Below are 56,592 nucleotides of genomic sequence, written 5' to 3'. Positions count from 1 at the left end.
GTCCATGGCCATGGCCGGGTTGCGATCCAGGACCGCGCGGTATTTTTCGATGGCTTCGCGCACGGGTTTGGGGTGCGAGGTGATGAGGAAGTTGGCCAGGTGCACGTAGTCCGGGTCGAGGTCGAACAGCTGGCGCAGTTGGTCCCATGGCTGCTGGTGGGTGGCGGGCGTGGCGGCGGCCCGGGCCTGGCCGATGGCGAAGGTGCCCAGGGGCAGGGCGGCGGCCAGCAGGCTCGCGTGCTTGAGGAAGGTCCGACGATTGGTCACAGGGATTCTCGTGGTCAGGGTTCAGCCGGCGACGGCGGGTGGTTCGACGGGATGTGTGGCGGGTTGCGTGGCAGGTTGCGCGGTGGGGCTTACCGGCTTGGCGAGTTTCTGCACCTGTTCCCAGACGCGCAGGTAGTTCTCGCCCCAGAGCTTGGCAATCTCGATATCGCTGTAGCCGCGCTGGATCAGTTCGGCGGTGACGTTGCGGTTGTCCGCCACGTTCATCCAGCCGTTGACGCCGCCGCCCTCGTTGAAGTCCGAGCTGATGCCGACGTGATCGATGCCGACCTTCTTCACCGTGTAGTCGATGGCGTCGACATAGTCCTTGAGGCTGGCCTTGGGCTCTTCTTCCAGAATGCCGTACAGGGAGCTGGCGTACTCGCCGAAGCGCTGTTCCGGCCAGATGGTGATGACCGCGTCGCCCGGCATCAGGGCGTTTTCCAGGCCTTGCAGCGGGCCCAGGTCGAAGCGCTGGCGCAGGGCGTTGAGCTTGTCCAGGGTCGGCTGGCTGAGGGGCCGCAGGTAGGTGGAGAAGCCCACCACCTGGACCACCCCGCCCGTGGCCTTGATCACCTGCAGTTCCTTGTCGCTGAGGTTGCGCGGGATGTCCACCAGCGCCCGGGGCGCGGAGTGCGAGGCCACCACCGGCGCGCGGGTCAGGGCCGCGACGTCGTCCAGGGCCTTGCTGGACATCTGCGAGACGTCGATCACCACCCCCAGGTCGTTGAGCCTGCGCACGGCCTGCTTGCCGATCGGCGAGAGGCCGCCGAGGGCGTCCCGGGTGTCGTTGAAGAATGGCAGCGGGCGCGAGGAGTCGGCCCAGTCGTTATTGCCCACATAGCTGAAGCCGAACAGGCGCATGCCGCGGGCGGCCCACTTGTCCAGCTGGTCGAGATCGTCGCCCATGGCGTAGGCGTTGAGCAGGCTGATCACCACTGCCAGCTTGCCTTCGGAGGCGATGCGGCGCAGGTCGGCGGGGGTATAGGCAATGGCCGCCTGGTTGGGGAAGTCGCGCACCAGGCCCTGGATGATCCGGTAGCGGGTCTCCCGCTGGTGCCGGGCCTCTTCGACGAAGCCGGCGGTGGGGCGATGCGGGGCGTTGGCGCCGTTCCACATTTCCGGCCAGGCGAGAATGCTCAGGGCGGCGCCGGACATCCTGCCGCGACCGGCCTTGACCAGGTCGAACTGGCGATGGGTGTCCTTGTCCGCCTCGGTGCCTTCGGTGCCGAAATCCAGGGGCACGGTGATATGGCTGTCGAAGGAGATGATGCGTTCCTGCAGGTCGTTGGCGTGCTTGACGATTTCGCTGGGGTAAGACACCCGGTCCTTCCAGTAGTAGTGCCAGGCGGCCCCGGCACCGACACCGAGTACGGCGACAGTAAGTACCAGCAGGCTCAGGTAGAGGGTTTTCTTACCAGGTAATTTGATCATTGCTATCCCAGTCGCAGGCGGGCTGATGACGGGGCCGGAGCGGGAGGCGCAATGCCTCCAGGCCCGACCTTTTTGTGCACATCTATCCGCGATAAACGAGCTGGCCGGCGGCAAATTTAGCGGCCCGGGAGCGGCTCGCCGGTAAATTTCCGTGCAAATCCAACGTTCTAGCTAGATGCGTGAGGCGCCACTGGATATAGGTAGAGCGATGAGGTTTTCGAGACGAGGATTTTTGACCGGTCTGGCGGTGACGGGGGCGGCTATTCCTGTGGCGCTCTACACCCGCAAGGAGTTGCAGCGCCTGGATGTGCGTCGTCAGGAAGAACTGGAAATCACCCCGGGGGAAGCCAAGCTGGAAGTCGCCCTCGACCCGGGCATGCGCCTTGCCGATCACCTGCGGGGCATCTGGGATATCGAGTTCCTGGATGCCGACGCACCGCTGCCGCGTCGCGGCTGTGAACTGGTGCTCGATGTCGGTCCGACCGGGCGCGGCCTGCGGGGCTTCCTGGGGCGTGCGCAAAGCCTGCGGGGCGACGGTCCGGTGGAGTTTCGGGTGCAGGGCGAGCTGGCGGCGGTGGACGCCGCGAAATTGTGCTGGCGGCTGTTCCCCGGCGGCCAGCTCAGCGGCGCGCCCAGCCATGAGTGCCAGGTGGTGCTCGACGAGGTCTGGGCGAACTGGGGCAATGCCGGCAGCGGCACCCTCAGTGGCCGCCTGCAGTCGTTGCAGGTGTCGCTCCTGGCGCCGGTATCCGCGGTGCGCTTCGTGGCGCGCAAGCGGGCCTTTCCCGCGGCCCGGGAGCAGAACGGCCTGAGCCCCGAGTTGCTGGCCTGGCTGGTGTCCCCGCAGCATCGCCTGTTCCACCAGCTCTGGCATGCCTCCCGGGATCGCTGGCATTCCTTGCCCAAGGACAAGCGCAACAGCCTGCGCGGGCTTGGCTGGCAGCCGGGACCGCTGAAGCACGAGCGCGATGCCCGTGGACGACGCAAGCATCGCAATGCCTCGGGGATCGATTTCCTCTTCATGCACCGGCACATGCTGTTGCAGGCGCGTTCGTTACAGCCGGACCTGGTGTCCTGGCAGCAGCTGCCCTTGCCGTCCCCGCGCCTCGAGCAGGATCGTCTGGGCTTTATCCGCTACTACGAAAATCACGACGGCTGCTCGGTGCCGCCGGCCTGGATCGCCGACGACGATGAAGAGTTCACCCAGTGGCTGCATGGCTTGAAAAGCGACGCGGCCTTCTATGGCAACTTCCAGGTCTGGGAGTCGCAGTACCAGGATCCCGACTACCTCAGCCGCCTGACCCTGGGGCAGTTCGGCTCGGAGGTCGAGCTGGGCCTGCATGACTGGTTGCACATGCGCTGGGCCGATGTCGCCCGGGACCCTGCCAACGGCATGCCGGTCATGGAGGCCCGGGTGTCCTCGGACTTCGCCGGACGCTGGTACCTGGCGCAGAACGACTTTCTCGGCGACCCGTTCTCGTCCCATGTGCATCCGATGTTCTGGAAGTTCCATGGCTGGATCGATGACCGCATCGACGATTGGTTCCGCGCCCATGAGCGCTTCCATCCCGGTGAAGTGTTGCGCCGCGAGGTCAACGGCGTGCCGTGGTTCGCGCCCGGGCGCTGGGTCGAGGTCGACGACCCGTGGCTGGGGGCCTCGACCCATGGCTGCGGCCCGCTGGGCAACGCGCCGGGCGAGATGTCGCTGGAGATGGACCAGGAGGTCATGAAGCTGGCCTTGCGTATCGCCCTGAGCCGTGACGAGGAAGTGCCGCAGTTGCTCAAGCGGGCCCCCCGGCGTCCCTGGTACGCCCAGCACCTGAAGGTGTGAGTCGGCAAGGCAGCGGCGCGGGTCCTGTTGCAGGGCCCGCGCTTTTTTTCAGCGTTTTATTTAAAGGCTCTTTATTCAGCGCTTCTTCGTTTCGAGTGTCTTCCAGCCACCGCCCAGGGCTTTGTACAGGGCAATGCTCGACTGCACCCGGGACAGCCGCAGTTGCACGTTCTGGTCTTGTGCGGTGTACAGGGTGCGCTGGGTTTCCAGGACTGTGAGCAGGTCGGCGGCGCCGGCCTGGTAGCGGCTCTGGGCGATTTCGAAGGCGCGTTGCGCCTGCCTCAGTTCTTCGTCTTGCCATTGCCGCTGCTGGTCCAGGCCGCGAATGCTGTTGAGGGCCTTTTCCACATCGGCGAAGCCATTGACGATCGCTGCGCGGTAGCTTTCCAGCAGTTCCTGCTGGCGGGCCGTGGCCCGGTCGCGCTCGGCACTCAGGCGCCCATTGTTGAAGATCGGCGCCACCAGCCCGGCGGTCAGGTTGTAGAAGGGGCTGCGTAGCACGTCATCGAACTGGTTGGCGCCGGAGCCGAGGTTGGCGGTCAGGGTCACGCTGGGCAGCATCGCCGCCCGCGCCACTTTGACATCGGCCCGGGCCGCCGCCAGCCGGGCTTCGGCGCCGGCGATATCGGGGCGGCGGGCCAGCAGGTCGCTGGGCACCCCGGCATCGATGTCCGGCCAGTTCAGTCGGGCGAAAGGCTGGTCGCTCAAGGTCAGGCTCTGTACCGGCCGGCCGAGGAGGGCGGCGAGGGTGATCAGGGCTTCTTCGGCCTGTTGCCGAACCAGCGGCACCTGGCGTTGCTGCGCCGCCACCAGGCTCTTCTGCTGGGCCAGCTCCAGGGCGGTGGCCGAGCCCGAGTCGTAACGGGTCTGCACCAGCCTGAGCACGCTTTGCGCATTGGCCAGGTTGAGTTCGGCGATGCGGCTCTGCTCGCGCAGCGACAGCACCTGGGCGTAACTGTTGGCCACGCCGCTGAGCAGGGTCAGCTCCACGGTGGCCTGGTCGAATTCGCTGGCCTGCACGCCCAGCAGCGCGCTGTCCCGGGCGGCACGCTTGCCGCCCCAGAAATCGATTTCATAGCTGGCGCTCAGGCCGGCATCGAAATAGTCCACGGCCTTGTTGTTGCTGTCGGCATTCAGCTGGCTGTAGCCGTTGCCCCGCATGAGCTTCTGGCGGTTGGCGTTGAAGGTGCCGTTGACGGCGGGCAGCAAGGGCGCGCCGGCAATGACGGCACTGGCCTGCGCCTGGCGCACCCGGGCCATGGCGGCGGCCAGGTCGTGGCTGCCCAGGCGAGCCTGTTCGATCAGGCGTTCCAGTTCCGGGCTGCCGAAGCGGGTCCACCATTGCCGGTTGTCCTGCTGCGCGGCCGCGGTATGCGGCGAGTGCCAGGCGGGCGGTGCCTGCAAGCCACTGTCCGGGCGCGGCGCGGGGCCGCTGCAGGCCGCCAGCAACAGGCTGGCGGCGATAAGGCTGAGGGGCGCTTTCATAGGTCGATCATTCACTGGTGAGGGCCGTGACCGGGTCGAGTCGGGCTGCTTTGCGGGCCGGCATGAAGCCGAAGACGACGCCGGTGACCAGGGCGCAGGCGAAGGCGCCCAGGATCGCGGCCAGGGAGAAGGCCACGGCCACTTCGCTGAGGATCAGGATGCCGCCGATGATCAGCGCCACGCCGATCCCGGCCAGGCCGCCGACCACCGAGAGCATCACCGCCTCGGTGAGGAACTGGCGCAGGATGTCGCGCTGGCGGGCGCCGGTGGCCATGCGGATGCCGATCTCGCGGGTGCGTTCGCGCACGGTCATGAGCATGATGTTCATCACCCCGATGCCGCCCACCAGCAGCGAGATCGCGGCGATGGCGCCGAGCATCAGCGACAGGGTGTTCTGGGTCCGGGCCTCGGCCTGGATCATCGCGGCGTTGTTGGTCAGTTCGAAGTCGCGCTTGCCGCCGTGCATGCGCAGCATCAGTTCGTCGATCTCGCGCTCGGTCTGCTTGACCCGGCTGGCATCGGCGGCGGCAATCGCCACGTACTGCGGGTTATGGTCGCCGAACAGGCGGATGCTGGCGGCGGAGTAGGGCACGGCGATGCGGTCGTCGCTGTCGCTGTCGCCGGAACTGGCGCCCTTTTCCGAAAGCACGCCGACCACCTGGAACGGCACGTTCTCGATCAGGATGTATTGGCCGATGGGGTTGGCCACGTCCTTGAGGAGCTTTTCCCGGACCTTGTGGCCGATCACCGCCACCGCCGCTGCCGAGCGTTCGTCGGCGTCGCTGAAGTAGCTGCCCTGGGCCACGGGCCAGTTGAAGATCTCCGGGAAGTTGGTGTCGTTACCGCCTACATAACTCATGTAGTCGGCGTTGCCGAAGCGCACCCCGGCCTTTGCGCCGTTGACCGGCATGATGCGTTTTACCTGGGGCAGGTTGGCCAGGGCCGCGACGTCGTCCAGGGTGACGATGCCCTCGGGCGTGCGCGGGTTGGGCGAGTAGCCGCTCAAGTAGATGATGTTCGAGCCAAAGGCGCCCATCTGCGCCATGACCTGGCGCTTGCTGCCTTCGCCCACCGCCAGCATCACCACCACCGAAGCCACGCCTATGACGATCCCCAGCAGGGTCAGGGCGGTGCGGAAGCGGTTGATCCACATCACCCGCCAGGCCGCCTGCACGGCGTCCACCAGTTCGCCTTTCCAGGCGCCGTTGTGTTCGCTGCCGTCGGCCAGGCGCTGGCGCAGGTCCACCGCCTGCAGGGCGCCGCTGTTGGCGCTGGCCTGGACCTCGGGGTGGTCGTCGGCGGTGTCGCTGATGATCTCGCCGTCGCGGATTTCGATGATGCGCTTGGCCCGCGCCGCGACTTCGCGGTCGTGGGTGATGAGGATCACCACATGGCCCTGGCTGGCCAGCTCGTCGAGTAGCGCCATGACCTCGGCGCCGCTGTGGCTGTCGAGGGCGCCGGTGGGTTCGTCGGCGAGGATGATGTGGCCGCCGTTCATCAGTGCGCGGGCGATCGACACCCGCTGCTGCTGGCCGCCGGACAACTGGTGCGGGCGGTTGCCGGTGCGGCTGGCCAGGCCCAGGCGGTCGAGCAGGGCGGCGGCGCGGGCATGGCGCTCGGCCGCCGGGGTGCCGGCGTAGATCGCCGGCATCTCGACGTTTTCCTGGGCCGAGCCGGACGCAATCAGGTGGTAGCCCTGGAACACGAAGCCGAAGGCTTCGCGGCGTAGCCAGGCCAGTTCGTCGCTGCCCAGGCGGGCGACGTTTTCCCCGGCGAACAGGTACTCGCCCGAGGTCGGGCGGTCGAGGCAGCCGAGGATGTTCATCAGCGTCGATTTGCCGGAGCCGGAGGCGCCGACGATGGCGACGAACTCGCCGGCGTGGATCGACAGGTCGATGCCACGCAGCACGTCCACTTGCGGCGTGTCGCCGCCACCGTAGGATTTGCGGATGTCCTTGAGGTCGATCAGCGGGGTCTGCATTCAGCCTCCGCTGCTTTGCGCGGGACCGATCAGCAGGTGATCGCCTTCGGCGAGGCCGTCGAGGATCTGGATGCGCAAGCGGTCGCTGATGCCGACCCGCACCTTGCGCTCCTCGATCGAACCGTTTTTCGCCACCACCCGGGCCAGCTGCATGCCGCTCTCGGCGCTGCCCTGCAGGGCGGCAAGCGGCGCGGTGAGGACGTCCTGCGCGCGCTCGGCGACAAAAAACACCTGGGTGGTCATTTCGGCCATCAAGGTGTTGTCGGCGTTATCCACATCCAGCAGCACGGTGTAGAGCACCACCCGGCCGCTGCCGCTCTTGCTCGAACTGTTGGGGCTGCCGCTGCCCTGGCTGCTTTCGTTCAGCGGCTTGGGCGGGATCGGCAGGATCTGCCGCACGGTGCTGGTCCAGCGCCGGGTGCCGCCGCTCAAGGTGGTGAAGTAGGCGCTCATGCCCGGTTTGACGTGACCGATATCGGCTTCGGAGACTTCGGCCCAGACGGTCATCGGCGACAGCCGGGCAATGCGCAGGATCAGCGGCGTCTGCTGCTGGGCGTTGAGGGTCTGGCCTTCGCGGGCGTCCACCGCGACCACGGTGCCGGACATCGGCGCGTAGATCCGCGTATAGCCCAGCTCGGCCTGGTCGCTGCGCAGGCTGGCCTGGGCCTGGCGGATCTGCGCCTGGATCATGTCGATCCGCGCCTGGGTGGCCTTGAGTTCGGCGCGGGCGGTCTGCACGTCTTCGTCACGGGTCGCGCCGCCGGCGGCGAGGTTCTGCTGGCGCTGGTACTTCTGCCGGGCCAGCTCGTTCTGCGCCCGCTGCTCTTGCAACTGGGCCTGCAGGTTCTCGATGGAGAAGCGGCTGGCGTCGAGCTTGGCTTGCTGGGTGGCGGGGTCGATCTCCACCAGCAGCTGGCCTTCCTTGACCGGGTCACCGGCCTCGACGTGGATCTTGCGGATCTGCCCGGACGCCTGGGCACCGACGTCGACATAACGCCGCGGTTGCAGGGTGCCCAAGGCGGTCACGCTGCTTTCGATGGTGCCGCGGCTGACCTGCACGGTGGCGAACTGGTCGCGCCCTGGCGGCAGGATCTGCCAGGCGGCGAGGGCGACGATGGGAATCAGACACAGGGTGACAAGCAGGGCGCGTCGGGGATGACGGGGACGTTTCATGCAGGGTTCCGGCCAATGGAAATCGGCCCGTCGTCCGGCCTGGCCCGTGGTATGGGCGCTGGCTGGAGGCTGTCGATGGAGCGACAGATACGGGGAGCTGTCAGGTAAACGAGGGAAAACAGAGGGAATTTAAGCATGGACACATGGAGTTACAGCTGGGGCGAAAAATGTAGACGAAGAAAATAAAGTCGGCGAATCGACTCAGTACTTTAAATCTATATGAGAATTACTATAAATTACGCCACTTCTAAACTGCCATCATCGAATCGCCTGCCCAGGGGCGGGGCGCCGGTTGTGCTCAAGGACAAAAGCCGCGTATCGCGGTCGGGAGTCATGTTGGAAAACTACTATCGCGAGCTGGTGTGTTTCCTCAACGCCAAGCTGGGCAACCTGCAGGTGGCCGAAGATGTGGTGCATGACGCTTACGTGCGGGTGCTGGAGCGCTCCAGCGACACGCCGATCGAGCAACCGCGGGCCTTCCTCTATCGCACCGCGCTGAACCTGGTGATCGATGGCCATCGGCGCAACGCCTTGCGCCAGGTCGAGCCGCTGGATGTGCTCGACAATGAAGAGCGCTTCTTCAGCCCCTCGCCGCAAACCAGCATCGACCACGGCCAGCGCCTGGACATGCTGCAACGGGCGCTGGCGGAGCTGCCGGCGCTGTGCCGGGAAAGCTTCCTGCTGCGCAAGCTCGAAGGCCTGTCCCACCCCGAGATCGCCGAGCGCCTGGGGATCTCCCGCAGCCTGGTGGAGAAGCACATCGTCAACGCGATGAAACATTGCCGGGTGCGGGTCCGGCAGTGGGACGCCCATTGATCCTTCTTTGTTAAATTTTTTTTCACTGTCCTCGTTCCTACTCAACAGACGACCTGCTGCCTCGCCATGGGCCGATCAGGTCACCGTCGATTTCTCCCCGCGTTGAGGGATTTATCCAGAGGACACTGGAAATGACACAGGCAATTGCATCGACCATCGTTCACGACCTGATCGGTATCGGTTTCGGCCCCTCGAATCTGGCGCTGGCTATCGCGCTGGAAGAACGTGGCCAGATCCAGGGGCCGCTGGACGCGCTGTTTCTCGACAAGCAGGCCGACTACCGCTGGCACGGCAACACCCTGGTGGCCCAGAGCGACCTGCAGATTTCCTTCCTCAAGGACCTGGTGACCCTGCGCAACCCGACCAGCCCGTACTCCTTCGTCAACTACCTCAAGCACCACGGCCGCCTGGTGGACTTCATCAACCTGGGCACCTTCTATCCGTGCCGCATGGAGTTCAACGATTACCTGCGCTGGGTCGCCGGGCACTTCCAGGAGCAGAGCCGCTACGGCGAAGAAGTGCTGGCCATCGAGCCGGTGCTGCACAACCAGCAGGTCGAGGCACTGCGGGTGATTTCCCGCGACAGCCAGGGCCAGGAATTCGTCCGTACCAGCCGTTCGGTGGTGGTCAGCCCTGGCGGCACGCCACTGATCCCGGACACCTTCAAGGCGCTCAAGGACGACGGCCGGGTGTTCCACCACGCGCACTACCTGGAACGCATGGCCAACCAGCCATGCACCAGCGGCAAGCCGATGAACGTGGCGATCATCGGGGGCGGGCAGAGCGCCGCCGAGGCCTTCATCGACCTCAACGACAGCTTCCCATCGGTGCAGGTGGACATACTGATGCGCGGTTCGGCGCTGAAGCCGGCGGACGACAGCCCCTTCGTCAACGAAGTGTTCTCGCCGGCCTTCACCGACCTGGTGTTCCAGCAGCCGAGCGGCGAGCGCGAGCGCCTGGTCCACGAGTACCAGAACACCAACTATTCGGTGGTGGACGTCGACCTGATCGAACGCATCTACGGGATTCTCTACCGGCAGAAAGTCTCCGGCATCGCGCGCCATGCCTTCCGCACCCTGACCACCGTGGAGAAAGCCACCGCCACCGCCCAGGGCATCGAGCTGCTGCTGCGCAACACCTCCACCGGCGAGCTGAGCACCCGCCACTACGACGCGGTGATCCTGGCCACCGGCTACGAGCGCCAGACCCACCGCGCATTGCTGGCGCCGCTGGAAGCCTACCTGGGCGACTTCGAAGTGGACCGCAACTACCGGGTCATCACCGACGAGCGCTGCAAGGCCGGCATCTACACCCAGGGCTTCAGCCAGGCCAGCCATGGCCTGAGCGACACCTTGCTGTCGGTGCTGCCGATTCGTGCCGAGGAAATCGCCGCCTCGCTGTACGAGCACGACAAAGGCCGCCACAGCCGTTCGGTGCGCGACCTGCTGCTGGCCACCGCCAGCTGATAGAGGCCGTCGGGCCCGATAGTTCTGTGTTGAATGTTCGGGCCTCATCGCGGGCAAGCCTCGCTCCTACAGACGCAAATCGACGTCAACCTGNNNNGCCCGCGATGGGCGGCGCAGCCGTCCCCCATTCCAACCCTCTCGATATCCCCGAAAATCCCCGCATCCAGCCTTCGCTGCCGACCCTTCCTGAACCTTCGCTGAAGAACTTTTCGATTCCCCCGCCCGGGCCTTTGCCGCCGATTTACTCGGCAAAAAACGCGGCGTAAGCTTCGCGCGTTTTCCATCAAGCGGAGACCCACAGTGGGTACTTGTTCGAGTGACAGTAGTCGGCCGGTTTCGATAACCGGCGCCTTCCCGGCAAGATAACGCGCCCGCTTTTTTGCGCCGTTGTCTCGCCGTAACAGCGAGCGGCGGCTTCCCGACCGTGGCCTTCAGGGCCCGTTCCCGATGTCCTTCTCATCGACACTGCAACAGTGGGTGATGCCTGACGCATCGCCGCGCTACGGCTGCGCCTGTTCGCGCGGCCGGCGAACCCGACCTGGCTGTGAGTCTCCCGGCGCCGACCGTTAGGGGACACACCATGAACCTCACCCTGCTCAAAGAGTTTTTTGCCGGCTTCCTGCGGACCCGGCACTTCGCCCGGCACTTTCGCCGCCTGGCCTTGCTGGAAAGCTTCAGCGACGCCAGCGTCAGCCGCGATGTACCGCCCAGCCTGGCGCACACCCTGGTGGCCGCGGCCAACGACGAGGCCGCGGACCTGCTGCAACGCCTCGGCAGCCACACCGATGGCCTGAGCGAAGCCGAGGCCCAGGCCCTGCGCGAACGGCATGGTCTCAACGAGGTCGAGCATGAGCAGCCGCTGCCCTGGTGGACGCACCTGTGGCATTGCTACAAGAACCCCTTCAACTTGCTGCTGACCCTGCTGGCGGTGATCTCCTGGCTGACCGAAGACATGAAGGCGGCCACGGTGATTTTTTCCATGGTGGTGCTCTCCACGCTGCTGCGTTTCTGGCAGGAGGCCAAGTCGAACAAGGCCGCCGACGCCCTCAAGGCGATGGTCAGCAACACTGCCACGGTGCTGCGGCGCGATGTGCTCGATAGCGCGCCGTCGGTGTTCGCCAGGCTGCATGGCGCGGCGGTGGCGCACCAGGGCCTGCAACGCCTGGAACTGCCGATCCGGCAACTGGTGCCGGGCGACCTGATCCAGCTTTCGGCCGGCGACATGATCCCCGCCGATTGCCGGGTGCTCAGCGCCAAGGACCTGTTCGTCAGCCAGGCGGCGATGACCGGCGAATCGCTGCCGGTGGAGAAATTCCCGCGCCAGCAGGACGCCGCCACCCTCAACCCGCTGGAGCTGGACAACATCCTGTTCATGGGCACCAACGTGGTGTCCGGCGCGGCCACCGCGCTGGTCCTGACCACCGGCAATGCCACCTATTTCGGCGCCCTGGCCCAGCGGGTCGGGGCCACCGACCGGGCGCCGACTTCGTTCCAGAACGGGGTGAACAAGGTCAGCTGGCTGCTGATCCGCTTCATGTTCGTCATGGCGCCGCTGGTGCTGTTCATCAACGGCTTCACCAAGGGCGACTGGATGGAGGCGCTGCTGTTCGCGCTGTCCATCGCCGTGGGCCTGACCCCGGAAATGCTGCCGATGATCGTCACCTCGACCCTGGCCAAGGGCGCGGTGTTCCTGTCGCGCAAGAAGGTCATCGTCAAGCGCCTGGACGCGATCCAGAACTTCGGCGCGATGGACGTGCTGTGCACCGACAAGACCGGCACCCTGACCCAGGACAAGATCTTCCTCGCCCGGCATGTGGATGTCTGGGGGGAGGAGTCCGAGGACGTGCTGGAAATGGCCTACCTGAACAGCTACTACCAGACCGGCCTGAAGAACCTGCTGGACGTGGCGGTGCTGGAGCACGTCGAAGTGCACCGCGAGCTGCGGGTCGGCACGGCGTTCCAGAAGGTCGACGAGATTCCCTTCGACTTCAACCGGCGGCGCATGTCGGTGGTGGTGGCCGAGAAGGAGCGTGCGCACCTGCTGATCTGCAAGGGCGCGGTGGAGGAGGTGCTGGCGGTGTGCACCCGGGTGCGCCATGGCGCCGCCGAGGAAATGCTCAGCGACGAGCTGCTGGCGCGGATTCGCCAGGTCACCGCCGAGTTCAACGGCGAAGGCCTGCGGGTGGTGGCCGTGGCCGCCCGGCCGATGCCGCGGGGCCGCGACAGCTACAGCCTGGCGGACGAGCAGGGGCTGACCCTGATCGGCTACGTGGCATTCCTCGACCCGCCCAAGGAAAGCACCGCGCCGGCCCTCCAGGCCCTGGCCGCCCATGGCGTGGCGGTGAAGGTACTGACCGGCGACAACGAGCTGGTGACGGCGAAGATCTGCCGCGAAGTCGGCCTGGAGCAACAGGGCCTGTTGCTGGGCAACGACATCGAGCGCATGAGCGATACCCAACTGGCCAAGGCCGTGGAAACCACCAATGTCTTCGCCCGGCTCACGCCCTCGCACAAGGAGCGCATCGTCCGCCTGCTCAAGGGCAATGGCCATGTGGTCGGTTTCATGGGCGACGGCATCAACGATGCGCCGGCATTGCGCACCGCGGACATCGGCATCTCGGTGGACAGCGCCGTGGACATCGCCAAGGAGGCGGCGGACATCATCCTCCTGGAGAAAAGCCTGATGGTGCTGGAGGAAGGCGTGCTGGAAGGGCGGCGGACCTTCGCCAACATGCTCAAGTACATCAAGATGACCGCCAGCTCGAACTTCGGCAACGTGTTCTCGGTGCTGGTGGCCAGTGCCTTCATTCCGTTCCTGCCGATGCTGCCGATGCACCTGCTGGTACAGAACCTGCTGTACGACATTTCCCAGATCGCCATCCCGTTCGACAACGTCGACGAGGACATGCTGGCCCGGCCCCAGCGCTGGCAGCCGGCGGACGTCGGGCGCTTCATGCTGTTTTTCGGGCCGATCAGTTCGATCTTCGACATCGGCACCTTCGCCCTGATGTGGTACGTGTTCGACGCCAATACCCCGGACCACCAGACGCTGTTCCAGTCCGGCTGGTTCGTGGTCGGGCTGCTGACCCAGACCCTGATCGTGCACATGATCCGCACGCCGAAGATCCCCTTCCTGCAAAGCCGCGCGGCCATGCCGCTGCTGGTGATGACCTTGGTGATCATGGCCATCGGCATCTTCCTGCCCATGGGCCCGCTGGCGCACTACTTCAAGCTGCAGGCGCTGCCGTCGCTGTACTTCGTGTTCCTGCCGGTGATCCTGCTGGCGTACATGGCGCTGACCCAGGCGGTGAAGGGCTTTTATATCCGCCGGTTCGGCTGGCAATAAGCGGAGCGCCGCACCAAATCCTGTAGCCGCTGCCGCAGGCTGCGCCAGGACCGCAGGTCCTCCGGCGTTGGTACGATCGCCACGGCCCTGCGGGCCGATCGCAGCCTGCGGCAGCGGCTACAGGGTTAACCGGCAATCGCCATCTGCTCGTAATACCTGCCGGTGCAAGATATCCGGCACCCTGGCCGGCCTCATCGCGGGCGGTTGGATCGCCGCCCGCTCGCTCCGGCAAAGTGCACCTATCCTGTAGGGGCAACCGACCGTCGCGTACTCAAGGACTTGATTCATGCAAGCACTCCAGAACATCAACCTGACCTCCCTGGTGGACACCCTGGTCAGCCTCAGCGCGGCTTTTATCCTCGGTGGCTTGATCGGCTTCGAGCGCCAATACCGGCAGCGCACCGCCGGCCTGCGCACCAACGTGCTGGTGGCGGTGGGCGCGGCGATTTTCGTCGACATGGCCAACCGTCTCGGCGGCGCCGAAGGCGCGGTGCGGGTGGTGGCCTATGTGGTGTCCGGCATCGGTTTTCTCGGTGCCGGGGTGATCATGCGCGAAGAGGGCAACGTGCGCGGCCTGAACACCGCGGCCACCCTCTGGGCCTCGGCGGCGGTGGGTGCCTGCGCCGGTGCCGACCTGATCCTCGAGGCCTTTCTCGGCACGCTGTTCGTGCTGGCGGCCAATACTTTGCTGCGGCCGATCGTCAACAACATCAACCGCCAGCCGCTGGACGTGATCTCCGCCGAGGTCACCAACATCGTCTATGTGATCGCCCATCGCTCCAAGCAGAAAGCCGTGTTCGCCCTGCTCGAAGCGGAGCTGGAGCGCAGTAACTACCCGGCCAGCGACATCGATGTCCATGCCTTCGGCAACGACGACGTGGAGATCGAAGCCACCCTGGCCACCACCTCGGTGGACGGCGACGAACTCGACGCGCTGGTGGCGCGGCTGTCCACCTCGGCCCTGGTGGAGCAGGCATTCTGGAGTCCCAGTACCACCGAATAGACCGCGCAATCGTGTTGGTGCGGTGGGGCGATGCGCCTGTAAACAGCGGGCTTTTTGTCGAGAGGAAAAAATTCTCCGTCTACAGCGATTTTTGCGAATCGTCTTAAAGAGTCGGCCGGGGGCCATCGGATAGTCTGTTGAACCTCTGTGTTCAACCGAGAGTTGCCACGCCGATGCCCAACAAACGCCTGAGAATACTGATTGCCGACGCGTCCCGGGAACGGTGTGGACGCATCCAGCGTGTGTTGAATGGCCTGGGTTACTTTCGCGTCGCCACGGTGGAGGCTTTCCGCGAACTGGTAACCCTGACCCACTATTCCTGCGAGCCCTTCGAGAACTTCGACCTGTTGCTGCTCAGCGGCGAGCTGGCGTTTGCCGCCGGGGTGGACGCCGGCGTGTTCTGCCAGGGCAACCCGCAGATCCGCCATGCCATGATCTACGGCGGCCGCACCGACCATGCATTGCCGGTGGTCCTCGGCGCTTCTGTGTTACAGGAGATTCTCTGGGTGCAGGGCGCAACGCAGGAGATCCTCCTGCGTTTCATTGCCCATATCAATCCTCCCTCCTCGGGCAAAGACCGAACCTGCTGAATACTGGAATAGCCCCCCGCAGTGGCTGGGAACAGGGCTTGCGTCGTGCTGCTGGCGGCGGACACCACCACCTGGCCAGCGGTTTTCCGATGGCCTCTGCCGGGGCCGGGCGGGCCTTTTGTCTCCCCCGGGCCGGGCAAGAAGCAGGGCCCAAAGCTGCCCATCGATCCCGGGTGTATGCCGCCGATGCCCGTGGATATCCCAGGGAAACGAGCATTTCAGGCTTAAAAAGTAGGGGAAAGCCGTATTTTAGTAATGTGGAGTAGGGCTTTTCAGAAAAACCTTAGAGAAAACACTCGGCTGCTCCCCTAGCCTTTATTCGTAGGCTTGGAGCCTGTCATCTCAGACTTTTTCATGGTCGCGAAAAAATGCCGAATAAAACGTTACGAATCCTGATCGCCGATGAACAGCATTTTCATCGAATGAAAATCGAGCGGGTGCTGAACCAGCTGGGCTATTACCGGATTGCACCGATGTATCGACTCATCGAGGTGTTGAACATCGTGGAATATGGCAGTGAGCCAATGGACCTGCTGATCATCAACGCCTCTCTGGGGTTGCAGGCCCGGCTCGATATCGTGGCGTTCTGCATGGATAACCCGCAGGTCCGTCACGTACTGGTCTATGACTCCGAGCTTCTCGGCATGCCATCGATTCCACCCGGCTCGCGACGCAAGCTGTATATCAGCAGCCTGCCGTTGCCGGACTACGAGACCATCAGCCGCTTGATGAGGGCCATCGACACCGGCCGCCGGAGCAGGACCCCGGCGGCCGGAACGTTTCCCGGCAGCTCCAATGAGGAAGAAATAGCGCCCGACGGCATTCGGTTGAATGTCGTGGTGCGCTAGGACCTCAGTCCCACGCCGGTGCAATGCCGGCGGGGCTGGTCAGGCGATGCCCGCGCTCCAGCTCGGCGATGCGCCGCATGTCTGCTTCGCCCAGGGTCAGGGCACAGGCCTTGAGGTTGCTTTCCAGGTTCGCGCGCCTGGTCGAGGAGGGAATCACCGCATAACCCGATTGCATGGCCCAGGCCAGGGTCACTTGAGCCGGCGTCGCCCGATGCTGCTCGGCGATCTGCTGGATGATCGGGTCCTTGAGCACTTCCCCGTAGGCCAGCGTCATGTACGAGGTGATGTGAATCCCCTGGCTTTGCGCGAACTCCACGACCTTGCGGTTTTGCAGGTAAGGATGCAGTTCGATCTGGTGGGTGGCGATGTGTTCGGCACCCACCGCGGCGATGGCCTGTTTCATCAGGTCGTTGGTGAAGTTGGAAACCCCGATCTGCCGGGTCAGCCCCAGTTGCCTGGCTTCCAGCAGCGCCGCCATGAATTCTTCGACCGGCACCTGGTTGTCCGGTGACGGCCAGTGGATCAGGGTCAGGTCCAGGTAGTCGGTCCGCAGCTTGCGCAGGCTGTCCTTGAGGCTGGGGATCAGCTTGTCGCGGGCGAAATTGGCGACCCAGATCTTGCTGGTGACGAACAGCTCGTCGCGGGGGATGCCGCTGTCGGCGATGGCCTGGCCGACCTCGGCTTCGTTCTCGTAGATCTGTGCGGTGTCGATCGCCCGGTAGCCCAGCTCGAGCGCGGTGCTGACCGAGTCGATGACCACCTGGCCTTGCAGGCGATAGGTGCCGAGGCCGAAAGCAGGTACAGACATGGATGACTCCAGATGGCAGTGGAAAGGCCACGAGTATCCCGGTCCGTACCTTTGAGAAAAACCGCCGGACAGGCAAAGGAATCTTTACCGCGAATCACGAATATCCCCGGCTCCCGCAGAGACGACGCACGCCCCCGCAGGAGCAATCGGACGACCCCATTCCATCACCCAACCCCGCACATGACGGGTTCAGCCACGGGCTTCGAGGATCATGCAGGTGGTGGAACCGGTGGCGTACAGGCGGCCATCGACATCGTAGATCCGTCCTTCGGCCAGGGCGGTGGAGCGGCCCAGGTGGACGATCTTGCCTTCGGCGCGGATCGGCCCGCTGCTGCCGGTCAGGGCCCGCACATAACTGATGCGCAGGTCCAGGGTGGTGTAGCCCTGGCCCTTGTTCAGCCGGGTGTGGATCGCGCAGCCCATGCAGGAGTCCAGCAGGGTCGCGGCATAACCGCCGTGCACGCTGCCCAGCGGGTTGTAATGGCGGGCATCCGGGGTGCCCTGGAACACGAAGTGCCCGGCGGACCATTCGATGGGGATGAAATCCATCAGCGTGCCGATGGGCGGCGAGGGCAGTTCGCCGTTGCCGATGCCATCGAAGAATTCGCTGGGGGAGAGGGCGCTGACTTCGGCCAGGGACAGGCTGCCCGGACCGGCCAGGCGTGCGCGCATGGCCTGTTCCTGGGCAATCCACTGGGCCAGGGTGGCCTCGCGGGATGGGCTTTGCATGGGCGTTTTCCTCACTGGGCGGAATAAGATGACGAGCAAAATATTATGTTCGAAATATTATTTCGGCCAGTGTCAAAAACGCCACAGGTCGGAAGATTCGGCCTGGCTTCACCTGGAGCGCATCCTCAGGTGATATCGCTGCGGCTGAACTCCTCGCCGAGAAAGTCGATCAGGGTGCGCACCGACGGCAGCAGGCCACGGCGCGACGGGAAGATCGCATGGACGATCCCGCACTTGGGCGCCCAGTCCGGTACCAGCTGCACCAGGCGCCCGGCGGCCACATCGTCGCGCACCACCACGCTGGGCAGGTGGACGATGCCGATCCCCGCCAGGGCCGCCTGGCGCAGGGCGATCAGGTCGTCGGTGACCATCCGCGGCTTGTGGCGAATCTGCGCCAGGGCTTCGTTGGGGCCGAACAGCTCCCACTGGTATTCGCGCTGCGCCGAGCCCCAGTGCAGGCTCGGCAGGCCGCTGAGGTCGGCGAGCGAGGCGGGGCTCGACAGCCGCGCGAGAAAGTCCGGGTGGCCGACCAGCCACTGGGTGCTGTTGCCCAGCACCTTCATCACCAGGTCGCTGCTTTCCAGCGGCGGGAAGCGCACCCGCAGGGCGATGTCGAAACCTTCGTGGATCAGGTCGACCCGGCGATTGGTGCTCTCGATGAACAGCTCCACCAGCGGGTACTTGAGCATGTAGCGGGTCAGCATCGGCCCGACCCAGGAGTTGAGCAGCGCGGTCGGGCAACTGAGGCGCACCAGGCCCTGGGGTTCGGAACGGTTGCGCTCGATGACTTCCGCGGCGCTTTCCGCTTCCACGCGCATGGCCAGGCAGCGCTGGTAGTACTCATGGCCGATCTCGGTGAGCGAGCAGTGGCGGCTGGTGCGGTGAATCAGGCGCACGCCGAGGCGTTCCTCGAGCTGGGCAATGCGTCGGCTGAGCTTGGACTTGGGCATGTCCAGGGCGCGCCCGGCGGCGGCGAAACCCCGGTGTTCGACGACCTGGGTGAAGTAATAGAGGGTGTTGAGGTCTTCCATCATCGTTCTCCAAATAGAACGCTAAGGACGATTTTTGCAGTCTAGTGCATCAAAGGTATGGGTTTTAAGGTGTATTCACGAAATAACTCACCCATGTCGGAGGCACCCGCATGAAAAACATCATCGGTATCTACACCAGCCCACGGTCTCACTGGGTGGGCGACGGTTTCCCGGTTCGTACGCTGTTTTCCTACGACAACCTGGGCAAGCACATCAGCCCGTTCCTGCTGCTCGACCACGCCGGCCCGGCTGAATTCACCCCGACCCAGCAGCGTCGTGGCGTGGGTCAGCACCCCCATCGCGGCTTCGAAACCGTGACCATCGTCTACAAGGGCGAGGTGGAACACCGCGACTCCACCGGCAGCGGCGGCAAGATCGGCCCTGGCGACGTGCAATGGATGACCGCGGCCTCGGGGATTCTCCACGAGGAGTTCCACTCCGCAGCGTTCGCCCAGTCCGGCGGCACCCTGGACATGGTCCAGCTGTGGGTCAACCTGCCAGCGCGGGACAAGATGGCCGCCCCCGGTTACCAGACCATCCTCGATGGCGACATTCCGGCCATTGCCCTCAAGGACAAGGCCGGCACCCTGCGGCTGATCGCCGGCGAGTTCGACGGCGTCAAGGGCCCGGCGCGCACCTTCACCCCGATCGACGTCTGGGACATCCGCCTGAATGCCGGCAAGCCCCTGACCCTCGACCTGCACCAGGGGCGCAACACCGCCCTGGTGCTGCTGCGCGGCACGGTCCAGGTCAATGGCCAGGAGCTGGTGCGCGAAGGTCAGCTGGTGCTGTTCGAACGCGATGGTGACCAGATCAGCCTGGAAGCCAACAACGACGCGGTGGTGCTGCTGCTCAGCGGCGAACCGATCGACGAGCCCATCGTCGGCCATGGCCCGTTCGTGATGAACAGCGAGGCCGAGATCCACCAGGCATTCGTCGACTTCCAGTCCGGCCGTTTCGGCCAGATGCCTGGCTGACACCCCCTTACCGACTTGCACAGGATGTGTAGGCCGGTTTCAGGGCCAGGGATGGCTGTTGCCTTAAATAAATGCCTAGACACCAGAGGAACTGCACATGAACACCCTCAACGCGGCCAACTTCAATGGCCTGAAACCGACCATCGACCCCAACGACGCGGCAATGCTGCTGATCGACCACCAGAGCGGCCTGTTCCAGATCGTCAAGGACATGGACGTGCCGCAACTGCGGGCCAATGCCATCGCCCTGGCGAAAGCCGCGACCCTGTTGCAGATGCCGGTAATCACCACGGCCTCGGTACCCCAGGGGCCCAACGGCCCGCTGATCCCGGAAATCCACCAGGAAGCGCCCCATGCCCGGTACGTGGCCCGCAAAGGCGAAATCAACGCCTGGGACAATCCCGAGTTCCGGGCGGCGGTCGAGGCCACCGGCAAGAAAACCCTGGTGATCGCCGGCACCCTGACCAGCGTCTGCCTGGCGTTCCCCTCGATCGCCGCGGTGCATGAAGGCTACAAGGTGTTCGCGGTGGTCGATGCCTCGGGCAACCATTCGCGGCTGGCCACCGATCTGACCATCGCCCGCCTGGCCCAGGCCGGGGTGGTGCCGATCGACATCATGGCCACGCTCTCCGAACTGCAGGGTTCGTGGAACCGTCCGGACGCCGAGCAATGGGCTGCGGTCTACGCCCAGGCCATGCCGCACTATCAGTTGCTGATCGAGAGCTACCTCAAGGCCCAGCAAGTGGCGAATGAACACGAAGTGCTGGATTCCCAGCGCTGAAGCAGCACCCCCACGCCGACTTCCAGTCGGTATCGACAAGAAGCGAGGACTATCCCATGACTACCGCCTACAAGCGTCTCGATAAAGACAACGCCGCCGTGCTGCTGGTGGATCACCAGGCCGGCCTGCTGTCCCTGGTGCGCGACATCGACCCGGACAAGTTCAAGAACAACGTTCTGGCCCTGGCCGACCTGGCCAAGTACTTCAAGCTGCCGACCATCCTCACCACCAGCTTCGAAACCGGCCCCAACGGCCCGCTGGTGCCCGAGCTCAAGGCGCTGTTCCCGGACGCGCCGTACATTGCCCGGCCCGGCCAGATCAATGCCTGGGACAACGAGGACTTCGTCAAGGCGATCAAGGCCACTGGCAAGAAGCAGCTGATCATCGCCGGCGTGGTGACCGAGGTCTGCGTGGCGTTCCCGGCGCTGTCGGCCCTGGAAGAAGGCTTCGAGGTGTTCGTGGTGACCGACGCCTCCGGCACCTTCAATGAGCTGACCCGCGATTCTGCCTGGAACCGCATGTCCACCGCCGGCGCGCAGCTGATGACCTGGTTCGGCCTGGCCTGCGAGCTGCACCGCGACTGGCGCAACGACATCGAGGGCCTGGGCACCTTGTTCTCCAACCACATCCCGGACTACCGCAACCTGATCACCAGCTACACCACCCTGACCACCGGCAAATGACCTGCCGGTAGCCGCTGGCGAAGGCTGAGATCGGAGCGCAGCCCCGTAAACCGGCCAACGCATTTTCCAGGCAGGTCCGGGGCTCAGGGGTTGCGGCAACTGCGTTGCCGATCGCAGCCTCGCCAAGGCTCGGCAGCGGCTACACGGTGACCATACCTGTAGCCGCTGGCGAAGGCTGCGATCGCTTGCGCAGCAAGCGCGACCCAGGGCATGCGGTCCGCCTGTCGAACCGCGTGCTCGTCCTTGACGACGGCTACGCCGCCGAACGCGGGCTGCGCCAGCGGCTACAGAGGTGAACGAAGGCGTTACAGACAGGGGCCTCCCATGAGGCCCCTGTTTTTGTTTTTCCGGCTATACCTGCAAGGTCGCTTGTGTGAGATTGTCGCGCCTCTGACTGTGCTGGAGTTGCTTGATGTCGATTCTGTTCGCCGACCACCCGTTGTTCGCCGCATTGGTGCTGATCCTGCTGGACATGCTGCTGTGGCGCTTGATCGGCGCGCGGGGCGGTTACTGGAAGCTGCTGGTGCGGGTGCTGATCTTCACCCTGTACAGCGTGCTGCTGTTCAACCAGGGCCTGAACCCGATGCAGGCGGCGCCCTGGCCGGAGGACGTGCCGCTGCACCTGGCCGCCACCGGGTTGCAGATCGGTTGGTGGCTGTTCGGCGCGCGGACCCTGACGGTGCTGCTCGGCACCCTGATGATGCAACGGGTCGGGCATACCGGGCGGCTGTTGCAGGACCTGATGGGCGCGGTGATTTTCCTGATCGCCATCATCGCCGCCATGGCCTATGTGCTGGAACTGCCGGTCAAGGGCGTGCTGGCCACCTCCGGCGCGGTGGCGATCATTGTCGGCCTGGCGCTGCAAAGCACCCTCAGCGACGTGTTCTCCGGGATCGTGCTGAACACCACCAAGCCTTATCAGCTCGATGACTGGATCTCCATCGACGGCACCGAAGGCCGGGTCACCGACATCGACTGGCGCGCCACCCGCTTGCAGACCTCCCAGGGCAGCATGGCGGTGATCCCCAACTCCCTGGCGGCCAAGGCCAAGATCATCAACTTCAGCCGTCCCGCCGATATGCACGGGCTGTCCATCAGCCTCCAGGTCAGCCCTCATGCGCGGCCGCAAACGGTGATCGAGGCGCTGGAGCGGGCCATGCTCGGTTGCCGTTTCCTGCTCCCCAAGCCGGCCCCCAGCGTGGCCCTGAAAAGCTCGGGCAACGCCGGGGTGGAGTACGAGATCAGCGGCTTCGTGGCCTCCATGAGCCAGAAGCGCGAAGTGCGCAACCAGCTGTTCGACCTGGCTTTCCGTCACTTGCAGGCGTCCGGCGTCAGCCTGCTGTCCACCGGTGAAAGCAGCGTGGCGGCCAACCTGTCGCGCCCGCGGGCGCTGCTGGACAGTTCGAGCATCTTCTCCACCCTGCGCCAGGAGGAGAAGGAAACCTTCAGCCAGAACATGACCCTGCAAACCTTCCGCGCCGGCGAGACCATCCTGCCGGCGGGCGAGGTCAGCGATCACCTGCTGATCATCGAGTCGGGGGTGGTCTCGGTCAGCCTGATCCGCGATGGCAAGCCGTTCGAAGCCGGGCGCATGGGGCCGGGCGAAGTGATAGGCGAGGCGGGCATCGCCGATCAGGCGAACGCGGCGGACTTCTCGGCCAAGACCTTCTGCACCCTGTACCGCATCGAAAACGAGTACCTCAAGCCGTGCCTGGACGCGCGACGCGATATCAATGAGGCGATGAAAAATCTCCTGGATTTCCGCCAGCACATCGCCCAGACCCTGACCCAGGAAACCCCGCGGCCCGTGCTGAAAAAAGGCTTCATGCAGTGGCTGCGCCGCCGCGCCTGAGCGTCAATACACAGCCTCTGTAGGAGCGCAGCTTGCGCGCGATCCGCGCAGCGGCCATTCACCGCGGTGCCTGGACTGACGCTATCGCGCGCAAGCTGCGCTCCTACAGAAGAGAGGGGGACATTGGTCACCTGGTCTTAGCCGGAATTGGTCATTGGTATGGACTGCACCCGGGCTTAACGTAGCGCCACATTCACTGGATCTGGAGCCATCCCATGCAACCGCGTATCGACTTCTACACCGCTTCGCCGGACGCCCTCAAAGCCATGATCGCCCTGGAAACCGCAGTGTCGAAACTGCTCCTGGAAAAGTCGCTGATCGAGCTGGTGAAGTTGCGCGCCTCGCAGATCAACGGCTGCGCCTTCTGCGTTGACATGCACACCGCCGACGCGCGCAAGAGCGGGGAAACCGAGCGCCGCCTGTACGCGGTCTCGGTCTGGCGCGAAACGCCGTTCTTCACCGACCGCGAACGGGCCGCCCTGGCCTGGACCGAGTCCCTGACCCGGTTGAGTGAAACCCACGCACCGGATGCCGACTACGAGCTGCTGAGCAGCCAGTTCAGCCCCAGCGAACAGGTCGACCTGAGCCTGGCGATCGCCACCATCAACAGCTGGAACCGCCTGGCCGTGGGTTTCCGCAAAATGCCCCAGGCCTGATTCACCCGGGCTCAATGGCCGTCGCTGGCGGATCGAACGGACCGCCAGCGCCGGCGTTTGGCGAGGAGGAATCAGGGCACCAGCGGAAGCAGTTGGCGCAAGCCGTGGCGAAGACTATTGTTGGCAGTCTGAATAACTGCCCGAAGAGAGCGATGCCATGAACACCAGTGATTTGCTTGAACAGTTGCTGCGCGCCGGCCAGGCCTCGATGACGCAGCAGGGTGGCGGGGCCTCGGCACCGCAGGGCGGCCTGGGAGGCCTGGGTGGCTTGCTCGGCGGCCTGTTGGGCGGGAACAGCGGCGGCGGTGCTCCGGGTGGCCTGGGTGCTGGCGGGCTGGGTGGTCTGCTGGGCGGCCTGCTGGGTGGTTCCGGCTTGGGCGGCGCGATCTCTGGCGGCGCGACTTCCGGTGGAGTCCCTCAGGGCCGCTCCGGCGGTGGCATGAACTACGCCGCGCTGGCGTCCCTGGGGATGATGGCGTTCCAGGCTTACCAGGCCTGGCAACAACAGCAGCAATCGGCGGCCCCGCAACAGGCGTTGCGCACCGTCGACCAACTGGCCGGCCCGGAAGTCGAAGAACACAGCCATGCGATCCTCCGTGCCCTGATCGCCGCGGCCAAGGCCGATGGCCGTATTGACGAGCAGGAAAAACAACTGATCAGCGCCGAGATCGGCCGTCACACCGACGACCCGCAATTGCAGCAATGGCTCGACGACGAAGTCGCGCGTCCCCTGGACGCCGCCGACGTGGCCCAGTCGGCCGCGGGCGAGCCGGGCATGGCGGCGGAAATGTACCTGGCCAGCGTGATGCTGGTGGACGACCAGCAGGACGCCGAGCGCAGTTACCTGGACGAGCTGGCGGCGGCGCTGCGGATCGACCCCGAGCTGCAACTGCACCTGGAGCAACAGGCCAAGGGCGGGGTGGCCTGACTCACAAGAACCGGCCCCCGCGGGGCCGGTTCATTGACCGTGCCGGGCGTGCCATCGACGCCCAGCAATCCCGCATCCGTATCACTCCCAATCTCAGAGTCGTTTCGACAGTGCGACCACCCAGGGCCGAGGTGGATTGTCGCAGCGCAGATTTATTCGCCATCTCCCGGTGCGGGCAGGGTGATAATGCTGGCCTGTTCATCATGCGAGCGCACCGTCGCCATGTTCGAGATCCAGCCGCAGAACCCCGAGCTTTTTCGCCAGCAGACCCGTCGTAGCACCCTGTTTATCGCCCTGATCTTCCTGTCCCTGGCCATGCTGCTGTCCAGCGCCGCGGTGCTGCTGTTCGGCACGCCTGGCGGCGACAACTTCCGCCTGAATGTCGCCGGCGTGCTGGCCGGGCTGGTGCTGAGCATGGTGCTGATGCGCGTGCGTTTCTGGTCGCAGCCGTGGATGGCCGCAGCGGTCTACGGCTGGCAGCTCAAGCGCAGCCTGATGAGCGTGACCAATGTCATGCATCACGTCACCGCCGGCGTCGAGGCCGCAGACCCGACAGCGATGAAACTGCTGCGCTTCTACCACCTGGGCCTGACCCAGATGCACCAGCTGGACGCCAACTCCAGCGCGCTGAGCCAGGTGGTGCATGAGATCGACCGGCACAAGGAACGGATGGAAGCGCTGGGCATGGACACCGAGCAGAACCGCTTGAATCCGGACTGGATCGAAGCAGTGAAGCGGATCCCGGTAAAAAAATGAGCTGAAAAGGGCGCGGCGTCCAAGGTTTTTCCCGGCCGCCTCCAAGCCCATTTCGCCATGTGACTGCTGCATGAAATCCAAGGGTTACATGCGCTGGATACATGGCAAAAAGGCAAAGAGTTATAACGTTAGATTTTATTTATATAAATGGACATAAGCATTAGCGCTATGCTGCCGCCAGTTTTTTACCTGGCCGCGGTTGATGCGTAGGGCTTATTGATGGATGTGGGTAATTTTGGTTTTGTAATCGCGGGCCTGTTGGTGGGTTTCATTGTTGGGATGACGGGGGTGGGAGGCGGTTCGCTGATGACCCCGATCCTGTTGTGGTTTGGGATCAACCCGGCGACCGCTGTGGGGACCGACCTGCTGTATGCCGCCATCACCAAGTCCGGTGGTGTGCTGGTCCATCAGAAAAACCGCAACATCGACTGGAAGATCACCGGCTGGCTGACCCTGGGCAGCGTGCCCGCGGTGTTGGCCACCTTGTGGTTCCTCAAGAGCCTGGACACCGACCCGCAAGCGCTGAACAGCGTGATCAAGCAGGCCCTGGGATTTGTGCTGCTGCTTACCGCCCTGGCGATCCTGTTCAAGAAAAAGCTCCTGGCGTTTGCCCAGAAGCATGCCGGCGATCACTACCACCTGAAGGATTCCAGCCTCAACGGGCTGACGGTGGTCACCGGCGTGGTCCTCGGCACCATGGTCGCCCTGACCTCCATCGGCGCTGGCGCCCTGGGCACCGTGGCGCTGTTCATCCTGTACCCGTTCCTGGCCACCAAGCGCCTGGTCGGCACCGAAATCGCCCACGCCGTGCCGCTGACCCTGGTCGCTGGCCTGGGGCACGCGAGCATGGGCAACATGGACTGGCAACTGCTGGGCTTCCTGCTGATGGGCTCGCTGCCGGGGATCTGGCTCGGCAGCCACATGACCGGCCGCGTCTCGGACGAACTGCTGCGGCCGTTCCTGGCGGTCATGCTGTTTTCCATCGGTTACAAGCTGGCGTTCTGAACCCGCGCTGGCGGGCCGAGCCAAAAGCCTCCTGCGGGAGGCTTTTGTGTTTTTGGGGGCTGGCTCACTGATTTGACCGGCTCTTTCAGGATCGCCTGATTCAGCAGTCGGTTATGCGTCGTTACGTTCGAGGTCCATTCCTCAACAAGAACGTACGCCATGGCTTTTGTCATTAGAGAAGGCGACCCCACCACAACCGGCGGCAAGGTCATTGCCGGATCGGCCACCACCTTTTTCGTGAATCGACGAGTCGCCCGCATTGCCGACCCGGTGTGGTGTCCGGTGTGCCAGACGGTCGGGTTTATCGCCGAGGGGCATCACACTTGGGTAGATAACCAACAAGCAACGGCGGTGGAGGGTGGCCTTGTGCAATGCGGTTGCCCGAGAGGGGCCAATCGCCTGATCGCTACTCAGTGGACGGTCTGCTCCGGGAATCAGCCGGTTATCCCGCTCGACAGCGATTGTGTCGGGCCCGCGGTGATCAATACCCAGCGCTGGGCCGACGCGATTCATAAGGGTTACCCGCAAAACGAATTTGCCGATGCGGTGCCGCGGGATCAGGTGCGCGGCCTGAGCGTTGCTCATGGCGATATCGTTTCACCGCCGCTGTCCGTGCAGGACACGCAACACCTGGTCGAGCCGGGATTTCACATCGTGCAAACACCGATGACCCGCGCCGCGCTGGAGACGGTGCTGTTCGGCCAAGCCAACGAGGCTGTGCTGGAGAAATTCCGCCGACTCAATCCCCAGCTGTCGAGTCCTGCCAAGCCCGGGCAACTTGTTGTCCTCAGTCATCCGGACAACTACCAATGCACCCGTGAAGAAGCCTTGTTGATGGAAATGGCGGAAAAGGTCAGTGCGGCCTTGGCATCCATGAGCGATGAGGAAGCGGCCTTTATGCTCAAGCACAGGGCGCAGGTTGAATCGATACTGTCCTATGGTTCGACGACACTAAACGTCGGCACGGCGGCCGCGGGCAATCATATGGATGGTTTGAAAAGAACCTTGCTGGATATCGAAGTGCTTCATCAGAAGTTCTTTCTGCGGGATGGGCATCTGCGTAGTGTCGAGTTCTTCAGTGAAAGAAAAAAGCTGTTTGCACAGTTGGACGCTAGCCTGCTGCCCATCACAAAAATGAGCATTGCCTTCCCCGATCACCCCAGCCTTAAAAGCGCCTTGGGGATTTCCAGTCGGAGTCTGGTGCATCGCTGGACCCAGGCGGGCGCGGTGGGGCAGATACCGGGGTACGCCACGCATATTGAAGGTGTTTCCAGGGCGTCCAAGACTCTAAAGTGGGGTGGTTGGATTGGGACTGCGCTTGGTGGTGGGGCCTCTTATGTAAAGGTGCAGGATGTTTGTTTGGCAGGGAACAAGGAGGCATGTGAGAGGGTGAAGTTCACGGAGACGGGGAGCTTCTTGGGTGGGGTAGGTGGCGGGACGGTAGCAGGGGTGTTTTTAACATCGTCCATGGCTGGAAGTATCTGTGTCGCTATGGGTGTCCCTACAGGTGGTATTGGCAGCGTGGTCTGTGGTTTGGTGGTGGCCGGTGGTGGGAGCTATTTTGCCAGTGAAGGTGGAGGGTCAGCCGGAGAGTTTTTGGGAGAGCTGATTTATGAAGGAAGGAACGCATGGTAATCACTACCGCACATATCGTGCTTGGTGTTTTTATCGGAATAACTTTTCTCGGCATGTTCACCATGATCGGTGTCTATATCTACTGGGGATATACCCGCATGGACGAGATGCTCGGGTATGTCAAAAACTGCCAGATGATCACCGGCAACAGGTTCTACCTGCATATGGGAGCCTGGGGGCGGATGATGATGGTGGGGGTGGTAGCGGGTTATCTGGCATGTCCCGGCTTCTTCATTAGAAGGGGATTGTTGGATGCTGATGAGATAAGCAACTTTCCTCAGCCTCTTAAAAGAAGACTGATTGTTTCGCATTGGATCATGGGCGGGCTGCTGGTGAGCCTGGGCCTGGAGTACATAGCGATGACGATAATAAGAAGCTAGTCCGCACTATTCACGATGCAGTCTGGCTCGCTAGCCTGGAGCCTGAGGGTAGGTGAGTGACCTACCCTCACGCCATTCTCAGCGTTGCGCCAACCAGTAATCGTGCAGCCCACGGGCTGCCTGTTCGACGCTGGCCACTGTCTGACGATGCTGGACCAGATCCAGGTCGGCCGGCAGTTCGAAGTTGTCCTGTTCGGCGCAGGTGATGATGGCTTGCAGCTGGGCGGCCTGGGCGGCGGGCGGTTCGGGCCAGTTGCTTACGGCCATGGCGCGGATGTAGCCGAAGCACCATTCTTCCGCCAGCGTCAGCGGCTGGTCCTGATGCTCGGTCTGTTCGAAGCGCGGCTGAAAGTTCGCCGAGTCGCTCGCCAGTGCCGTGGCGAGGGCATTCAGGTGGCGCACGCTCAGCTCGATGAAGCGCTTGCACTCCTCGGGGTCCTGCCAGTCCGGGTTCTGCCCGCCCCAGATGGCCGGGAACCATTCGGCGATGTCCACCTGGGTCGGCCCGGATACCAGGGCGGTGCAAAAACCGTCGAGCTCGGCCAGGTTGAGCACGGAATGGTCGTCGCCGTACTTGAGCAGGGTGTCTTCGATGAATTCGAACTCGGCGGGGCTGAGCGGCTGGTTGTGCATGGACGGCTTCCTTGGAAAAACGTGCGCCCCAGGGGCTGCGCGGAAAAAAACGCGGAGGATGGCGCGTTCCGCCAGTTTTATCCAGCGCCGATCATCGTCGCGGAGCGGGCTGTCATGGATAAGGCGTGCCCCCGGCCGGTCCAGCGACCGGGTCCGTTAATCGACCCGGCCGCTGTTTTTCTCAGGGTTGCGTCGCCGCGCCGACCTGCTTGTCCAGGGCATCGAGCAGGGCATGGGCGACCTTGACCCGTTCGGCGTTGGGGTAGTTCTTGTTCGCCAGCAGCACCAGGCCGATGTCCTTGCCGGGCACGAACAACACATAGGCGCCGAAGCCGTTGGTGGAACCGGTCTTGTTCAGCAGGGTATTGGCCCGCGGTGCCTGGGGCGGGGTGAACCAGCGGGTCGGGTGCGGTTCGAAGGCCATCTGCGACGAGTTGCCGGCCAGCAGGGTGTCCAGGCTGAGCGGGTAGGGGTAGAGCTCCCAGCCCAGGCCCTGGGTCATGCCCTCGACCTGGTAATAGCCGGCGTGGGTGATGGCGATTGCCTGCGGCCAGGGTTGCGGCAGCGACTCGGGCTTGAGGTTGGCCTGGACGAAGCGCAGCAGGTCGGCGGCAGTGGTCTTCACCCCGTAGGCCTCGGCATCCAGGGCGCCGGGGCCGAGCCGCACCGGCTTGCCGTCCTTGCCGTAGCCCTGGGAGTAATTGCCCATCTGCGACTTCGGCACCTGGATATAGCTGTGCTGCAGGCCCAGTTGCGGGAACAGCTTCTGCTCCATCAATTGCTCGAAGGGCTGGCCCAGGCTTTGCGCGGCCAGGTAGCCGAACAGGCCGATACTCGGGTTCGAGTACAGGCGCTGGGCGCCGGGGGCAAAGGCCGGTTTCCAGCCCTGATAGTAGCCGAGCATCTTGTCCTGGCTGTCCCACTGCTCCGGGAACTGCAACGGCAGGCCGCCGGCGCTGTAGGTTCCCAGCTGCAACAGGCTGACATGCTCGAAGGCGCTGCCTTTCAATGCCGGCAGGTAGCGGCTGGCCGGGTCGTTCAGGGACAGTTTGCCGCTGGCCTGGGCATAGGCCCCCAGGGTCGCGGTGAAGAGCTTGCTCACCGAGCCGACCTCGAACAGCGTGTCGGCGTCGACGGCTTTTTGCCCCTCTTTGGAGGCCAGGCCGTAGTTAAAGTAATGGGGCTGGCCCTTGATGGTGATGGCCACCGCCATGCCGGCGATGTCCTGTTGTTGCATCAACGGGCGGATCGCCGCGTCGACCAGGGGCTTGAGGGCGCTGTCCGGCTGGCTGGCGGCCAGGCAGGTGCTGGCGCCGGACAGCAGCAGGGAAACGGCGAAAAATCCGGATAGGGCTAGGTTTTTGTTGTGCATGATGGGCTGACATTCCATGATTTTGCAGGGTGATGGCCGCTACACTCCGAGCGGCTTTTGCCAGCGCCTGTCCTTGCAGTCAGGGGGCAGGGCACTGCGAACCGGCTCAATGTAGGCGGTCGGCGAAGGATCGGCAAACGACGATATTTCGCAGGAGCCATTAGAAAAACTAGGGAGTGCTCATGATCCGACCCCATCTGCCGCTGAATGCCCTGCGGGCTTTCGAGGCCTCGGCGCGGCATTTGAGTTTTACCCGCGCGGCCATCGAGCTGTGCGTGACCCAGGCGGCGGTCAGTCATCAGGTGAAAAGCCTCGAGGCCCAGCTCAACGTCACCCTGTTCAAGCGCCTGCCCCGCGGGCTGATGCTCACCAGCGAGGGCGAAACCCTGCTGCCGGTGCTGTGCGAGTGTTTCGACCGCATCGCCGAAACCCTCGGCCGCTTCGAAGGCGGGCACTACCGCGAAATGCTCAGCGTCGGCGCGGTCGGTACCTTTGCCGTCGGCTGGTTGCTGCCGCGCCTGGAGGACTTCCAGGCCCGCCACCCGTTTATCGACCTGCGCCTGTCGACCCACAACAACCGGGTCGACGTCGCGGCCGAAGGCCTGGACTACGCCATCCGTTTCGGCAGCGGTGCCTGGCATGGCACCGATGCCGTCCAGTTGCTGGAGGCGCCGCTGTCAGTGCTCTGCGTGCCGGAACTGGCGCGACAGCTGCGCAGCCCCGCCGACCTGCTCGGCCAGACCCTGCTGCGCTCCTACCGCACCGACGAATGGCCGGAATGGTTCAGCGCCGCCGGCCTGCCGGCCAGCACCCTGCCTGCGCGCAGCATCGTCTTCGACTCGTCCCTGGGCATGATGGAAGCCGCGCAACAGGGCATAGGCGTGGCCCTGGCGCCGCCGCTGATGTTCGCCCGGCAGTTGCACGCCGGCAGCATCGTCCAGCCGTTCGCGGTGGGCATCACCACCGGCAGTTACTGGCTGACCCGCTTGCAGTCACGGGCGCAGAGCCCGGCGATGCTGGCGTTCAAGGAATGGTTGTTGGGGACCGTAGAGGAAGGCTGAATGGCTTTGGTCAACATTGGGTTGAATATTCAACGCTGTGTTGATATTTTCGCTCGATTCTTTTTCCGCGAAACCGCCATGAACAGCCCCGACAGCCATTTATCCCCTGAGAGTGCCGCCGAGCGCCAGCTGGTGTTCAAGGTGCTGCACAGCACCCTGAACATGCTCGGTAGCGTGGTGGGCCGGCACACGGAAATCGTCCTGCATGACCTGAGCCGGCCGGAATCCTCCATCGTCGCCATCGCCAATGGTCATGTCACCGGTCGCCGGGTCGGCAGCCCGGTGCTGGCCGGACCGCGCGAGGACCTGGGGTTCATCGCCGTGCGCCGGGCCATGGAGGATCGCTCCGGCAGCGAGCCGGTGCTGGTGGAGAATTACCCGACCACCGCGCCCGACGGTCGCCCGTTGCGCAGCTCGACGGTGGTGTATCGCGACAGCAGCGGCCAGCCCTTCGCCACCCTGTGCACCAACGCCGACCTCAGCGGCATCGCCGCCGCCCATGCCTGCCTGGGCGAACTGCTGGGCCTGGGCGTAGCCCCCGAACCACGCCACGACGAGCCTCAGGACATGGAGCAGTTGATGGCACAAATCATTCAGCAAGCCTGCCCCGGCGGCCGGGCCTTGATGAAGAAAGCCCAGAAGCTCGAAGCCGTGCGCCAGATGCAGGACCGCGGGCTGTTCATCGTCAAGGGCGGTATCGAGAAGGCCGCCGCGGCCCTCGGCGTCACTCGCTACACCATCTACAACTACCTGGAGCAGATCCGGGCCACAGACCACGCCAGTCAACAGGAATGAAGCCGATGCAGCTCGATATCTTTCAGGTGGATGCCTTTTCCTCCACGCCTTTCGGTGGCAACCCGGCCGCGGTCTGCCCGCTGGACGCCTGGCTGCCCGACGCCACGCTGCAACGGATCGCCGAAGAGAACAACCTCTCGGAGACCGCCTACTTCGTGCGCAACGGCGAGCTGTTCGAATTGCGCTGGTTCACCCCGACCGTGGAAGTCGACCTCTGTGGCCACGCCACCCTGGCGGCGGCCTGGGTGCTGTTCGAACAGCTGAACGAACCCAGCGAACTGCTGCGCTTCAGCACCCGCAGCGGCGAGTTGCGCGTGCGCCGTGACGGCGAGCGCCTGTCCATGGACTTCCCGGCCAGGCAGCCGGCGGCCGTGGAGATTCCACCCAGCCTGCTGCACGCCCTCGGCCTGCCGCGCGCAGAAGCCCTGTACCGCACCGACGACTATTTGCTGGTGGTCGAGGACGAAGCGATCATCGCCGGCCTCAAGCCTGACTTCGCCGCCCTGGCCCAGTTCGAGGTGCGCGGCATCGCTGTCACCGCGCCGGGCACGCGGTTCGATTTCGTCTCCCGCTGGTTCGGCCCGAGCGTCGGGGTCAACGAAGACCCGGTCACCGGCTCGGCCCATACCTCCCTGGCGCCGTACTGGGCCCAGCGCCTGGGCAAAACCCGCCTGAGCGCGGAGCAGGGCGGGGCGCGCAAGGGCCAGCTGTGGTGCGAAGTGCTGGATAACGGGCGGGTGCTGATCAGCGGCCAGGGCGCGCTGTATCTGAAGGGCACGATCTTTATCTGAAGACCTGGCGTTTGCTCCGCCAGGAGCATCAGTGATCGACTCGGGTCGTGCCTGGGGCCCTCAGGATCGATCACTGCCGGGTGGACGATACCTCTGTCAGATAGCCCATGTAGCCCTGGGCGAAGTCCAGGTAGGCCCGCACGATGGCCGACGGGTGACGATGGGACGGGTAGAGCAGATTGATTTGCTGCTCCGGCAAGGGATGGCCGGGCAGCAGCGCCAGCAGCCGGCCTTCGCGGATGGCGTGTGCCGCGAGGAAGGGCGGCAGCTCCGTCACCAGGTCACCGGCCAGCGCGCGGCTGCGCAGGTGTGCATAGTCGTTGGTGGCGAGCATGGCCCTGGGCCTGAAGGCCACGTCTCCCAACTGCCAGGTCCCCGGGCTGCCCTGGCTCCAGACACCGCAGGGGTAAGCGTTCAGCGCCTCGACGCTGCTGGGTGGGCCCAGCCGCTCGATCAACCCGGGACTGGCTACCAGCAGGTGGCGATAGCTCAGCAGGCGACGGGCGACCATGGTCTCGTGGGTAATCGCACCGACCCGCAGCGCCACATCCACACCGTCTTCGATCAGGTCGATACGCCGCTCCGTGGTATGCACGCTGACCTCGATCTGCGGGTAGCGGCGTTGGAACGCCGACAGCACATCCCACCAGGGTTCGAACGCGGGCGGCAACGACAGCCGCAAGCGGCCTTTCAACAATGCCTGATCGCTGATCACCGCCTGTTCGCCCTCGACCAATGCCTCGATACCGCGGCTGGCGTGTTCGTACAGGCGTGCCCCCGAGTCGGTGAGCTTGGTGCCCCGTACCGAGCGTTCGAGCAGTTGTACCTTCAGCTGTTGCTCGAGTTCGCGAATGCGTCGGCTCAAGGTCGGCAGGGGAATCTCCAGGCGCTCGGCGGCGGCGGAAAGGCTGCCGGTCTGCGCCACGCTGACAAACATCCGGACGGCGTTGAAGTCCATGATTGCTCCTCTCATTGGTGAGAGGAAGCCTATCTTTTGCGTGGATTATCTTCCAGTTTCGATTGATGGATAGTGAAGCCACTTGCCCAGGCGGCAATGGCTTCAACCCACAACGTACTTGAGGAACTCCACCATGAAAGCTTATGTGATCGAACAGACCGGCGGCCCGGAAGTCCTGCAACTGCGGGATATCCCATCCCCCGCGCCGACGGCCGACGAAGTGCTGATCCGCGTCCGCGCCTTTGGCCTCAACCGCGCCGAAACCTATCTGCGTGCTGGCAAGATGGGCGCCATCAGCGCACCTCGGGTGCCGGGTATCGAGGCGGTAGGCGAAGTCATCCAGGACCCCTCGGGCCAGTTGCGCACTGGCCAGCGGGTGGTCACGGCCATGGGTGGCATGCAGTTCACCCGTAACGGCAGCTACGCCGAGCAGGTGACGGTGCTGCGCAACAATGTGATCGCGCTGGACGACACTTCGCTGTCCTGGGAACAGCTGGCCACGCTGCCCGAGGCGTACCTCACGGTATGGGGCGCACTGGACAAGAGCCTGGGCATCCAGAAGGGCCAGACCTTGCTGGTACGCGGCGGTACTTCATCGGTTGGCCTGGCCGCCATCACCTATGCCAAGGCTCGCGGATTGAAGGTCATCGCGACCACCCGCAACCCTGAAAACAGCCAGCGCCTCTACCAGGCAGGGGCCGATGCAGTGGTGGTCGACAACGGCGACATTGCCCCGCGTATTCGCGAAATCGCACCCGATGGGGTCGATGCCGCCCTGGAAATCGTAGGCGCGCCCACCCTGCGGGACACCCTCAAGACCCTGTGCCCCTTCGGCGCGGTGAGCGTGATCGGACTGCTCGGCGGTGCCCCCACCCTGGAACAATTCCACCTGATGCAGGACCTGCCCGCAGGCGTGCGGCTGAACTTCTTCCCGAGCGGCTTGTTCGGGACGCCGGCCTTGCCCCTGCAGGACACGCCACTGCCTTGGCTGGCCAAGGAACTCGCCGCCAAGCGCATACCGTCGATCCATACCCGAACCTTCGCCTTTGACGAAGTCCGCGAGGCGCACCGCTTGATGGAAAGCGATCGCGCACTGGGCAAGCTCGTCGTGGTGCTTTGATCTCAAGGAGAACAGCATGCGTATCCCATTGATCACACTGATGCTCGGCAGCCTGTTGCTGCCCCTGACGGCCCAGGCCGCCAAGCCGGGCGCCGAGGCGGGGGTGACCGCGGCGGTCACCCAGCAACTCAAACGTTATGAAACGGCGCTGAACACCTCCGACCTCGATCAGGTCATGACCCTGTATGCCGGCGATGCGGTGTTCATGCCGCAGAACAGCCCGCCGGCCGTAGGCCGTGACGCGGTACGCGCGGCGTATCGGCAGGTCTTCGACCTGATCAGGCTCGACGTGCGTTTCACCATCGATGAGATCCAACCGCTGTCACGGGACTGGGTGTTCGCCCGGACCCGTTCCAACGGAACGGTCAAGTTGCTGAAGGGCGATCAGCCTGCCAGCGCCGAAGGCAATCAGGAGGTTTTCCTGTTGCATCGAGAAAGCGATGGCCAATGGCGTTTTGCACGCTACATCTTCTCGACCATCCAGCCACGCCAGTAGATGAAGGAAGCAGAGGCGCGACGCTGTCTTGGGACCTGCCACGAGTGGATCACAGTTTTCAAGCGCGCCTCTTTTTTACAGGTCACCCGGCAGGCTAAAGGCGCTGAGTTTCTCCATCAGTGCTCCGGCCGCTGCCAGTTGTTTGCGTTCCTTATCCGTCAGGCAGGTGTTCACTGCGCTGTCCAGCCATTGATCACGTTGATCCCGGCTGGCCTGCAACACCAGCCGGCCTTTTTCGGACAGCTCTAGCCAGGTGCGGCGACGATCGCCGGTGTCCTGGGTGCGGGTAATCAGTTCACGGGCTTCCAGGTCCCGCAGCAGCGAGGCGAGGTTGGAGGAGCGCATGTTTTCCTCTTCGGCGATTTTCGAGGGCGTGGCCATGCCGTCCATCCGCTCGATTGCACTCATCACCAGCATCTGCGACCAGGTCTCGGGAGTGTTCTGCGCCTCCTGGCGCAGGCGTTTGCCCAGGCGGGTCAACTGTCCGCGAAACAACGAAATATCCATGCCGTCATACCTATGAAAAAATAGCTATGTAATTATAGCTAAATACAGTTCGCGACGATGCCCATTCCGAGCGTCGGACCGGGAACATCACGAGGGGGGATTACGATGGCTAACGATCATCCGAGATTCGCGCGGATTCTTCTCACCAACGATGACGGCATAGACGCACCAGGGCTCAAGATTCTCGAACGCATCGCGGGCCAACTGGCGCGTGAGGTCTGGGTTGTGGCGCCGTTGCTCGATCAAAGCGGCACCTCTCATTCGCTGAGCCTTCACACACCTCTGCGGCTGAGTTGCCATGGCCAAAGACGCTTTGCGGTCACCGGGACGCCGGGCGATTGCGTGGCAATGGCGTTGGGGCATCTGCTCAATCACGACCGGCCCGACCTGATTCTGTCCGGGGTCAACCGAGGCGCGAACCTGGGGGTGGAAACGGTATTTTCGGGGACGGTCGGCGGCGCCATGACGGGGTTGCTGTTTGGCGTTCCTGCCATCGCCTTGAGCCAGGCCTTTACCGACAGAAGTGCGGTGCCTTGGGATAACGCGCTCAATCATGGGCCGCAAGCCATCACGCAACTGATGGACATGAACTGGCCCGAGGATGTTTGCTTGAACGTCAACTTTCCCGACTGCGCGCCGGATGCCGTGCTTCCATTGAAACTGACGCGTCAAGGCTCGGGGCGCTTGAACGGCGTTTCCGTGCGTACGGAAAACGATCCTCGCGGGCTTGAATATCACTGGCTGAAGCTGGACAGGCACACGCAAGCCGATGAGCCAGGCACTGAGACGGCGGAGCTTCTCGCCGGGCATATCACCGTGACACCGCTGCAATTCGAGCGGACTCACGACAAGGCACTCCTCTCATTTGAACAACAGAATCGAGGCTCGCTGGTTAGGTAGCGCGGCTTTTTCAGACGGGGGGATGGCCTTCAAACAGCTTCGGGCAAGGTCGACCGCAGACTATTTGGGCGAGTGATGATGTCGAGGGACGGCCTGATGATTCAGGCTTGTCATTACCGGGCGGGATTGGAGGCAGAGCTGCTCCAATCCCGTCCTTTCCATTACTGACCAGCCACCTGTTTACTGTCCACCAACGCCGGAGTCCGCGGCGGGATCAGGCGTTTGCTGCCGGTGGACTCGTAGGCTGCCGCCAGGCGCAGCAGGTTCGAGTCGTCGTAGGCGCGGCCGGCGAAGGTCAGGCCGATGGGCATGCCGATGTCCGGCATGACGCCCATCGGCACGGTGACCGTGGGCACGCCCAGGTGGCGGATGGCGAGGTTGCCGTTGGCCACCCAGACGCCGTTGCTCCAGGCGATATCCGCCGACGCGGGGTCGATATCGGCATTGGCCGGGCCGACGTCGGCCACGGTGGGGAAGATCACCGCATCGAGCCCCAGCGTGTCCATCCAGTCTTCCAGATCGATCTTGCGGGTGCGCTCCAGACCGCGCAGGCCGTCGGGCACGGTAGGGATCTGATCCCAGGGGGTGATGCCGCGCTCGGCCATCTTCACGTACTCGTCCATGCCGGCGGCGAGGTCGCCTTCGCGGTTGGGCAGGGTGCCGGGGTCGTGAGGGAATATCAGCGGGCCGTCGACGTCCACCAGGCGATTGAGTTTCGGGTCGCCGTTGGCCCGCAGGAAGTCATCGAAGGCCCAGGCGGTCAGGTCCCACAACTCGTGATGCAGGAACTCCTTGGACACCAGGCCGCGGTTGAACACCGTCGGCGCGCCGGGGCGGTCGCCCTCGCAATTGGACACCAGGGGGAAATCCACTTCGAGCACTTCGGCGCCGGCGGCTTCCAGCGCCTGGCGCGCCTGCTGCCAGAGGCCGATCACCGAAGGGCGGGTGTGGATGCGTTGCCCGGTCGGGCCACCGATCCCCGGTGCTTCGCTGGTGCCTGCCTCGGGGTCGGCGTTGATGTACATGCGCGGCACACCGAAGCGTTTGCCGGCCAGGGCGCTGCCGGTGGCGGCCAGTTCCCGATAGGACGCCGGGCGCACCGAGGCCACGCTGGGAATCGGCACCCAGGGTTGCAGGCGCCACAGATCGCCACGGGTGTCCGGGTCTTCGGCGACCACCACGTCGAGCACTTCGAGCAGGTCGGCCATGGTCCGGGCATAGGGCACCACCACGTCCATGGTCGGGGTCAGCGGCCAGTTGCCGCGCACCGAGATCACCCCGCGCGAAGGGGTGTAGGCACACAAGCCGTTGTTCGAGGCCGGGCCGCGGCCGCTCGACCAGGTTTCTTCCGCCAGGCCGAAGGCGGCGAAACTCGCAGCGGTGGCAGTCCCTGCGCCGTTCGATGAACCCGAGGCGAAGGGCGCGGTGAGGTAGCCGGCGTTGTACGGGCTTTCCGCGCGGCCATAGACCCCGCGTTGCATGCCGCCGTTGGCCATCGGCGGCATATTGGTCTTGCCCAGGCAGATCGCTCCGGCGGCGCGCAGCCGTTCGATGGTGAAGGCATCGCGATAGGCAATCAGCTTGGCGAAGGCAGGGCTGCCGGAGGCCGCGGTGAGGCCCTTGACCAGGTAGCTGTCCTTGGCCGTGTAGGGAATGCCATCGAGCGGACCCAGGGTTTCGCCCCTGGCCCGGCGGGCATCGGAGGCCTGGGCTTCCTTGAGCGCGTCGGGGTTGCGCACCACCACCGCGTTGAGGGCGGTGGGGGTGTCGGGGCCGTCGTAGGCATCGATCCTGGCCAGATAGGCCTGGACCAGTTCGACCGCCGTGGTCTGGCCAGATTCGAGCGCGGCGCGCAGTTGGGCAATGGAAACCTCGGTGACTTCGATCATGCTGTTACCGCCGGCTGCTGATGGGTGATGTGGTGAAGGTTGCCATCACACTGGCGCTGGGGGTTGGGCGGCTTGGGCACATCGCTTATCTCACAATGGGTGTTCATATCGGTTCTCGTTGCGCGGCACGACGCGACTGGGGCTGGGCTACAACCTGAACGGGGTATTTTGCACCAAGTTGCCGGCGGGGGAATCGCTAAACGCTTCGCCGTCGTTGTTGGCTGCTGATCGGTGTCTGGCGCCCGTCGTGTAGGGGCCCCCAGGCATCGGCGGTTTTTACCTCAGTCAGGCCCCAAAAAGTAAGTGGCTGTTTTAAAAACAAATTTATGCATCTTGGTCTTCACAGATACAGAAAAAGTTGATAAATTTCCGCGCGTTCTTGCAGAGGTCCCCCACGGGCCTTGCAGCGAGAGCAGGCAATAGCAGAGATAGGGGCGTCGCCAAGCGGTAAGGCAGCAGGTTTTGATCCTGCCATGCGTTGGTTCGAATCCAGCCGCCCCTGCCATCTCTTACCCATCCAGGTACCCCTCGGCCGCCAGGCATGAGGCGAGTCCTCCCGAAACACTCCATCCTTCTGTTTTTATCAAGCGCTCCCGTAATGCCCCGGAATCCGTGTGGATGCTCAAGCGGCCCGTTTTCCTGTGCCCGGATCACTCCATCGACTCGCCCTTGCCCGACTGCTGGCGAAAGCGCTGCGGGATGGCCTCGGAGAAGGGGTAATGGACAAAGTAGGGGCGGGCTTCGTCGATGACCCGTTGGAACGAAGGCCGCTGTATCAGCCGCTCGAAATAGGCGCTCAGGTGGCGATGGTCGTCGGCAAAGGCCACCAGCGTACTGGCATAGAACAACGCCGGGGCGGCGGCGCAGTCGGCCAGGCTGAAGTCCGGGCTGGCCACCCAGGTCCTCGAGGCCAGGCGCTGCTCGAGCAGGGCGTATGCGCTCAGCAGGGCTGCGCGTTCCCGGCTCAGGTCGCCGTGGGTGCCATACAGGCGATCGGCGACTATCCGCTGCATCGGCCCCTGGACATGGCAATCGAAAAAACGGTCCCACAGCCGGACCTCCAGCGCACTCTCCCAATCCTCGGGAATCAACGGCTGCTGGCTGCCATAGAACCGGTCCAGGTACTCGATGATCACGCTCGATTCCGGCACATCGCGCTGCCTGGCGTGGTCGCGGATGACCGGGAACTTGCCCAGCGGCCACAGGCTTTGCAGCTCGGCCCGGTCGGCGTCGTTGGCCAGATCGATGATGCGCTTTTCAAAGGCGATGCCGTGTTCGTACAGGGCGATCAGCACCTTGTGGCAGAACGACGACAGCGGATGGAAATACAGGGTCAGCGGCATTTTCCGGTTCCTCGGTGAAGTGTGGGGCGCACGACGTGCCAGCAGGGCAACCCACACAGTATCGGCCTGCCTGGGTGGCAACGCGCTGGCAGGCGACGAGCCGGGCTACAACCCCCCGGAATATTTCACCGCCGCCGCGGCCCGCGACGGCACGTTGAGGATGCGCAGCAGCGAAGACACATGGATGCGCACGGTGAAGGGCGAGATCTCCAGTTCGCGGGCGATTTCCTTGTTGGTCTTGCCCTGGGCGATCAGGCGCAGCACCTCGAGCTGGCGCGTGGTCAGGGTGGCGCCGGTGCCCAGGGGCAGCAGGCCGGAAGGGGCGAACTTGACCAGCACCTCGCCTTCGCGAATGGCCAGGACGGCCTGGCCGATTTCGTCCGGGGCGATGTTCTTGCCGATAAAACCGTCGATGCCGGCGGCCATGACCTCGCCGATCAGCGCCTGGTCATCGACCATCGACACCACGATCAGGGTGGTGCGCGGCAGTTGCTTGCGCAGTTCGGCCAACTGGCTGACGCAGGTCAGGCCCGGAAAACGCAGGTCGAGGATCAGCGTGTCCAGCTCGTCGCCGGCCTGGGTCAGGGCGAGTACGGTGTCCAGGTCGCCGGCCTGTTCGATCCGCGCGTCCGGCAGCAGGCGCTGGACCGTGCGCAACATGCCCTCGCGAAACAGCGGGTGATCGTCGGCTATGATAATCCGGCATGCCATGGGGTGACTCTCCTTGGGTCGAGCTTTCCTTGAGGCTGCTACTTTAGCAGCGGGTCAGGCAACTGCCCGTGATTCGTGCTGGGTACGACGACTGCCGGACAAGGATGTTCCCCATGAAATTCGAAAAAAACACCGAGCTCGACCAGGCCAACCTGCGCACCATCGTGGGCAGCTGCGCCTTGGCCTATATCAGCGTGTTGGGTTTCCTGCCCGGGCAGCGGCTCGATACCTACCTGCCGATCGTGATCTATATCGTCCTGTTCCTGCTGCTGTCGATTGTCCTGCGCCAGGCCATCGTGCGCTGGCCCGGGCATTATCCGGCGCGGCGGGTGCTGGGCATGGTCTATGACTACACCGGGACTTCGTTCGGCCTGGTGGTCGGCGGGGAAGCGGCGCTGCCGCTGTACGCGGTGATGGTCTGGGTCAACCTGGGCAACGGCATGCGCTTTGGTTCGCGTTACCTGGCGATTGCCACGGTCCTGGCGTTGGTGGCACTGCTGGCCATCTATCGCCTGACGCCGCTGTGGCAGGCGCAACCCTTCATGGTGCTGATGCTGTTGATCACCAGCACGGTGATCCCGATCTACGCCCATATCTTGCTGGAACGCACGCGCAAGGCGTCGGAGGAGGCGATTGCCGCCAACCTGGAAAAGTCGCGTTTTCTCGCCCAGGCCAGCCACGACCTGCGCCAGCCGATCCATTCCATCGGCCTGTTCACCGCCTGCCTGCGCGAGGCGCGCCTGGGCGACGAGGAGCGGCGCCTGGTGGACAACATCGACCGTTCGCTGCTCAACGTCTCGCAGCTGTTCCGCTCGATCCTCGACCTCTACACCCTGGACAACGGACGGGTGCAACCCAGTTACCAGGCCCTGCACCTGGGCGAATTCCTTGCCGACCAGCTGCGGCAGAACGCCGAAGCCGCGCGCTGGGCCGGGGTCGAGATGCGCCTGCGCCCTTGTTCGCACTGGGTCCGGGCAGACCCGGCGCTGCTCGCCACCATGGTCCAGAACGTGCTGTCCAACTGCTTCAAGTACGCGGCGCGGCGACCGGTGCTGATCGGCGTGCGCAAGCGCGGCGCGGGGCTGGCCATCGTCATCTATGACCGGGGCCGGGGGATTGCCGAGGAGCATCTGCCGAACCTGTTCGAGGAGTTCTATCGGGTGCGCGAGCAACGGGACAAGGACGTCGAAGGCGTGGGCCTGGGCCTGTCCATCGTCAAGCGCCTGGGGCAGTTGATGGGGCTCGAGGTGGCGATCCGTTCGCGGCTTGGCCACGGCACCGCGGTGAGCCTGTACGGGTTGCCCCTGGCGCCACCGCAGTTGCAGGCGGCGAGCCTCGACGAGGCGCGTCAGGCGGGGCTGTTGACTGGCTTGAAAGTGTGCCTGGTGGAGGATGATCGCAATGTGCTGCTGGCCACCTCGGCCTTGCTCGAGCGTTGGGGCTGTGTGGTCCAGGCCGAGCTTTCCGGTAAGGACCTGGTCAGCGACTGCGACATCATCGTCGCCGACTATGACCTGGGCAACCACGCCACGGGCATCGAGTGCATCGACAGCCTGCGCCGGCAGCGCGGCTGGGCGGTGCCGGCGTTGATCCTCACCGGGCATGAAGTCGAGAAGATCCAGGCCGCGTTGCACGACCGCAATATCGCCATCCTGTCCAAGCCGGTGCGGCCGGCCGAACTGCGCGGCAGCTTGCGGGCGTTGCGCCAGCAGTCTGCGTCGGCATCGGTGGCGGGGGTCATGCCCGAGGCGTGATGGCGCGGCTCAGCGAGCCCCGGCCGCGTCCCTTGCCAGGACAAGGGCGCGGCCGCAGGCGCAGGGCTTATCGCTTGCAGAGGCAGTCTTGGGTCGCGGTGGTTTGCAGGTCAGCCGGCGTTGCTGCTTGCCAATGCCGATGTTCGGCCCAGGGCGACCAACTGAATGGTGCTGATCAACAAGTACTTCAGCGCCCAAGTGATGGCGTTTGCCGAATTGCTTCACTCCCCACACACCTCCCGCACACAGTCGCGCAGCCAGCGATGCGCCGGGTCGCTGTTCATTCGCGGGTGCCAGAGCATGGACACGGTGATTTCCGGCGTGGCTACCGGCAGGGCGAAGCTGTGCAGGCCGCTACGCAGGTTGTGGGTGTGGCGTTCGGGGACGGCGGCGATCAGGTCCGAGGCGCGGACCAGCGCCAGGGCGGCGGAGAAACCGCCAACGACGGTGGCGATATCACGCGCCAGGCCCACCGCCTGCAATGCGTCGTCCACCAGCCCGCGACCTGGGCCCTGGCGCGATACCAGCACATGCTCGCCGGCAGCGTAACGGGCGGCGCTGATCGGCCCGCGGCTCAGCGGATGGCCGTTGCGCACCACGCCGATAAAACGATCGCGGAACAGCGCGCGGGTGTGGATTTCCGGGCTGGCGTTGGCGTCTACCACGCCGGTGTCGAGGTCGACCGTGCCGTCGCGCAGGGCTGTGCTGTCCTTGCTGGTTTTCTGCAGGAAATGCAGGCGCACCCCAGGGGCTTCGGCGCGCAGGCGAGCGACCAGGGCCGGGCCGAAGTTTTCGACGAAACCGTCGCTGCTGCGCAGGGTGAAGGTGTGTACCAGGCGCTGCAGGTCGAGCCGTTCGACGGGGCGCAGCATGGCTTCGGCGTCCTGAACCAGGTGGCCGACCCGCTCGCGCAACTCCAGGGCACGCGGTGTCGGCACCAGGCCGCGGCCGGCGCGTACCAGCAGCGGGTCGCCGGTGGTTTCGCGCAGGCGCGCCAGGGCCCGGCTCATCGCCGACGGGCTCAGCCGCAGGCGTTGGGCGGCGCGCGCCACGCTGCCTTCGGCGAGCAGCACGTCAAGGGTGATCAGCAGATTGAGATCGGGTGTGGACATGGCGGCGGCCCCGTCTGGCGTAGAAGTGAGATGGCGTCAGATGCACGAATAACCTGCAAAGGCTGCGCCTTCCGCCATGTTAGACCGCGGGCTAGATTGGCGACAGCGCCGTTTCGCGCGGGTCAGAGAGGGAGTGCAACGTGAAGCCAGTCAATGCCGGAGCAGAACCGGAAGCGGTATCAGTCGGCTGGGCGCTGGCCAGCCTGTCGCTGTCGATGTTGCTGGCGTCGCTGGGCACCAGCATCGCCAACGTCGGCTTGCCGACCCTGGTGCAGGCGTTCGGGGCGAGCTTCCAGCAGGTGCAGTGGGTGGTCCTGGCCTACCTGCTGGCGATGACCGCGCTGATTGTCAGCGTCGGCCGGCTCGGCGATCTGTTGGGACGGCGGCGCCTGCTGCTGGTCGGGATCCTGCTGTTCACCCTTGCCTCCATACTCTGTGCCGTCGCCCCGACGCTGGGGATGCTGATCGGCGCCCGGGCGCTGCAGGGTGTCGGCGCGGCGATCATGATGGCGCTGACCCTGGCCCTGGTCGGCGAGACGGTCAGCAAGGCCCGCACCGGCAGCGCCATGGGCCTGCTGGGCACGATGTCGGCGATCGGCACCGCCCTCGGCCCGTCCCTGGGCGGGGTGTTGATCGCCGGGTTCGGCTGGCAGGCGCTGTTCCTGGTCTGCGTACCGTTGGGCGGGCTGACTTGGGTGCTGGCTTATCGGTGTCTGCCGGCCGCTGGTCAGGCGCGGACCCTTGAACGAGGCGCTTTCGACCCCCTGGGCACCTTGCTGCTGGCTCTCACGCTGCTGGCCTACGGGCTGGCCATGACCCTGGGCCGCGGCCATTTCGGCCTGCTCAACGCTGGGCTGCTGGTGATGGCGTTGGTGGCGGCTGGCCTGTTTGTCTGGGTGGAGGCGCGGGTGGCCGCGCCGCTGATACGCCTGGTGCAGTTTCGCGACGCGGCCTTGAGCGGCAGCCTGGCCATGAGTGCGCTGGTCTCGACGGTGATGATGGCGACGCTGGTGGTCGGGCCTTTTTACCTGGCCCACGGGCTCGGGTTGGAAACCTTTGCGGTGGGCCTGGCGATGTCGCTTGGCCCCTGTGTCACCGCGCTGAGTGGCGTGCCGGCCGGGCGCATCGCCGATCGTTTTGGCGTGCGGCCGATGATCCTCGCCGGCCTCGGCGCCATGATCCTTGGTTGTTTGATGCTGGCGTTGCTACCCGTGAACCTGGGCATTGGTGGCTACCTGGGGCCCATCGTTGTCATCACCCTGGGGTATGCGACGTTTCAGACTGCCAACAACACTGCGGTGATGAGTGAGGTGGGCGGGGAGCAGCGCGGAGTGATCTCCGGCCTGCTCAACCTGTCGCGCAACCTCGGGCTGATCACCGGTGCCTCGCTGATGGGCGCGGTGTTCGCCGCGGTGGCCGGCGACCTCAGCACGGCAAGCGCCGAGGCCGTCGCCAGTGGCATGGGCTTCACCTTCGCCCTGGCCGCGGGGCTGCTGGTCATGGCGCTGTCTATTGCGCTGGCCAGCCAGCTGCGTGGAGGGCGGACGGTGGATTCGACGGCTTAGCCAGGAGGCAGCATCAGTAAAAGCCTGACCACCGCAAACATCTTCTGTAGGAGCGAGGCTTGCCCGCGAAGACGGACTCCGGTTCGACGCAAGAGGTGGGTTGCATGTAATGGCCCTATCGCGGGCAAGCCTCGCTCCTACAGAGGCGAGGCGGGGAGAGGCCCGCGATTGCGCGGGACTATCGCGGGCTGTTCCTGGTCCGGCGGTTTTATTGGGCGCTCTCGACGTTCACCGCGTCGTTGTTGGCGCCTTTCCTGACGGTGCCGTTGGTGGTTGGGCAATTGGGCTTGTAGGTGCCGACAATGGTGTAGTTGCGCTCCAGATTGTCGTTCTGGCAGCGTTCGCGGCGGGCGTAACCCAGATTGATCGGGTCGTAGCGAGACTCGGGTTTTGGTTCGCGCTGAGGATGAGGCACTGGCAAATCGTGTTTATCCATTCTCAGGAATACGCTGGCATGGACCTTGTCCCGTTCCACCGGCTTGCGACGAATCAGCCCGGCTTTCTTGTAGGCGATATGGGGCAAACCTGTGGCATCGTGGAATTCATCGTGCAGCGGCCCGCCGATGCACTCGGCTGGCCAACTGCTGTTATTGGCGAAGATGCCGGCGTCACTGACGTTGGCCAACATCCAGCGCAGCGGGATGGTTTCCAGCCCCTGGCCGCCCTTGGCATAAGGGCTTTCACCGCACTTGGCGCTATCCGGGGCATTGAGGTAACCACCGCCCACATCGGCATGCACGCCGGCAAACCATACCTCTTCCAATACCTGTGATTTCGTTTGCGGCAGGCCGAAACGCAGCAGGCGGAACGAGGCCCTTTGTTCATCCAGGGACATGGCGTGGTAGCCGCGCTCGGCATACAGCTCCAGGCGGTGTTCGTCGGGTTCTTCCTTCAGGTTGGTGCCTACCGCCGGTACGGTGTCGAACACACCAATGACTTTGACCACGACTTTGTTCTCGTCTTTTTTAGCCGGGTCGTCTCCGTAGACCCGGATGCCGTTGGCGTCTTGGTAGCTCTTCAGGCGCTTGCGCAGCGTGTCATCGAAGCCGGGTACCCCATCGTTGCGCGACTTGTAGATGTCGTACATGTCTTCGACCACATCGTGCATATGGCCGGTCCAGCCCCACAGGGAGCTGTTGTCCCGGGCATCGGCCTTCAGGTTGCTGGGCAGGCCGGCGACTTCGATAAACCCGTTCAGCGAGCGTGCGGTGAAGGCGCCGCGGCTGAACCCGAAGATATAGATATCGTCGCCGGGCCGGTAAGCCTCGATCAGAAAGCGGTAGGCCTGACGGATATTCAGGCTCACACCGGTACCGAACAGTGCGCCGAAGGGCGAGGTGAAGCGGGTCCTTACGCCCTTGTCATAATAGGGAATGACCCTGGCCCCATCCTTGGCCTGCTCGAGCGCCAGGTTGTACATGCGCCAGATATTGGTGTTGTCCTCCTTGGTGTTTTCCGTGCCGTCGAGCAGCACCACGAGTTTTCTGGGCTTGTTGTCGCTGTACAGGCAATCGAGGAGTTTCCAGCGCTCGCGGACTTTGAAGTAGCCGTCTTGAATACCTTCGGTGTTGAAAGCATCCGCGCATTTTTGTGCCGGTGCCTGTGGTGGGGTCGTTCGGGCTTTGCTCAGCAACTGGGTGTCGAGGAGTTGTGTGGTTTGCAGTTTCAGCGTGCTGTTGTGTGGGGTGGAACAGGCTGCCAGGAGGGCGAGGCTCAACAGAAGGGCTATGCGCATATCGAAGGTCTCCATGACCGGATACGGATGGCGTGGCAATGCAGCCGATCGAGGCCGATGAGCGCGCTCCGCTGGCTGCTCAAGTGAACCTAGCTGAAGGTAATCAAAATGCCATCAGTGGGTCGGGATCAGGTTCCCCAGAGCGACGCCAGCGCCCTGCTTGGGGCGGGCGGGCCAGGGATCAACCCGCGCTTTCCCCCACCAGCAACGCACTGTAGGCTCGCAGCCGCTGCACGAACTCACTCACCGAACCCTGGGGCACATAGGCCTGCTTGAGGAAGAACGCGGCGTACTCGGCCATCCCCGGTTCGGCTGCCGACAGCAGCTGCGCATGCTCCTCCAGGGTGGTCGGCCAGCCGCGTTCCAGCTCGCCGCGCAGCAGGTTGGCCGAGCGTAGCGCCTTGCGCGCCGCGGCCCGTTGCAGGCGTTGTTGCTGTAAAGGTTCGCGGCTTTGTTCCAGCTGCTGCGCGTAGCCTTCCAGCACCTGGGGGAAGTCGCCATTGAGCGCCAGGGCGATGGTCCGGCTCGGGCGAAAGGGTTCGAAGCGCAGCCCCAGGTCATTGCCCCAGATGCAGCGGCACTGATGCTTGAGCCAGAAACCCCAGCGGTAGCGATTGTCGGGCGCCAGCACCTCGCTGAGCACGCCGATGTCGAAATCGATCTTCGACACCTTCGGGTGCCGCGCCTCCAGCGCTTGCCGAGTCTCCTCCAGCCGCTGGCGTTCCTCGGGGCTCGGCGCCCAGGCCAGCACCAGGGTCACATCCAGGTCGGAAGTGCCCGGCCGCGCATCGCCACGGGCCACGCTGCCGTACAGGTACAGGCCGTCGAGCAGCGCCGGAAAACGCCGCGAGAGCATTGCGCACAGCTCATCCACCAGAGGGCTGAACGCCGGTTGCAACGGCTGGTCGGGCAGGGACTGGATAAAACCTTCGGCGTCGACGCCTGGGTACTGCGACATGGTGATCTCGATGGGAGGATGGCGATGAAAGCAGCCCGGCCAGGCGGGCGGTTGGCAGACAGTCTGGCTGACTTCACGAATCGCGCAAGCCGGCGCGGTTCAGCGCCACGCCGTCACGGGTCGAGGCTCGCCAGATCGTTACCCAGTGGCGCCGGCGACTCGCCGCTGATGGCGCACAGCAGGGCGCTGATGGTTTGCCCCTCGACCGTGCCGCGTTCTTGCAGCAGGTCCGCCAGTGCGCCGACCGCCGGCCAGTAGCGATGCACCAGGCAACTGGCGCGGGCCATGGCCCGGGATTCGGCGTCGAGCAGCTTGCGTGGCGGCAATAGGCTGATCAACTCGTGACCGCGGCTCAGGTCGCCGCGGCCGCTGCCTTTTATCAGCTTGTCGGATCGACCGTGGCGGTAGATCGCTTCGGCCACCGGGCCGGCAAAGCAATGCAGCAGGTCGCGCTCGATGGACTCGACCATCGACGGCAGGTATTCGGCGATCCCCGGGGCATCGAAGGCGGGGCGTGGGACCAGGTAATCGGCCTCCACCAACCCCTCTACATAGCGCGGGTTACCGCGCAGATCGAGCATCGGACCAGCGGCAGCTTCGGCCCTGGTACGCACGCTGACACGGGCGATCGGCTGACCGTTCCACCAAAAGGCCAGGGCGTGGCCGGCTTCGTGGATGGCCGTGCAACGCGGGCGCTGGTTCATGGTCTTCTCCCGTGCTGGGCAGGCTTGGGGCGTGACGAAAACGCGCCAGGCACCGGAAAGCAGGCGACCCCGCAGGCGTTGTCCCTATCATTGGCTTCAACTGCGCAGGCCGGGTAAAAGCTTGTTCCTATCAACAAGCAATAGTCCGGCTATTAGCGATCCGCCACAGAGGGTCTAGCCTTAATTCAGCGCTGGCATGAGCCGGCCGGATGAGACCTGATCAAGAGATAACGAAGAACGAGTCAGAAGCGTACCGGGCTTACCGTGGGCCACCGTCCTGGCAACTTGCTTGCCGCTCTCCAGCAGCCTGTGGCCACAACCGTCAGTTGAGCGAACTGTGAGCCCTGCAACCTATGTCATTGCTTTCGCCTGTCGCTATTCAGCGCCCGCCCGGGCCGGATAGCTGGATGAATACGACCAAAGGTAGCTCCTCATGGCAAACGAATCGAAATGCCCGTTCAACCACGCCGCTGGCGGTGGTGTAACCAACCGCGACTGGTGGCCGAACCAACTGAACCTGAAGATCCTGCACCAGCACTCGTCCCTGTCCGACCCCATGGGCGAGGACTTCAACTACGCCGAAGCCTTCAAAAGCCTGGACTTCCAGGCCCTGAAACAAGACCTGCATGCGCTGATGACCGACTCCCAGGACTGGTGGCCCGCCGACTTCGGCCACTATGGGCCGCTGTTCATCCGCATGGCCTGGCACAGCGCCGGCACCTACCGCACCGGTGACGGGCGTGGCGGCGCCGGTTCCGGCCAGCAGCGTTTCGCACCGCTCAACAGCTGGCCGGACAACGTCAGCCTGGACAAGGCGCGCCGCCTGCTGTGGCCGATCAAGCAGAAGTACGGCCGCAACATCTCCTGGGCCGACCTGATCGTGCTCACCGGTAACGTCGCGCTGGAATCCATGGGCTTCAAGACCTTCGGTTTTTCCGGTGGTCGCCCGGACGCCTGGGAGCCGGATGAAGATGTCTACTGGGGCGCCGAAAGCACCTGGCTGGGGGGCGACACCCGCTATGGCAAGGGGCCGGGAGCCCCCGCCGCCGAGCCGGGGCGCAACCTGGAGAACCCGCTGGCCGCGGTGCAGATGGGCCTGATCTATGTGAACCCGGAAGGCCCCGAGGGCAACCCGGACCCGGTCGCGGCGGCGGTGGACATCCGCGAAACCTTCGCCCGCATGGCGATGAACGATGAAGAAACTGTCGCCCTGATCGCCGGCGGCCATGCCTTCGGCAAGACCCACGGTGCCGGGCCCGCCAGCAATGTCGGCCCTGAGCCCGAAGCCGCTGGCCTGGAGCTGCAGGGCCTGGGCTGGAAAAGCACCTTCGGCACCGGCAAGGGCGCGGACGCCATCACCAGCGGCCTGGAAGTGACCTGGACCACCACGCCTACCCGCTGGAGCAACAACTACCTGGAAAACCTGTTCGGCTTCGAGTGGGAACTGACCAAGAGTCCGGCGGGAGCGCACCAGTGGACGCCAAAAAACGGCGCCGGCGCCGGCACCATCCCGGATGCCCACGACCCGTCCAAGCGGCGCAGCCCGACCATGCTGACCACCGACCTGTCGCTGCGCTTCGACCCGGTCTACGAAAAGATCTCGCGGCGCTTCCTGGCCAACCCGGACCAGTTGGCCGATGCCTTCGCCCGCGCCTGGTACAAGCTGATCCACCGCGACATGGGCCCGCTCTCGCGCTACCTGGGCCCGGAAATGCCCAACGAGGAACTGCTGTGGCAAGACCCGGTCCCGGCAGTCGACCACCCCCTGGTCAACCACGGCGATGTCGCCACCCTCAAGAGCAAGCTGCTGGCCTCGGGCCTGTCGGTGTCCCAACTGGTGTCCACCGCCTGGGCGGCGGCCTCCAGTTTCCGTGGCTCCGACAAACGCGGCGGCGCCAATGGCGGGCGCCTGCGCCTGGCCCCGCAGAAGGACTGGCCAGCCAACCAGCCAACGCAACTGGCGACGGTGCTGCAAACCCTGGAAGACATTCAGCGCGACTTCAACAGCGCACAAACCGGCGGCAAGAAAATCTCCCTGGCCGACCTGATCGTGCTGGCCGGCAGCGCCGGCATCGAACTGGCGGCGAAAAATGCCGGGCTCAATATCAGCGTGCCGTTCACCCCGGGCCGCACGGATGCGAGCCAGGAACAGACGGACGTCCAGTCCTTCGCTCACCTCGAACCCATCGCCGATGGTTTCCGTAACTACCTCAAGGGCCACTACCGCGTACCCGCCGAGGCCCTGCTGGTGGACAAGGCGCAACTGCTGACCCTCACCGCACCGGAAATGACCGCGCTGATCGGCGGCCTGCGCGTGCTCGACATCAACGTCGGCCACACCCCCCACGGCGTCTTCACCCTGCGCCCGGGCGCGCTGACCAACGACTTCTTCGTCAACCTGCTGGACATGGGTGTGGAATGGAAACCGCTGTCCGACGCCCAGCAAGAGTTCGAAGCCCGCGACCGCAAGACCGGCCAAGTCAAATGGACCGGCACCCGCGTCGACCTGGTCTTCGGCTCCAACGCCCAACTACGGGCATTGGCCGAGGTCTATGCCAGCGCGGATGCGCAGGAGCAGTTTGTGAAGGACTTTGTTGCGGCTTGGGTCAAGGTGATGAATTTGGATAGGTTTGATTTGAGGTGAGGGGGAGGGCGTCTTTTGGGCCTGGAAATAGGGCTCTCGACCTGACGATTCAGGTTGGGGGCCACAGACCAGGGAGCCGCGTTATAACCCTTGTTTTGAACGTTCTTAACGCCTCCCAGTGTGGAGGCGTTTTTCTGTTCGCGGGGTGGCGATTGCCTGGGCATTTTGGACAGTACAGGGGATATCCGCTTCTTATAGGCGTCGACAACCTGACCACTCAAGTGCATTTGATGTGATCCGGATCAGGCTTTTCTTACCGTAGTTTTGGATAATTCCTATCCCTATCCTTTCGTCTCTTTGGGTATGGTGGCAAGCCTGATCTGGACGCCTCATTGGATGTCCACACGTCAGCAAACCAGGCTTCGAGAACATGCAGGTGGTGCGAGCGCAGAGTTGATCCTCGCGCACTTTTGCAAATAGGCTACTGCCCTGACGAGTTGCCCGGGCAGGCCAATACGGCTGGATCATTGAGTCATCTCCAGATCCGATTCAGCTATCAGTCCAGGTATCACAAGGTGTGGTTGAGGCTTGGCATCTGGATGCCTCAATACGTTGACCAAGGATGAGTCATATGCGTCAAAGGGATTTGAGATTCACCTTCTCCGTGCTGTCCGGCCGGATGGAGTTCGAGGTCGTAGCGTTCACCCTGGAAGAAGCCATTAGCGAGCCTTATCGGCTGACGCTCGAACTGGCCAGTGATAACCCCAGCATCGATTTTGCCCAGGTCCTCGATCAGCCGGCGTTGCTGACTATCTGGCAAGGCTCCACGGCTGTCCGCCATGTCCACGGTTTGGTCTCCAGCTTCACCCAGGGCAAAACCGGCTTTCGGCGTACCCGCTACCGCGTGGTGGTCGAGCCGCAGCTTGCCCGGCTTGGCCTGAGTTCCAATTGGCGCATTTTCCAGCAGAAAAGCGTGCCCGAAATACTCAAGTCGGTGTTGGCCGAGCATGGGATCCTGGACTATCAGCAGAACACCCATACCGAGCACCTGCCTCGCGAATACTGTACCCAGGCGGGGGACACCGACCTTTACTGGTTCGACCGGCTTTCCACGGAAGAAGGCTTGTTCTACTACTTCAAATCCGACGCGACTTCTCACAGGCTGATCCAGAGCGACAAGCTCTACGTTCAGGAACGCATCCAGGGTGAGCCGGTGCTGTACAGCACGCAGCCGGCTGGAGACGCCGAACGGCCTGTGCTGTACGCGTTCAGCTACACGGAAAACGTCCGCACGGCCGAACAGACCCAGCGTGACTACACCTTCAAGCGTCCCGCGTTCAACCAGCAACAGCGCCTGGTCGGCGAGGACCTGGAACACCAGGCCCCACACTATGAACGCTACGACTATCCAGGACGCTACAAGGCCAGCGCAGCAGGTAAGCCCTTCACTGAAAACCGCCTGCGCGGTCACCGTCGAGATGCCCAGGTCGCAATGGTCGAAGGTGACGATCCGCGCCTGATTCCAGGCCTTTCCTTCCAACTGACCGGCCACCCCAGGGGAGACTTCAACCGCTGGTGGCGGTCAGTCCGAATCACCCATAGAGGCGTGCAGCACGCCAGCCAGCAAGAAGAGTCCGCCGACGCTGAAATGGGCGTGAGCTACGACTTCACCGCCGAGATCATTCCCGAACAGATGGAGTGGCGCCCGGTACCTCTGCCCAGGCCCCGTATCGATGGGCCGCAGATCGCCAGCGTGGTGGGTCCGGAAGGCGAGGAGATCCACACCGACGAGTTTGGCCGGGTAAAGGTTCAGTTCCCCTGGGACCGGGAGGGCAAGGACAACGAGTTCAGCTCCTGCTGGATCCGGGTCTCGCAGAACTGGGCCGGTGCTGACTGGGGCCATATGGCGATCCCGCGAATTGGCCAGGAAGTCATAGTCGACTACCTCGATGGCGACTGTGACCAACCGATCATCACGGGCCGCACTTACCGTGCGAGCAACATGCCACCGTACCAACTGCCGAATCACAAGATCCTCAGCACCATCAAGAGCAAGGAATACAAAGGCAGCCGCGCCAACGAACTGCGCATCGACGACACCGCCAAAGAGATCAGTGCCGCGCTGATGAGCGATCACGGCAGTACCGCACTGCACCTGGGGTATCTGACCCACCCACGCCCCGACGGTGGTGCGCCACGGGGTGAAGGCTTCGAGTTGCGTACCGACGAGCATGGTGCGTTGCGCGCGGCCAAGGGGCTGTTGCTCAGCACTGAAGAGCAGTTGAATGCCAATGGTGGGCATCTGAACCGGGCGGTTGCTGTTCAGGTATTGGAGGCGGCTCTGCAGCTGGCCAAGGACTTGGGTGACTATGCTGCGGACCATGAGGGCGTTGGTCATGATACCGAGCCTCAGAAAACCCTCAGCGAAGCTGTTCGTGACCTTGGGCATGGAGCCAACGACGAAGCGGACAAGGCCAATGGTGGTAAACCAGCCATTGCTCTGAGTGGCCAAGCTGGGATCGCGGCGGTGTCTCCCAACAGTGTCACATTGGCGGCTGGTGAACATATCGACAGCGTGGCCCAGCAGAACCAACAGTTGACCTCGGGGCAGAAGTTTGTAGTCAACGCCGGCACGGATTTGGGGCTGTTCGCCCAGAGCGGCGAGATACGACACATCACCCACCAAGGACTGATGCTGTTGCAGGCCCAGAAGAACAACATTCGTCTGGAGGCGGATCAGAGCGTGGAGGTCAGTGCGAGCAACCAACATGTACTGATGTCCGCTAAGGAACATATCACGCTGATGTGTGGTGGCGCCTACCTCACACTCAAAGGGGGCAACATCGAACTGGGCATGCCGGGTAACTTTATCGTCAAGGCGGCCAAGCACAGCCTCGTTGGACCGGCACACGCATCCACCACCTTCAATACCTGGTCCCAGACGCCTTTTAATGAGCGTGTTCGCGTGGTGCGCAATGGCAAGCCGCTACCCAATTATCGTTATGCGCTCACGCGTAGTGATGGCGCTAGGTTAGAAGGCATCACTGATGGTGACGGTTGGGCTGAAATGCAGCAGAGCCTCACGACAGAAGGTTATGAGTTCCACCTGCTTGGCCCTGGTGAGACATGAGCCTCATGCAAATCCGGATTTTCGAAAAAAGCCCGAGTCATGAGTGAATACAGTGAAATAAGGCAGGGAGAGCCGAATGAGTGAGCCAACAAGGCCAGTGCCTACCCAGATTGGGCCAGATGGAAACGTGACTGCTCGTGTGACCATGAGCCCTACAGCCAACAATGTTCGTGCTGAAGTTCACGCGCCTCCCGATCACGCTATTCCGATCATTTTTGTACCCGGAATCATGGGCAGCCCTTTATTGGCGACGGGGGCTAACGCTCGCATCATGGGCAACGACAATCGATGGGCGTGGTTTCCCGACGATATCAAGGGCTGGATGGTTGGGGTCACGAAATGGAAAAGCTATACCAGTTTGTCGCCAATAGAGCGTAAGCAACTGCTTGACCCACAGCTGACTCGTGCACTGTCAGACCCTCAGGATGCTGACCTCAAGATGGTGCGGAAATTCGTCAGCATGATTCCACCAGAAGAGGCAAGGAATCGTGGCTGGGGGTCAGTATCGTTGGACTCCTATGGAAGCATCCTCGACTTTCTTGAGGTCCATCTACGCTACATTCTGACCTCTGAGGGCAAGCCATTCCCGGGTATCGTTGCAGATACAGTTTCGACTTGGGGGGAGCTCAAGGGTTACAGCCCACTAAAAGTGGAAGGGCTGAAAGTCGCGGCAGAGTTTCGCTACCTGAACGAGCCCCTTGAAACACAGGACACCGTTTCCCCCTTACCATAAGGGATAGGCAAACGACTGTGTTTATGACTACCAGCAAAGACAAAAGCATCGAAGTGCTCGGCCAGGAGCGGCGTCGCCGTTGGAGCGTCGAGGAGAAATTAACCATGGTGCGCGAGAGCCTGGAGCCTGGGCAAAGCGTCTCGGTGGTGGCCCGGCGCAACGGCATCAATCCCAACCAACTGTTCCACTGGCGCAAGCTCTACCAGGACGGCAGCCTTTCGGCAGTCAGTGCCGGTGAAGCGGTGGTGCCTGCTTCCGAGCTGGCCGATGCCCTCAAGCAGATCCGCGAACTGCAACGGATGCTGGGCAAGAAGACCATGGAGGCTGAAATCCTCAAGGAAGCGGTGGAGATCGCCCGCTCGCGAAAATGGATTGCGCACTCACCCTTGTTGCCGGGGGACGACCAGTGAAAGCGGTCAGTGAGAGTCTCGGTGTGGCGCGCTCGCAATTGACGGCTCGGCTCAAACAGCCCACTCCGGGGGCGCAGCCGCGTCGTCGCCGGACGCTCAACGATGCGGCCCTGGTCGAGCGGATCAAGCAGGCCGTCGGCGCATTGCCCAGCTATGGCTATCGCCGGGTCTGGGGCCTTTTGCGTCGACAGCATGAGCAGCAGGCCCAGCCACCGATCAACGTGAAGCGGGTATACCGCGTCATGCGAGACCACGACCTGTTGCTGGAGCGCCGGCGCAAGCAGCCGGGGGTGGCGCGGCGTCATGAAGGTCGCGTCGCGGTGGACACGAGCAACACCCGCTGGTGTTCGGATGGCTTCGAGTTTCGCTGCGAGGACGGCGAAAAACTGCGTGTAACCTTCGCTCTGGATTGCTGCGACCGTGAGGCCATCAGTTGGGTGGCCAGCCCAAATGGCTACAGTGGCGACGATGTTCGAGATGTGATGCTGGAAGCTATCGAGCAACGCTTTGGTGACCAGCTACCGACATCGCCGGTGCAATGGCTGAGCGATAACGGCTCGGCCTATACCGCTGAACAGACCCGGGGCTTTGCCCGGCAGATCGGCCTGCTGCCCCTGACAACTCCGGTGTGCAGCCCGCAGAGCAACGGCATGGCGGAGAGCTTCGTGAAGACTATGAAGCGTGACTACATCCGTCACATGCCCAAGCCCGATCGAGCGACGGCCCTGCGTAACCTGGCCATCGCCTTCGAGCATTACAACGAGGAACATCCGCACAGCGCACTGAACTACCGCTCACCTCGGGAGTTCAGGCGCCTGGCTGAGGCATCAACTTAACGGGGTGCCGGTGTCCGGTTTGATAGGGGCAAGTCCA

Annotated in this window: 48 protein-coding genes and 1 tRNA gene (1 of these 49 only partly in view); 30 read left to right on the top strand and 19 right to left on the bottom strand. The window is 63.9% G+C overall.

What is annotated here, in order from left to right; translation table 11 throughout:
- Both pvdN and pvdM read right to left on the bottom strand, forming a co-directional pair.
- Positions 1-267 carry the beginning of a pyoverdine-tailoring periplasmic protein PvdN gene (pvdN, locus tag PVZ80_RS17855; protein ID WP_053269569.1) on the bottom strand. Its footprint begins 1,032 nt before the window's first position, so only the first 267 of its 1,299 coding nucleotides appear in the window; it begins with the start codon at positions 265-267; its stop codon lies beyond the left edge, outside the window.
- A 21-nt stretch (positions 268-288) separates the two neighbouring features.
- Positions 289-1,698, bottom strand: a complete 1,410-nt coding sequence (gene pvdM / locus PVZ80_RS17850) for a pyoverdine-tailoring dipeptidase-like protein PvdM (RefSeq protein ID WP_009049989.1) — start codon at positions 1,696-1,698, stop codon at positions 289-291.
- Positions 1,699-1,906: 208 nt separating this feature from the next.
- Between pvdM and pvdP the strand changes: the two genes are divergently transcribed.
- A complete protein-coding gene (pvdP, locus tag PVZ80_RS17845) occupies positions 1,907-3,529 on the top strand; it encodes a pyoverdine maturation tyrosinase PvdP (RefSeq protein ID WP_038633908.1) in 1,623 nt (540 codons plus the stop codon).
- Positions 3,530-3,604: 75 nt separating this feature from the next.
- Here the strand turns inward: pvdP and PVZ80_RS17840 are convergent, their stop codons facing one another.
- The 3 genes from PVZ80_RS17840 to PVZ80_RS17830 are packed head-to-tail and all read right to left on the bottom strand — an operon-like array spanning position 3,605 to position 8,168.
- Positions 3,605-5,014, bottom strand: a complete 1,410-nt coding sequence (locus tag PVZ80_RS17840; RefSeq protein WP_039968105.1) for an efflux transporter outer membrane subunit — start codon at positions 5,012-5,014, stop codon at positions 3,605-3,607.
- Positions 5,015-5,021: 7 nt separating this feature from the next.
- Positions 5,022-6,995 carry a MacB family efflux pump subunit gene (locus tag PVZ80_RS17835; protein ID WP_009049986.1) on the bottom strand — a complete coding sequence of 658 codons (1,974 nt, stop codon included), beginning with the start codon at positions 6,993-6,995 and terminating at the stop codon, positions 5,022-5,024.
- Positions 6,996-8,168 carry an efflux RND transporter periplasmic adaptor subunit gene (locus PVZ80_RS17830; RefSeq protein WP_101282941.1) on the bottom strand — a complete coding sequence of 391 codons (1,173 nt, stop codon included), beginning with the start codon at positions 8,166-8,168 and terminating at the stop codon, positions 6,996-6,998. It lies immediately after the preceding gene.
- 333 nt (positions 8,169-8,501) lie between these two features.
- On the opposite strand from PVZ80_RS17830, the gene PVZ80_RS17825 reads away from it, so the two are divergent.
- The 6 genes from PVZ80_RS17825 to PVZ80_RS17800 all read left to right on the top strand — a co-directional run bounded on the left by PVZ80_RS17825 (position 8,502) and on the right by PVZ80_RS17800 (position 16,237).
- On the top strand, positions 8,502-8,984 hold the full coding sequence (locus PVZ80_RS17825; protein ID WP_016702389.1) for a sigma-70 family RNA polymerase sigma factor: 483 nt from the start codon (positions 8,502-8,504) through the stop codon (positions 8,982-8,984).
- Positions 8,985-9,115: 131 nt separating this feature from the next.
- Positions 9,116-10,450, top strand: a complete 1,335-nt coding sequence (locus PVZ80_RS17820) for a lysine N(6)-hydroxylase/L-ornithine N(5)-oxygenase family protein (protein ID WP_101282939.1) — start codon at positions 9,116-9,118, stop codon at positions 10,448-10,450.
- A 580-nt stretch (positions 10,451-11,030) separates the two neighbouring features.
- Positions 11,031-13,796 (top strand): magnesium-translocating P-type ATPase, encoded by a 2,766-nt coding sequence (mgtA, locus tag PVZ80_RS17815; RefSeq protein WP_101282935.1) that lies wholly within the window; start codon positions 11,031-11,033, stop codon positions 13,794-13,796.
- Between the two features lie 286 nt (positions 13,797-14,082).
- Positions 14,083-14,799: an MgtC/SapB family protein gene (locus PVZ80_RS17810; protein WP_007927856.1), complete on the top strand. Its 717-nt coding sequence runs from the start codon at positions 14,083-14,085 to the stop codon at positions 14,797-14,799.
- A gap of 173 nt (positions 14,800-14,972) precedes the next feature.
- Positions 14,973-15,389 carry a hypothetical protein gene (locus PVZ80_RS17805; protein WP_053269561.1) on the top strand — a complete coding sequence of 139 codons (417 nt, stop codon included), beginning with the start codon at positions 14,973-14,975 and terminating at the stop codon, positions 15,387-15,389.
- Between the two features lie 368 nt (positions 15,390-15,757).
- The gene (locus PVZ80_RS17800) at positions 15,758-16,237 is read left to right on the top strand and encodes a hypothetical protein (RefSeq protein WP_028682085.1); all 480 of its coding nucleotides are present in this window, start codon (positions 15,758-15,760) and stop codon (positions 16,235-16,237) included.
- Positions 16,238-16,241: 4 nt separating this feature from the next.
- Here the strand turns inward: PVZ80_RS17800 and dkgB are convergent, their stop codons facing one another.
- The 3 genes from dkgB to PVZ80_RS17785 form a co-directional block, all read right to left on the bottom strand.
- Positions 16,242-17,045, bottom strand: a complete 804-nt coding sequence (gene dkgB, locus PVZ80_RS17795) for a 2,5-didehydrogluconate reductase DkgB (protein WP_273829192.1) — start codon at positions 17,043-17,045, stop codon at positions 16,242-16,244.
- Between the two features lie 189 nt (positions 17,046-17,234).
- Positions 17,235-17,774, bottom strand: a complete 540-nt coding sequence (locus PVZ80_RS17790) for a PaaI family thioesterase (protein ID WP_009049978.1) — start codon at positions 17,772-17,774, stop codon at positions 17,235-17,237.
- Between the two features lie 125 nt (positions 17,775-17,899).
- Positions 17,900-18,808 (bottom strand): LysR family transcriptional regulator, encoded by a 909-nt coding sequence (locus tag PVZ80_RS17785; RefSeq protein WP_273864318.1) that lies wholly within the window; start codon positions 18,806-18,808, stop codon positions 17,900-17,902.
- Between the two features lie 107 nt (positions 18,809-18,915).
- Here PVZ80_RS17785 and PVZ80_RS17780 point away from each other — a divergent pair, with 107 nt between their 5' ends.
- The 10 genes from PVZ80_RS17780 (at position 18,916) to PVZ80_RS17735 (ending at position 28,458) form a co-directional block, all read left to right on the top strand.
- Positions 18,916-19,782, top strand: a complete 867-nt coding sequence (locus PVZ80_RS17780) for a pirin family protein (RefSeq protein ID WP_273864317.1) — start codon at positions 18,916-18,918, stop codon at positions 19,780-19,782.
- A 97-nt stretch (positions 19,783-19,879) separates the two neighbouring features.
- The gene (locus PVZ80_RS17775; RefSeq protein ID WP_028682082.1) at positions 19,880-20,563 is read left to right on the top strand and encodes an isochorismatase family protein; all 684 of its coding nucleotides are present in this window, start codon (positions 19,880-19,882) and stop codon (positions 20,561-20,563) included.
- A gap of 56 nt (positions 20,564-20,619) precedes the next feature.
- Positions 20,620-21,246, top strand: coding sequence for an isochorismate family cysteine hydrolase YcaC (gene ycaC, locus PVZ80_RS17770; protein WP_009049974.1), 627 nt, complete (start codon positions 20,620-20,622; stop codon positions 21,244-21,246).
- A gap of 412 nt (positions 21,247-21,658) precedes the next feature.
- Positions 21,659-23,098: a mechanosensitive ion channel family protein gene (locus PVZ80_RS17765; protein WP_016702380.1), complete on the top strand. Its 1,440-nt coding sequence runs from the start codon at positions 21,659-21,661 to the stop codon at positions 23,096-23,098.
- A 215-nt stretch (positions 23,099-23,313) separates the two neighbouring features.
- Positions 23,314-23,754, top strand: coding sequence for a carboxymuconolactone decarboxylase family protein (locus PVZ80_RS17760; RefSeq protein ID WP_273864316.1), 441 nt, complete (start codon positions 23,314-23,316; stop codon positions 23,752-23,754).
- 157 nt (positions 23,755-23,911) lie between these two features.
- Positions 23,912-24,682 (top strand): DUF533 domain-containing protein, encoded by a 771-nt coding sequence (locus PVZ80_RS17755; protein WP_028682080.1) that lies wholly within the window; start codon positions 23,912-23,914, stop codon positions 24,680-24,682.
- 222 nt (positions 24,683-24,904) lie between these two features.
- Positions 24,905-25,438, top strand: a complete 534-nt coding sequence (locus tag PVZ80_RS17750) for a DUF3087 domain-containing protein (RefSeq protein ID WP_028682079.1) — start codon at positions 24,905-24,907, stop codon at positions 25,436-25,438.
- A 219-nt stretch (positions 25,439-25,657) separates the two neighbouring features.
- Positions 25,658-26,443, top strand: coding sequence for a sulfite exporter TauE/SafE family protein (locus PVZ80_RS17745; RefSeq protein WP_009049969.1), 786 nt, complete (start codon positions 25,658-25,660; stop codon positions 26,441-26,443).
- Between the two features lie 159 nt (positions 26,444-26,602).
- Positions 26,603-28,078, top strand: a complete 1,476-nt coding sequence (locus PVZ80_RS17740; protein WP_273864315.1) for a PAAR domain-containing protein — start codon at positions 26,603-26,605, stop codon at positions 28,076-28,078.
- Entirely contained in the window at positions 28,072-28,458 is a 387-nt protein-coding gene (locus PVZ80_RS17735; protein WP_273864314.1) for a hypothetical protein, read from the top strand. The genes PVZ80_RS17740 and PVZ80_RS17735 overlap by 7 nt, the downstream gene beginning before the upstream one ends.
- Before the next feature lie 78 nt (positions 28,459-28,536).
- Here the strand turns inward: PVZ80_RS17735 and PVZ80_RS17730 are convergent, their stop codons facing one another.
- Both PVZ80_RS17730 and ampC read right to left on the bottom strand, forming a co-directional pair.
- Positions 28,537-29,091 (bottom strand): UPF0149 family protein, encoded by a 555-nt coding sequence (locus PVZ80_RS17730; protein ID WP_273864313.1) that lies wholly within the window; start codon positions 29,089-29,091, stop codon positions 28,537-28,539.
- A 181-nt stretch (positions 29,092-29,272) separates the two neighbouring features.
- The gene (ampC, locus tag PVZ80_RS17725; protein WP_273864312.1) at positions 29,273-30,463 is read right to left on the bottom strand and encodes a class C beta-lactamase; all 1,191 of its coding nucleotides are present in this window, start codon (positions 30,461-30,463) and stop codon (positions 29,273-29,275) included.
- Between the two features lie 182 nt (positions 30,464-30,645).
- Here ampC and PVZ80_RS17720 point away from each other — a divergent pair, with 182 nt between their 5' ends.
- From PVZ80_RS17720 to PVZ80_RS17710, 3 genes are all read left to right on the top strand, one after another.
- Positions 30,646-31,524 (top strand): LysR family transcriptional regulator, encoded by an 879-nt coding sequence (locus tag PVZ80_RS17720; protein WP_009049964.1) that lies wholly within the window; start codon positions 30,646-30,648, stop codon positions 31,522-31,524.
- Positions 31,525-31,602: 78 nt separating this feature from the next.
- The gene (locus tag PVZ80_RS17715; RefSeq protein WP_273864311.1) at positions 31,603-32,319 is read left to right on the top strand and encodes a helix-turn-helix transcriptional regulator; all 717 of its coding nucleotides are present in this window, start codon (positions 31,603-31,605) and stop codon (positions 32,317-32,319) included.
- A gap of 5 nt (positions 32,320-32,324) precedes the next feature.
- Positions 32,325-33,110, top strand: a complete 786-nt coding sequence (locus tag PVZ80_RS17710) for a PhzF family phenazine biosynthesis protein (RefSeq protein ID WP_273864310.1) — start codon at positions 32,325-32,327, stop codon at positions 33,108-33,110.
- A 70-nt stretch (positions 33,111-33,180) separates the two neighbouring features.
- Here the strand turns inward: PVZ80_RS17710 and PVZ80_RS17705 are convergent, their stop codons facing one another.
- Positions 33,181-34,068 carry a LysR family transcriptional regulator gene (locus PVZ80_RS17705; protein ID WP_038633869.1) on the bottom strand — a complete coding sequence of 296 codons (888 nt, stop codon included), beginning with the start codon at positions 34,066-34,068 and terminating at the stop codon, positions 33,181-33,183.
- A gap of 133 nt (positions 34,069-34,201) precedes the next feature.
- Here PVZ80_RS17705 and PVZ80_RS17700 point away from each other — a divergent pair, with 133 nt between their 5' ends.
- The gene (locus PVZ80_RS17700) at positions 34,202-35,188 is read left to right on the top strand and encodes a zinc-binding alcohol dehydrogenase family protein (protein ID WP_273864309.1); all 987 of its coding nucleotides are present in this window, start codon (positions 34,202-34,204) and stop codon (positions 35,186-35,188) included.
- 16 nt (positions 35,189-35,204) lie between these two features.
- A complete protein-coding gene (locus PVZ80_RS17695; RefSeq protein WP_273864308.1) occupies positions 35,205-35,684 on the top strand; it encodes a YybH family protein in 480 nt (159 codons plus the stop codon).
- A 75-nt stretch (positions 35,685-35,759) separates the two neighbouring features.
- Here the strand turns inward: PVZ80_RS17695 and PVZ80_RS17690 are convergent, their stop codons facing one another.
- Entirely contained in the window at positions 35,760-36,191 is a 432-nt protein-coding gene (locus tag PVZ80_RS17690) for a MarR family winged helix-turn-helix transcriptional regulator (RefSeq protein WP_009049958.1), read from the bottom strand.
- Positions 36,192-36,296: 105 nt separating this feature from the next.
- Between PVZ80_RS17690 and surE the strand changes: the two genes are divergently transcribed.
- The gene (surE, locus tag PVZ80_RS17685; RefSeq protein ID WP_009049957.1) at positions 36,297-37,091 is read left to right on the top strand and encodes a 5'/3'-nucleotidase SurE; all 795 of its coding nucleotides are present in this window, start codon (positions 36,297-36,299) and stop codon (positions 37,089-37,091) included.
- 161 nt (positions 37,092-37,252) lie between these two features.
- On the opposite strand, the gene PVZ80_RS17680 is transcribed toward surE, so the two are convergent.
- Complete coding sequence (locus PVZ80_RS17680) at positions 37,253-38,980, bottom strand: amidase (protein WP_273864307.1); 1,728 nt, start codon at positions 38,978-38,980, stop codon at positions 37,253-37,255.
- Positions 38,981-39,410: 430 nt separating this feature from the next.
- On the opposite strand from PVZ80_RS17680, the gene PVZ80_RS17675 reads away from it, so the two are divergent.
- Positions 39,411-39,485: transfer RNA gene (locus PVZ80_RS17675), tRNA-Gln, on the top strand.
- 145 nt (positions 39,486-39,630) lie between these two features.
- Here the strand turns inward: PVZ80_RS17675 and PVZ80_RS17670 are convergent.
- Both PVZ80_RS17670 and PVZ80_RS17665 read right to left on the bottom strand, forming a co-directional pair.
- Positions 39,631-40,323, bottom strand: coding sequence for a glutathione S-transferase family protein (locus PVZ80_RS17670; RefSeq protein WP_273864306.1), 693 nt, complete (start codon positions 40,321-40,323; stop codon positions 39,631-39,633).
- A gap of 105 nt (positions 40,324-40,428) precedes the next feature.
- Positions 40,429-41,034, bottom strand: coding sequence for a LuxR C-terminal-related transcriptional regulator (locus tag PVZ80_RS17665; RefSeq protein WP_273864305.1), 606 nt, complete (start codon positions 41,032-41,034; stop codon positions 40,429-40,431).
- A 113-nt stretch (positions 41,035-41,147) separates the two neighbouring features.
- Here PVZ80_RS17665 and PVZ80_RS17660 point away from each other — a divergent pair, with 113 nt between their 5' ends.
- On the top strand, positions 41,148-42,788 hold the full coding sequence (locus PVZ80_RS17660) for an ATP-binding response regulator (protein WP_009049953.1): 1,641 nt from the start codon (positions 41,148-41,150) through the stop codon (positions 42,786-42,788).
- A 221-nt stretch (positions 42,789-43,009) separates the two neighbouring features.
- On the opposite strand, the gene PVZ80_RS17655 is transcribed toward PVZ80_RS17660, so the two are convergent.
- Positions 43,010-43,900: a LysR family transcriptional regulator gene (locus PVZ80_RS17655; RefSeq protein ID WP_009049952.1), complete on the bottom strand. Its 891-nt coding sequence runs from the start codon at positions 43,898-43,900 to the stop codon at positions 43,010-43,012.
- 140 nt (positions 43,901-44,040) lie between these two features.
- On the opposite strand from PVZ80_RS17655, the gene PVZ80_RS17650 reads away from it, so the two are divergent.
- The gene (locus PVZ80_RS17650) at positions 44,041-45,465 is read left to right on the top strand and encodes an MFS transporter (protein ID WP_273864304.1); all 1,425 of its coding nucleotides are present in this window, start codon (positions 44,041-44,043) and stop codon (positions 45,463-45,465) included.
- Positions 45,466-45,673: 208 nt separating this feature from the next.
- On the opposite strand, the gene PVZ80_RS17645 is transcribed toward PVZ80_RS17650, so the two are convergent.
- The 3 genes from PVZ80_RS17645 to PVZ80_RS17635 form a co-directional block, all read right to left on the bottom strand.
- Positions 45,674-47,200, bottom strand: coding sequence for a phospholipase effector Tle1 domain-containing protein (locus PVZ80_RS17645; RefSeq protein ID WP_273864303.1), 1,527 nt, complete (start codon positions 47,198-47,200; stop codon positions 45,674-45,676).
- 181 nt (positions 47,201-47,381) lie between these two features.
- On the bottom strand, positions 47,382-48,158 hold the full coding sequence (locus tag PVZ80_RS17640; protein ID WP_273864302.1) for a nucleotidyltransferase domain-containing protein: 777 nt from the start codon (positions 48,156-48,158) through the stop codon (positions 47,382-47,384).
- A gap of 113 nt (positions 48,159-48,271) precedes the next feature.
- Positions 48,272-48,862, bottom strand: coding sequence for a hypothetical protein (locus PVZ80_RS17635; RefSeq protein WP_028682066.1), 591 nt, complete (start codon positions 48,860-48,862; stop codon positions 48,272-48,274).
- Positions 48,863-49,295: 433 nt separating this feature from the next.
- Here PVZ80_RS17635 and katG point away from each other — a divergent pair, with 433 nt between their 5' ends.
- The 4 genes from katG to PVZ80_RS17615 all read left to right on the top strand — a co-directional run bounded on the left by katG (position 49,296) and on the right by PVZ80_RS17615 (position 56,555).
- Positions 49,296-51,506: a catalase/peroxidase HPI gene (katG, locus tag PVZ80_RS17630; protein WP_273864301.1), complete on the top strand. Its 2,211-nt coding sequence runs from the start codon at positions 49,296-49,298 to the stop codon at positions 51,504-51,506.
- Positions 51,507-52,077: 571 nt separating this feature from the next.
- Entirely contained in the window at positions 52,078-54,576 is a 2,499-nt protein-coding gene (locus tag PVZ80_RS17625) for a type VI secretion system Vgr family protein (protein WP_273864300.1), read from the top strand.
- 76 nt (positions 54,577-54,652) lie between these two features.
- Positions 54,653-55,309 carry a hypothetical protein gene (locus PVZ80_RS17620; RefSeq protein ID WP_273864299.1) on the top strand — a complete coding sequence of 219 codons (657 nt, stop codon included), beginning with the start codon at positions 54,653-54,655 and terminating at the stop codon, positions 55,307-55,309.
- 23 nt (positions 55,310-55,332) lie between these two features.
- Positions 55,333-56,555, top strand: a protein-coding gene (locus tag PVZ80_RS17615) for an IS3 family transposase (RefSeq protein ID WP_202946906.1) whose coding sequence is annotated in 2 segments (ribosomal slippage) — positions 55,333-55,678 and positions 55,678-56,555 — 1,224 coding nt in all. Because the reading frame shifts where the segments join, the coding sequence is not laid out codon by codon here.
- Positions 56,556-56,592: the final 37 nt, after the last annotated feature.

It is taken from the genome of Pseudomonas sp. B3G-3 (assembly GCF_028640915.1).
Taxonomy (GTDB): Bacteria; Pseudomonadota; Gammaproteobacteria; order Pseudomonadales; family Pseudomonadaceae; genus Aquipseudomonas; species Aquipseudomonas chlororaphis_I.
Note: the sequence above shows the minus strand (reverse complement) of the source record. Positions and strands in the feature narration are given on the sequence as shown.

What these genes read in the sequence shown, in the direction of transcription:
- PVZ80_RS17640 (WP_273864302.1), bottom strand. Translation starts at nt 48,158, where the DNA reads ATGTCGCAGTACCCAGGCGTCGACGCCGAAGGTTTTATCCAGTCCCTG.
- PVZ80_RS17620 (WP_273864299.1), top strand. Translation starts at nt 54,653, where the DNA reads ATGAGTGAGCCAACAAGGCCAGTGCCTACCCAGATTGGGCCAGATGGA.
- PVZ80_RS17690 (WP_009049958.1), bottom strand. Translation starts at nt 36,191, where the DNA reads ATGGATATTTCGTTGTTTCGCGGACAGTTGACCCGCCTGGGCAAACGC.
- PVZ80_RS17735 (WP_273864314.1), top strand. Translation starts at nt 28,072, where the DNA reads ATGGTAATCACTACCGCACATATCGTGCTTGGTGTTTTTATCGGAATA.
- ycaC (WP_009049974.1), top strand. Translation starts at nt 20,620, where the DNA reads ATGACTACCGCCTACAAGCGTCTCGATAAAGACAACGCCGCCGTGCTG.
- PVZ80_RS17805 (WP_053269561.1), top strand. Translation starts at nt 14,973, where the DNA reads ATGCCCAACAAACGCCTGAGAATACTGATTGCCGACGCGTCCCGGGAA.
- PVZ80_RS17700 (WP_273864309.1), top strand. Translation starts at nt 34,202, where the DNA reads ATGAAAGCTTATGTGATCGAACAGACCGGCGGCCCGGAAGTCCTGCAA.
- PVZ80_RS17825 (WP_016702389.1), top strand. Translation starts at nt 8,502, where the DNA reads ATGTTGGAAAACTACTATCGCGAGCTGGTGTGTTTCCTCAACGCCAAG.
- PVZ80_RS17800 (WP_028682085.1), top strand. Translation starts at nt 15,758, where the DNA reads ATGCCGAATAAAACGTTACGAATCCTGATCGCCGATGAACAGCATTTT.
- PVZ80_RS17680 (WP_273864307.1), bottom strand. Translation starts at nt 38,980, where the DNA reads ATGATCGAAGTCACCGAGGTTTCCATTGCCCAACTGCGCGCCGCGCTC.
- PVZ80_RS17820 (WP_101282939.1), top strand. Translation starts at nt 9,116, where the DNA reads ATGACACAGGCAATTGCATCGACCATCGTTCACGACCTGATCGGTATC.
- PVZ80_RS17635 (WP_028682066.1), bottom strand. Translation starts at nt 48,862, where the DNA reads ATGAACCAGCGCCCGCGTTGCACGGCCATCCACGAAGCCGGCCACGCC.
- PVZ80_RS17670 (WP_273864306.1), bottom strand. Translation starts at nt 40,323, where the DNA reads ATGCCGCTGACCCTGTATTTCCATCCGCTGTCGTCGTTCTGCCACAAG.
- PVZ80_RS17745 (WP_009049969.1), top strand. Translation starts at nt 25,658, where the DNA reads ATGGATGTGGGTAATTTTGGTTTTGTAATCGCGGGCCTGTTGGTGGGT.
- PVZ80_RS17835 (WP_009049986.1), bottom strand. Translation starts at nt 6,995, where the DNA reads ATGCAGACCCCGCTGATCGACCTCAAGGACATCCGCAAATCCTACGGT.
- PVZ80_RS17755 (WP_028682080.1), top strand. Translation starts at nt 23,912, where the DNA reads ATGAACACCAGTGATTTGCTTGAACAGTTGCTGCGCGCCGGCCAGGCC.
- PVZ80_RS17695 (WP_273864308.1), top strand. Translation starts at nt 35,205, where the DNA reads ATGCGTATCCCATTGATCACACTGATGCTCGGCAGCCTGTTGCTGCCC.
- pvdP (WP_038633908.1), top strand. Translation starts at nt 1,907, where the DNA reads ATGAGGTTTTCGAGACGAGGATTTTTGACCGGTCTGGCGGTGACGGGG.
- PVZ80_RS17785 (WP_273864318.1), bottom strand. Translation starts at nt 18,808, where the DNA reads ATGATGGAAGACCTCAACACCCTCTATTACTTCACCCAGGTCGTCGAA.
- mgtA (WP_101282935.1), top strand. Translation starts at nt 11,031, where the DNA reads ATGAACCTCACCCTGCTCAAAGAGTTTTTTGCCGGCTTCCTGCGGACC.
- PVZ80_RS17840 (WP_039968105.1), bottom strand. Translation starts at nt 5,014, where the DNA reads ATGAAAGCGCCCCTCAGCCTTATCGCCGCCAGCCTGTTGCTGGCGGCC.
- pvdM (WP_009049989.1), bottom strand. Translation starts at nt 1,698, where the DNA reads ATGATCAAATTACCTGGTAAGAAAACCCTCTACCTGAGCCTGCTGGTA.
- PVZ80_RS17780 (WP_273864317.1), top strand. Translation starts at nt 18,916, where the DNA reads ATGAAAAACATCATCGGTATCTACACCAGCCCACGGTCTCACTGGGTG.
- PVZ80_RS17660 (WP_009049953.1), top strand. Translation starts at nt 41,148, where the DNA reads ATGAAATTCGAAAAAAACACCGAGCTCGACCAGGCCAACCTGCGCACC.
- PVZ80_RS17665 (WP_273864305.1), bottom strand. Translation starts at nt 41,034, where the DNA reads ATGGCATGCCGGATTATCATAGCCGACGATCACCCGCTGTTTCGCGAG.
- PVZ80_RS17715 (WP_273864311.1), top strand. Translation starts at nt 31,603, where the DNA reads ATGAACAGCCCCGACAGCCATTTATCCCCTGAGAGTGCCGCCGAGCGC.
- PVZ80_RS17750 (WP_028682079.1), top strand. Translation starts at nt 24,905, where the DNA reads ATGTTCGAGATCCAGCCGCAGAACCCCGAGCTTTTTCGCCAGCAGACC.
- surE (WP_009049957.1), top strand. Translation starts at nt 36,297, where the DNA reads ATGGCTAACGATCATCCGAGATTCGCGCGGATTCTTCTCACCAACGAT.
- PVZ80_RS17810 (WP_007927856.1), top strand. Translation starts at nt 14,083, where the DNA reads ATGCAAGCACTCCAGAACATCAACCTGACCTCCCTGGTGGACACCCTG.
- PVZ80_RS17720 (WP_009049964.1), top strand. Translation starts at nt 30,646, where the DNA reads ATGATCCGACCCCATCTGCCGCTGAATGCCCTGCGGGCTTTCGAGGCC.
- dkgB (WP_273829192.1), bottom strand. Translation starts at nt 17,045, where the DNA reads ATGTCTGTACCTGCTTTCGGCCTCGGCACCTATCGCCTGCAAGGCCAG.
- PVZ80_RS17625 (WP_273864300.1), top strand. Translation starts at nt 52,078, where the DNA reads ATGCGTCAAAGGGATTTGAGATTCACCTTCTCCGTGCTGTCCGGCCGG.
- PVZ80_RS17655 (WP_009049952.1), bottom strand. Translation starts at nt 43,900, where the DNA reads ATGTCCACACCCGATCTCAATCTGCTGATCACCCTTGACGTGCTGCTC.
- PVZ80_RS17765 (WP_016702380.1), top strand. Translation starts at nt 21,659, where the DNA reads ATGTCGATTCTGTTCGCCGACCACCCGTTGTTCGCCGCATTGGTGCTG.
- PVZ80_RS17760 (WP_273864316.1), top strand. Translation starts at nt 23,314, where the DNA reads ATGCAACCGCGTATCGACTTCTACACCGCTTCGCCGGACGCCCTCAAA.
- PVZ80_RS17775 (WP_028682082.1), top strand. Translation starts at nt 19,880, where the DNA reads ATGAACACCCTCAACGCGGCCAACTTCAATGGCCTGAAACCGACCATC.
- PVZ80_RS17730 (WP_273864313.1), bottom strand. Translation starts at nt 29,091, where the DNA reads ATGCACAACCAGCCGCTCAGCCCCGCCGAGTTCGAATTCATCGAAGAC.
- PVZ80_RS17645 (WP_273864303.1), bottom strand. Translation starts at nt 47,200, where the DNA reads ATGCGCATAGCCCTTCTGTTGAGCCTCGCCCTCCTGGCAGCCTGTTCC.
- katG (WP_273864301.1), top strand. Translation starts at nt 49,296, where the DNA reads ATGGCAAACGAATCGAAATGCCCGTTCAACCACGCCGCTGGCGGTGGT.
- PVZ80_RS17710 (WP_273864310.1), top strand. Translation starts at nt 32,325, where the DNA reads ATGCAGCTCGATATCTTTCAGGTGGATGCCTTTTCCTCCACGCCTTTC.
- PVZ80_RS17705 (WP_038633869.1), bottom strand. Translation starts at nt 34,068, where the DNA reads ATGGACTTCAACGCCGTCCGGATGTTTGTCAGCGTGGCGCAGACCGGC.
- PVZ80_RS17740 (WP_273864315.1), top strand. Translation starts at nt 26,603, where the DNA reads ATGGCTTTTGTCATTAGAGAAGGCGACCCCACCACAACCGGCGGCAAG.
- ampC (WP_273864312.1), bottom strand. Translation starts at nt 30,463, where the DNA reads ATGCACAACAAAAACCTAGCCCTATCCGGATTTTTCGCCGTTTCCCTG.
- PVZ80_RS17830 (WP_101282941.1), bottom strand. Translation starts at nt 8,168, where the DNA reads ATGAAACGTCCCCGTCATCCCCGACGCGCCCTGCTTGTCACCCTGTGT.
- PVZ80_RS17790 (WP_009049978.1), bottom strand. Translation starts at nt 17,774, where the DNA reads ATGCAAAGCCCATCCCGCGAGGCCACCCTGGCCCAGTGGATTGCCCAG.